This window comes from Streptomyces sp. A012304, assembly GCF_026008495.1.
Classification (GTDB): domain Bacteria; phylum Actinomycetota; class Actinomycetes; order Streptomycetales; family Streptomycetaceae; genus Streptomyces.
The window spans coordinates 154,726-211,582 of the sequence record NZ_BQUN01000111.1 but is presented as its reverse complement, the minus strand read 5'-3'; the positions used below and the strand labels follow the sequence as shown (position 1 = coordinate 211,582).

Annotated in this window: 50 protein-coding genes, 1 tRNA gene and 4 pseudogenes (1 of these 55 cut by a window edge); 31 read left to right on the top strand and 24 right to left on the bottom strand. The window is 70.1% G+C overall.

Annotated features, from left to right (window positions below; all coding sequences use genetic code 11):
* The 3 genes from ALMP_RS28640 to ALMP_RS28630 form a co-directional block, all read left to right on the top strand.
* Positions 1-667 carry the 3' portion of a peptidase gene (locus ALMP_RS28640; RefSeq protein ID WP_264933462.1) on the top strand. The gene continues 434 nt to the left of window position 1, outside the view, so the window shows 667 of its 1,101 coding nt (coding positions 435-1,101); its start codon lies beyond the left edge, outside the window; its stop codon occupies positions 665-667.
* 18 nt (positions 668-685) lie between these two features.
* Complete coding sequence (locus ALMP_RS28635) at positions 686-2,818, top strand: hypothetical protein (protein ID WP_264933460.1); 2,133 nt, start codon at positions 686-688, stop codon at positions 2,816-2,818.
* 124 nt (positions 2,819-2,942) lie between these two features.
* On the top strand, positions 2,943-3,614 hold the full coding sequence (locus ALMP_RS28630; RefSeq protein WP_264933458.1) for a hypothetical protein: 672 nt from the start codon (positions 2,943-2,945) through the stop codon (positions 3,612-3,614).
* Between the two features lie 128 nt (positions 3,615-3,742).
* Here the strand turns inward: ALMP_RS28630 and ALMP_RS28625 are convergent, their stop codons facing one another.
* The 5 genes from ALMP_RS28625 to ALMP_RS28605 form a co-directional block, all read right to left on the bottom strand.
* Positions 3,743-4,195: a heat shock protein transcriptional repressor HspR gene (locus ALMP_RS28625; RefSeq protein ID WP_264933456.1), complete on the bottom strand. Its 453-nt coding sequence runs from the start codon at positions 4,193-4,195 to the stop codon at positions 3,743-3,745.
* Between the two features lie 5 nt (positions 4,196-4,200).
* Entirely contained in the window at positions 4,201-5,379 is a 1,179-nt protein-coding gene (gene dnaJ / locus ALMP_RS28620) for a molecular chaperone DnaJ (RefSeq protein WP_264933455.1), read from the bottom strand.
* A gap of 33 nt (positions 5,380-5,412) precedes the next feature.
* Positions 5,413-6,063 (bottom strand): nucleotide exchange factor GrpE, encoded by a 651-nt coding sequence (grpE, locus tag ALMP_RS28615; RefSeq protein ID WP_264933454.1) that lies wholly within the window; start codon positions 6,061-6,063, stop codon positions 5,413-5,415.
* A complete protein-coding gene (gene dnaK / locus ALMP_RS28610; RefSeq protein ID WP_264933451.1) occupies positions 6,060-7,910 on the bottom strand; it encodes a molecular chaperone DnaK in 1,851 nt (616 codons plus the stop codon). Before dnaK ends, grpE begins: the two co-directional genes overlap by 4 nt.
* Positions 7,911-8,005: 95 nt before the next feature.
* Positions 8,006-9,313, bottom strand: a complete 1,308-nt coding sequence (locus tag ALMP_RS28605; protein WP_264933449.1) for an MraY family glycosyltransferase — start codon at positions 9,311-9,313, stop codon at positions 8,006-8,008.
* A gap of 216 nt (positions 9,314-9,529) precedes the next feature.
* Here ALMP_RS28605 and ALMP_RS28600 point away from each other — a divergent pair, with 216 nt between their 5' ends.
* Positions 9,530-11,821 carry a (Fe-S)-binding protein gene (locus tag ALMP_RS28600; RefSeq protein WP_264933448.1) on the top strand — a complete coding sequence of 764 codons (2,292 nt, stop codon included), beginning with the start codon at positions 9,530-9,532 and terminating at the stop codon, positions 11,819-11,821.
* 276 nt (positions 11,822-12,097) lie between these two features.
* Positions 12,098-13,063, top strand: a complete 966-nt coding sequence (locus ALMP_RS28595; RefSeq protein ID WP_264933447.1) for a Yip1 family protein — start codon at positions 12,098-12,100, stop codon at positions 13,061-13,063.
* Between the two features lie 94 nt (positions 13,064-13,157).
* Here the strand turns inward: ALMP_RS28595 and ALMP_RS28590 are convergent, their stop codons facing one another.
* Complete coding sequence (locus tag ALMP_RS28590; protein ID WP_264933445.1) at positions 13,158-13,655, bottom strand: phosphoribosyltransferase; 498 nt, start codon at positions 13,653-13,655, stop codon at positions 13,158-13,160.
* A gap of 8 nt (positions 13,656-13,663) precedes the next feature.
* Complete coding sequence (dcd, locus tag ALMP_RS28585) at positions 13,664-14,239, bottom strand: dCTP deaminase (protein ID WP_264933443.1); 576 nt, start codon at positions 14,237-14,239, stop codon at positions 13,664-13,666.
* A 519-nt stretch (positions 14,240-14,758) separates the two neighbouring features.
* Between dcd and ALMP_RS28580 the strand changes: the two genes are divergently transcribed.
* Positions 14,759-14,832: transfer RNA gene (locus ALMP_RS28580), tRNA-Gly, on the top strand.
* 349 nt (positions 14,833-15,181) lie between these two features.
* Here the strand turns inward: ALMP_RS28580 and ALMP_RS28575 are convergent.
* The 4 genes and pseudogenes from ALMP_RS28575 to ALMP_RS28560 form a co-directional block, all read right to left on the bottom strand.
* Positions 15,182-15,325, bottom strand: a pseudogene (locus ALMP_RS28575) (DsbA family protein); the annotation flags it as partial.
* A gap of 75 nt (positions 15,326-15,400) precedes the next feature.
* Entirely contained in the window at positions 15,401-15,931 is a 531-nt protein-coding gene (locus tag ALMP_RS28570; RefSeq protein ID WP_375803543.1) for a MarR family winged helix-turn-helix transcriptional regulator, read from the bottom strand.
* A 333-nt stretch (positions 15,932-16,264) separates the two neighbouring features.
* Entirely contained in the window at positions 16,265-16,918 is a 654-nt protein-coding gene (locus tag ALMP_RS28565) for an NAD(P)-dependent oxidoreductase (RefSeq protein ID WP_264933441.1), read from the bottom strand.
* 41 nt (positions 16,919-16,959) lie between these two features.
* Complete coding sequence (locus ALMP_RS28560) at positions 16,960-17,463, bottom strand: hypothetical protein (protein WP_264933439.1); 504 nt, start codon at positions 17,461-17,463, stop codon at positions 16,960-16,962.
* 117 nt (positions 17,464-17,580) lie between these two features.
* Between ALMP_RS28560 and ALMP_RS28555 the strand changes: the two genes are divergently transcribed.
* Together ALMP_RS28555 and ALMP_RS44465 are read left to right on the top strand one after the other, a co-directional pair.
* Positions 17,581-18,018 carry a MarR family winged helix-turn-helix transcriptional regulator gene (locus tag ALMP_RS28555; protein WP_264933437.1) on the top strand — a complete coding sequence of 146 codons (438 nt, stop codon included), beginning with the start codon at positions 17,581-17,583 and terminating at the stop codon, positions 18,016-18,018.
* Positions 18,019-18,071: 53 nt separating this feature from the next.
* Positions 18,072-18,293 (top strand): annotated as a pseudogene (locus ALMP_RS44465) (VapC toxin family PIN domain ribonuclease); the annotation flags it as partial.
* 24 nt (positions 18,294-18,317) lie between these two features.
* Here ALMP_RS44465 and ALMP_RS28550 read toward each other — a convergent pair.
* Together ALMP_RS28550 and ALMP_RS28545 are read right to left on the bottom strand one after the other, a co-directional pair.
* Positions 18,318-19,199, bottom strand: coding sequence for an aldo/keto reductase (locus ALMP_RS28550; RefSeq protein ID WP_264933435.1), 882 nt, complete (start codon positions 19,197-19,199; stop codon positions 18,318-18,320).
* Between the two features lie 305 nt (positions 19,200-19,504).
* Positions 19,505-20,122, bottom strand: coding sequence for a TetR/AcrR family transcriptional regulator (locus ALMP_RS28545; protein WP_264933500.1), 618 nt, complete (start codon positions 20,120-20,122; stop codon positions 19,505-19,507).
* Positions 20,123-20,330: 208 nt separating this feature from the next.
* Here ALMP_RS28545 and ALMP_RS28540 point away from each other — a divergent pair, with 208 nt between their 5' ends.
* From ALMP_RS28540 to moaA, 8 genes and pseudogenes are all read left to right on the top strand, one after another.
* On the top strand, positions 20,331-21,404 hold the full coding sequence (locus ALMP_RS28540; protein WP_264933433.1) for an esterase FrsA: 1,074 nt from the start codon (positions 20,331-20,333) through the stop codon (positions 21,402-21,404).
* Position 21,405: 1 nt separating this feature from the next.
* Positions 21,406-21,700, top strand: a pseudogene (locus ALMP_RS28535) (ATP-binding protein); the annotation flags it as partial.
* Between the two features lie 567 nt (positions 21,701-22,267).
* Positions 22,268-25,426 (top strand): S8 family serine peptidase, encoded by a 3,159-nt coding sequence (locus ALMP_RS44195; protein WP_309299549.1) that lies wholly within the window; start codon positions 22,268-22,270, stop codon positions 25,424-25,426.
* A 410-nt stretch (positions 25,427-25,836) separates the two neighbouring features.
* Entirely contained in the window at positions 25,837-26,487 is a 651-nt protein-coding gene (locus ALMP_RS28515) for a (2Fe-2S)-binding protein (protein ID WP_264933431.1), read from the top strand.
* 12 nt (positions 26,488-26,499) lie between these two features.
* A complete protein-coding gene (locus ALMP_RS28510; RefSeq protein WP_264933429.1) occupies positions 26,500-27,480 on the top strand; it encodes a xanthine dehydrogenase family protein subunit M in 981 nt (326 codons plus the stop codon).
* The gene (locus ALMP_RS28505) at positions 27,477-29,690 is read left to right on the top strand and encodes a xanthine dehydrogenase family protein molybdopterin-binding subunit (protein WP_264933427.1); all 2,214 of its coding nucleotides are present in this window, start codon (positions 27,477-27,479) and stop codon (positions 29,688-29,690) included. Before ALMP_RS28510 ends, ALMP_RS28505 begins: the two co-directional genes overlap by 4 nt.
* 135 nt (positions 29,691-29,825) lie before the next feature.
* The gene (locus ALMP_RS28500; protein WP_264933425.1) at positions 29,826-30,977 is read left to right on the top strand and encodes an XdhC family protein; all 1,152 of its coding nucleotides are present in this window, start codon (positions 29,826-29,828) and stop codon (positions 30,975-30,977) included.
* A 29-nt stretch (positions 30,978-31,006) separates the two neighbouring features.
* Positions 31,007-31,996, top strand: a complete 990-nt coding sequence (moaA, locus tag ALMP_RS28495) for a GTP 3',8-cyclase MoaA (protein ID WP_264933422.1) — start codon at positions 31,007-31,009, stop codon at positions 31,994-31,996.
* Between the two features lie 175 nt (positions 31,997-32,171).
* Here the strand turns inward: moaA and ALMP_RS28490 are convergent, their stop codons facing one another.
* Entirely contained in the window at positions 32,172-33,059 is an 888-nt protein-coding gene (locus ALMP_RS28490; protein WP_264933420.1) for a helix-turn-helix domain-containing protein, read from the bottom strand.
* 137 nt (positions 33,060-33,196) lie between these two features.
* Here ALMP_RS28490 and ALMP_RS28485 point away from each other — a divergent pair, with 137 nt between their 5' ends.
* From ALMP_RS28485 to ALMP_RS28445, 9 genes and pseudogenes are all read left to right on the top strand, one after another.
* Complete coding sequence (locus ALMP_RS28485; protein WP_264933418.1) at positions 33,197-34,021, top strand: SDR family oxidoreductase; 825 nt, start codon at positions 33,197-33,199, stop codon at positions 34,019-34,021.
* 403 nt (positions 34,022-34,424) lie between these two features.
* Entirely contained in the window at positions 34,425-35,048 is a 624-nt protein-coding gene (locus tag ALMP_RS28480) for a TetR/AcrR family transcriptional regulator (protein ID WP_264933416.1), read from the top strand.
* 116 nt (positions 35,049-35,164) lie between these two features.
* Positions 35,165-35,347: a DUF4394 domain-containing protein gene (locus tag ALMP_RS28475; RefSeq protein WP_264933503.1), complete on the top strand. Its 183-nt coding sequence runs from the start codon at positions 35,165-35,167 to the stop codon at positions 35,345-35,347.
* A 1,083-nt stretch (positions 35,348-36,430) separates the two neighbouring features.
* On the top strand, positions 36,431-37,360 hold the full coding sequence (locus tag ALMP_RS28470; protein ID WP_264933415.1) for a nuclear transport factor 2 family protein: 930 nt from the start codon (positions 36,431-36,433) through the stop codon (positions 37,358-37,360).
* Between the two features lie 298 nt (positions 37,361-37,658).
* Positions 37,659-38,033 (top strand): annotated as a pseudogene (locus tag ALMP_RS28465) (transposase); the annotation flags it as partial.
* Between the two features lie 71 nt (positions 38,034-38,104).
* A complete protein-coding gene (locus tag ALMP_RS28460; RefSeq protein WP_264933413.1) occupies positions 38,105-38,260 on the top strand; it encodes a hypothetical protein in 156 nt (51 codons plus the stop codon).
* Positions 38,261-38,598: 338 nt separating this feature from the next.
* Complete coding sequence (locus ALMP_RS28455; protein WP_264933411.1) at positions 38,599-39,225, top strand: TetR/AcrR family transcriptional regulator; 627 nt, start codon at positions 38,599-38,601, stop codon at positions 39,223-39,225.
* A gap of 87 nt (positions 39,226-39,312) precedes the next feature.
* On the top strand, positions 39,313-40,650 hold the full coding sequence (locus tag ALMP_RS28450; protein WP_264933409.1) for an FAD-binding protein: 1,338 nt from the start codon (positions 39,313-39,315) through the stop codon (positions 40,648-40,650).
* Between the two features lie 89 nt (positions 40,651-40,739).
* The gene (locus ALMP_RS28445) at positions 40,740-42,137 is read left to right on the top strand and encodes a carotenoid oxygenase family protein (protein ID WP_264933408.1); all 1,398 of its coding nucleotides are present in this window, start codon (positions 40,740-40,742) and stop codon (positions 42,135-42,137) included.
* A 51-nt stretch (positions 42,138-42,188) separates the two neighbouring features.
* Here ALMP_RS28445 and ALMP_RS28440 read toward each other — a convergent pair whose 3' ends face one another.
* The gene (locus ALMP_RS28440) at positions 42,189-42,440 is read right to left on the bottom strand and encodes a thiamine pyrophosphate-dependent enzyme (RefSeq protein WP_264933407.1); all 252 of its coding nucleotides are present in this window, start codon (positions 42,438-42,440) and stop codon (positions 42,189-42,191) included.
* Here ALMP_RS28440 and ALMP_RS28435 point away from each other — a divergent pair.
* The 3 genes from ALMP_RS28435 to ALMP_RS28425 all read left to right on the top strand — a co-directional run bounded on the left by ALMP_RS28435 (position 42,439) and on the right by ALMP_RS28425 (position 44,100).
* Positions 42,439-42,678, top strand: coding sequence for an integrase core domain-containing protein (locus ALMP_RS28435; RefSeq protein ID WP_264933406.1), 240 nt, complete (start codon positions 42,439-42,441; stop codon positions 42,676-42,678). The genes ALMP_RS28440 and ALMP_RS28435 overlap by 2 nt on opposite strands.
* Positions 42,679-43,186: 508 nt before the next feature.
* A complete protein-coding gene (locus tag ALMP_RS28430; protein WP_264933405.1) occupies positions 43,187-43,384 on the top strand; it encodes a hypothetical protein in 198 nt (65 codons plus the stop codon).
* Between the two features lie 191 nt (positions 43,385-43,575).
* Positions 43,576-44,100, top strand: a complete 525-nt coding sequence (locus tag ALMP_RS28425; protein WP_264933404.1) for a hypothetical protein — start codon at positions 43,576-43,578, stop codon at positions 44,098-44,100.
* A 338-nt stretch (positions 44,101-44,438) separates the two neighbouring features.
* Here ALMP_RS28425 and ALMP_RS28420 read toward each other — a convergent pair whose 3' ends face one another.
* Positions 44,439-45,380, bottom strand: a complete 942-nt coding sequence (locus ALMP_RS28420) for a TIGR03564 family F420-dependent LLM class oxidoreductase (protein ID WP_264933403.1) — start codon at positions 45,378-45,380, stop codon at positions 44,439-44,441.
* A gap of 261 nt (positions 45,381-45,641) precedes the next feature.
* On the opposite strand from ALMP_RS28420, the gene ALMP_RS28415 reads away from it, so the two are divergent.
* Both ALMP_RS28415 and ALMP_RS28410 read left to right on the top strand, forming a co-directional pair.
* Positions 45,642-46,214 (top strand): TetR/AcrR family transcriptional regulator, encoded by a 573-nt coding sequence (locus tag ALMP_RS28415; protein ID WP_264933402.1) that lies wholly within the window; start codon positions 45,642-45,644, stop codon positions 46,212-46,214.
* A 248-nt stretch (positions 46,215-46,462) separates the two neighbouring features.
* Positions 46,463-47,296 (top strand): SDR family oxidoreductase, encoded by an 834-nt coding sequence (locus ALMP_RS28410; RefSeq protein ID WP_264933401.1) that lies wholly within the window; start codon positions 46,463-46,465, stop codon positions 47,294-47,296.
* Positions 47,297-47,832: 536 nt separating this feature from the next.
* Here the strand turns inward: ALMP_RS28410 and ALMP_RS28405 are convergent.
* Positions 47,833-48,669 carry a trypsin-like serine protease gene (locus tag ALMP_RS28405; protein ID WP_264933400.1) on the bottom strand — a complete coding sequence of 279 codons (837 nt, stop codon included), beginning with the start codon at positions 48,667-48,669 and terminating at the stop codon, positions 47,833-47,835.
* Between the two features lie 400 nt (positions 48,670-49,069).
* Here ALMP_RS28405 and ALMP_RS28400 point away from each other — a divergent pair, with 400 nt between their 5' ends.
* On the top strand, positions 49,070-49,336 hold the full coding sequence (locus ALMP_RS28400) for a PLD nuclease N-terminal domain-containing protein (protein WP_264933398.1): 267 nt from the start codon (positions 49,070-49,072) through the stop codon (positions 49,334-49,336).
* A gap of 14 nt (positions 49,337-49,350) precedes the next feature.
* Here ALMP_RS28400 and ALMP_RS28395 read toward each other — a convergent pair whose 3' ends face one another.
* From ALMP_RS28395 to ALMP_RS28365, 7 genes are all read right to left on the bottom strand, one after another.
* Complete coding sequence (locus ALMP_RS28395; RefSeq protein ID WP_264933396.1) at positions 49,351-50,583, bottom strand: sensor histidine kinase; 1,233 nt, start codon at positions 50,581-50,583, stop codon at positions 49,351-49,353.
* A gap of 208 nt (positions 50,584-50,791) precedes the next feature.
* Complete coding sequence (locus ALMP_RS28390; RefSeq protein WP_309299548.1) at positions 50,792-51,796, bottom strand: YdcF family protein; 1,005 nt, start codon at positions 51,794-51,796, stop codon at positions 50,792-50,794.
* A gap of 147 nt (positions 51,797-51,943) precedes the next feature.
* Positions 51,944-52,591, bottom strand: coding sequence for a response regulator transcription factor (locus ALMP_RS28385; RefSeq protein WP_264933395.1), 648 nt, complete (start codon positions 52,589-52,591; stop codon positions 51,944-51,946).
* Positions 52,588-53,775, bottom strand: coding sequence for a sensor histidine kinase (locus ALMP_RS28380; protein ID WP_264933394.1), 1,188 nt, complete (start codon positions 53,773-53,775; stop codon positions 52,588-52,590). Before ALMP_RS28380 ends, ALMP_RS28385 begins: the two co-directional genes overlap by 4 nt.
* Complete coding sequence (locus tag ALMP_RS28375) at positions 53,775-54,464, bottom strand: ABC transporter permease (RefSeq protein WP_264933393.1); 690 nt, start codon at positions 54,462-54,464, stop codon at positions 53,775-53,777. Before ALMP_RS28375 ends, ALMP_RS28380 begins: the two co-directional genes overlap by 1 nt.
* 29 nt (positions 54,465-54,493) lie before the next feature.
* Positions 54,494-55,429 carry an ATP-binding cassette domain-containing protein gene (locus ALMP_RS28370; protein ID WP_309299547.1) on the bottom strand — a complete coding sequence of 312 codons (936 nt, stop codon included), beginning with the start codon at positions 55,427-55,429 and terminating at the stop codon, positions 54,494-54,496.
* A 468-nt stretch (positions 55,430-55,897) separates the two neighbouring features.
* Positions 55,898-56,680, bottom strand: a complete 783-nt coding sequence (locus ALMP_RS28365; RefSeq protein ID WP_264933392.1) for an NPP1 family protein — start codon at positions 56,678-56,680, stop codon at positions 55,898-55,900.
* Positions 56,681-56,857 lie beyond the last annotated feature (177 nt).

The window sequence follows — 56,857 nt, the reverse complement described above, 5'->3', positions numbered from 1 at the left end:
GGCCCTGCTGGCGCAGTCGTTGGGGCGGTCCGCGCACGGCCTGCCGTGGGTCGCGTCGCTCGGCTTCTGGTACGCCCTTCCGGCCCGTGTGCTGACCGGGATCGTGACGCTGGTCGTCTCGCTCGTCGTCGTCTTCACCGCCCGGGTCGCCCTCCTGGCCGTCCTGCTGCTCACCGCGATCTCCGCCGCGCTGGGCGTCGTGGCCGTGACGTACTTCCCGTCGGCGCTCGCCCTGTACGCGGTCCCGTTCCTGGTGATCCGGGCCGGCCGCCGGGGCGAACTGGTGGCGGACCGTTTCGCAGGCCGCCTCGGCTACGGTCCTCTCCTGACCGCCGTGTTCCAGAACTGGCAGGCTCAGGGGCAGGGGCAGGCTCAGGGACAGCCGGCCCAGGCGGCACCGCAGCCCTCGGCCGCACCCGTACAGGGACAGCAGACCTCGGCCCCGCAACCCGCCGAGGGCACTCAGGGCCCCCACGGCCCACAGGAACCACAGCACCAGCAGGGCCGACAGACACCACAGGGCCAACAGGACCGGCAGGACACGCCGGGAGAGCTTCACCCCCCGGCCCGGACTGCCCCCGTCCCGCCCTCCCTCGCCGACCGCCTCTGCGCGGCCCGCCCGCCGCTGTCCCGCCGTGTCCGCGCGCTCGCGACCTTCATCGCCTGACCGTCAGGAAGCCGACCCATGACCGTCGACACCACCGGGGCCGGGCCGCTCGGCCGGTTCATGCGTCTCTTCGACCCGGGCCAGCGCCTCGGCTGGGCCTACCGCGATCCCGAGTCGCTGCGCACGCCGTTCACCGAGCCCGAGCCGTCCCGGACGCCCCCGCCCACCGCCCCGCACAACCGGGTGGAGGCGGCCCGGCTGGACCACCGGGACCGGCGGACCACCGCCCTGTGGGCGGGCGGCGGGATCGTGGCGGCGAGCGGCGCGCTGGCCTACCTCGTCGACGCCCGCCTGGCGGCCGTCGGCGCCGCGGCGGTCGTACTGGCCGCGGCGGGTCTGTCCCGCACCGCCCGCCGGCTGCGCTCCGCCACCACGGCGATGACGGCCGGGCACACCGCCCACGAAGAGGCTTTCCAGGCCGCCTGGCAGGCCTGGCAGCGGCGCCGGCAGTACCACGAGGCGCAGCAGGAGCAGTGGGTGCGGACCGCGTCCGCCTGGAACGGGCTGCCGCTCGGCGCGGACAGCCGGCGTCTCGACGTCTTCGGCGGCAGCCCGCGCGGCCGCGAGGGCCTGCTCACCGTCCTCGGCGCCTCGACGCTGCGGGAGCGGCCGCTGATCGTGCTCGACCTGACGCAGGCGCTGGTCTGCCGGGAGCTGTCGGTGGTCGCGGAGGCCACGGGCGTGCCGGTGGACGTGCAGCTGCTGCCCAGCCGGCTGACGGAGAGCAACATCGTCGACGGGCTGGGCCCGCACGAGATGGTGCACATCCTGGTCGAGGCGATGCACGGCGACCACCCGGAGGCGCGGCGGGTCGAGCGGGCCGTGGACACCCGCATCCTCACCCAGGTGTGCACCGCGCTCGGCCCGGACGTCACCCTGGCGCGGCTCGGCGCGGGCCTGCGGGTGCTGATGGGCGAGGACGACGAGACCGGGCTGCTGGACCGGGCCGAGCGCCGACGTATCGCGGACGACCTGCTCAACGACCGGAACAAGGAGCAGGCCCGGGACAGCGTGTTCCGGCTGATGTCCTTCGTGCATCCGCTGGAGGGGCTGGGGACGGCTCGCGCGGGGCGCGGTCCGGGCTATCTGACCTGCATCGCCCTGGACTTCGGCGCGGGTTCGGCGAGTACGGAGCTGCTCGCGGACCTGGCCGTGCAGAGCGTGACGCGGCGGCTGACGACCTTCCCGGAGGCCCCGCCGGCGGTCGTGGTCGCGCTCGGCGAGCAGGGCCTCCAGCGCCGTCATCTGGAGCAGCTGTCCCTGGTCTGCGAGCGCCGTGGCTCGCAGCTGATCCTGCTCCACCCGCACTTGAGGGACGCGGCCGAGCAGATGATCGGCGGCGGCACGGTGGCGTTCATGCGGCTCGGCAACCACCGCGAGGCCACGGTCGCCGCCGACTTCCTCGGCCGGCACCACTCCTTCGTCCTGCACTCCCTCACCGACACCGAGGGCAGGACGGTCAACACCTCCGTCGCGCAGACGATCGGCACGTCCGTCAGCAACTCGGCCTCGACCAGCGCTTCGGTGAGCACCGGCACCAACTGGGGCGACTCCCGCAGCTACCAGGGCGGCTTCAACCCGCTGTCGACGGGCCGCTCCGCCAGCTCGGGCGGCAGCCACGGCGAGACGACCGGCACCTCCGACAGCGTCACGCACGGCACGAACGAGGCCGCGACCCGCACCACCGGCGACAGCGACAGCACCAGCCGGGCCCTCGGACAGCAGCGTGTCTACGAGTACGCCCTGGAGCCCACCCAGCTCCAGGCCCTCGCCGAGTTCAGCCTGCTGGTGGTGGAGCGGGAGCCGGGCGGCGCGGTGCGGGTGCGCTCCGCCGACTGCAACCCGCACATCGTGCTGCGGGAAGACGTCGAAACACCCCCGACCGCGACGACGCCCACGACGCCCACGACCGCGACGCCCATGACGGCCACGACGGCGACCGTGACGCACCAGCCCGCCCTGCCCGCCCCGGCTCCCGCCGCCACCCCCACCCACGCCCACGCCCCGCAGTCGACCGCGCCTCGGCAGCCGCCCCAGCTGTCGCCGCAGCCGTCGCCCACGCGGCGGAATCCGTGGCTCACGGCCGCCCCGCAGCCCGAGCCGCAGCGGCCTGCCCATGACCCCGGACAGGGGCCCGTAACCCCGCCGTGAGCTGCGGACTACCGCTTACGGCTCTGTTGCGCTCACCGACTCCTGACACCAGGTCAGCGGGCCGAAGCCACCGGAGGGTTCGCCTCCGGTGGCTTCCCCGCCCACGGGTACCGTCGCCTCCGTCATGTTTCACAGCGAGAACGGGGACACCATGCGCATCAGGCGCGCACTCACGCTCGGCGTCACACTGGTCGCGTTGACAGCGGTCACGGCCTGCGACAACGACGACGCGGACGCCGCTGACGCCCCCGGCGAGGCCGTCGTCACCCCGGACTGGGCCCGCCCCACCGCCACCGAAGACGACACGACGGCGGACGGAGGCGGGAACGGAGGCGTCACCGAGCAGGGTTTCGACGGCGCTCTCCCCGAGGCGGCCGACATCGAGAGCCTCGCGCGCTACGTCGACCTGTACACCTCCTGCAAGGAGGTGCAGACCGGCGAGGACTACGACGCCTCCCACGACAGCATGGACGCCGCCTGGGGCGAGGAGGAGGCCGCCGACCCGGCCTGGGGCATCAAGGAGCGCGCGGCGTGCAAGGACCGCACGTACCCCATAGCCCTGCTGACCGTGTCGGACATGAAGAAGTTCCAGACCATGGCCAAGGCGAGCGGCGACAAGTTCGCCATCGGTGAGAACATCGCCGTCGTCCCGGTCGGTGACACCCAGGTGCGGGCCCTGTCCCACTCCGAACTGGTCTTCCTCACCTGCGACCCCGACTTCTCACCGCCGTCCGGCTACCGCACGGAACCGGCCCTCGTCGACGGCTGCGTGCTGAGCGACTACTGGCTCGACTGATCGAGCGGCCACTGGCCCGACCGATCGGTCACGACGACGCGAAGGGGCCCGGAGGTCGAACCTCCGGGCCCCTTCGCACGGGTAGGGATACCCCTTCGACGGTGCTGTTTCGTACGGGTGACGCGCCGTCAGTCCGAGGTCTGCTGCCGTTTGGGGCGCCACACCACCAGCGCGCTGGTCTGCTGGACCTCCTGGTACGGCACCAGGTCACGCCGGTAGGAGGCGTGCACGGCGGCCTCCCGCTGCCGCATGGCGGCAGCCGCGCCGTCCAGGGCCGCCTCCAGCTCCGCGACCCGGGACTGGAGCGCGGCGACCTGGTTCTCCAGCTCGATGATCCGCTTGATCCCCGCCAGGTTGATGCCCTCGTCCTGCGACAACTGCTGGACGGTGCGCAGCAGTTCGATGTCGCGGGCCGAGTAGCGGCGGCCCCGGCCGGCGGTGCGGTCCGGCGAGACCAGGCCCAGACGGTCGTACTGGCGCAGCGTCTGCGGGTGCAGGCCGGAGAGCTGGGCCGCCACCGAGATGACGTAGACCGGGGTCTCCTCGGTCAGTTCATACGGGTTACGTCGACGACCGTCCATCACTCTCAAGCTCCCTTCGCGGCCTCGAACAGCTCCGCCCGCGGATCCTCCCCCGCGGTCGCCTCGCGATACGCCTCCAGTGCGTCACGAGCCTTCCCCGACAGGTCCTTCGGAACACTCACCTCGACGGTGACCAGGAGGTCGCCGCGGGTGCCGTCCTTGCGGACCGCTCCCTTGCCACGGGCGCGCATGGTGCGGCCGTTGGGCGTGCCGGGCGGCAGCTTCAGCGTGAGCGCCGGGCCGCCGAGGGTGGGGACGCGGATCTCGCCGCCGAGCGCCGCCTCCGAGAACGTCACCGGCACCGTCACCGTCAGGTTGTCGTCCTTGCGGCCGAACACCGGGTGGGCGCCGACATGGACGACGACGTACAGGTCGCCGGCCGGGCCGCCGCGCTCGCCGGGCGCTCCCTTGCCGCGCAGCCGGATGCGCTGCCCGTCGGTGACGCCCGCCGGGATGCGGACCTGCATGGTGCGCGACGACTTGGCCCGGCCGCTGCCCTTGCACTCCAGGCAGGGGTGCTCGGCCATCAGGCCGCGGCCCTTGCAGTCCGGGCAGGGGTCGGTCAGCGAGAAGCCGCCGCCCGAGCCGCGCGCCACCTGGCCGGTGCCCACGCAGGTGGGGCACACGCGCGGTGTGCCGTTCTTGTCGCCGGTGCCGGAGCAGGCCTTGCACGGGGACTGCGAGGACATGCGCAGCGGTACCGTCGCGCCCTCGATGGCCTCCGTGAAGCTCAGCGTGACCTCGGACTCGATGTCCTGGCCGCGCCGTGGCTGGGTCCGGGTGGTGCCCGCGCCGCCGCGGTTGAACAGGCCCCCGAAGACGTCACCGAGTCCGCCGCCGAAGCCGCCGGCTCCCCCGCCGCCCTGTGCGCCGCCTCCGAAGAGGTCGCCCAGGTCGAAGTTGAAGGAGCCGCCGCCCGCGCCCGGCCCCGGGCGGAAGCCGCCGTTGCCGAAGAGGGCGCGTGCCTCGTCGTACTCCTTGCGCTTCTTGGGGTCGCCGAGGACGTCGTTCGCCTCGGAGATCTCCTTGAAGCGCTCCTCGGCCTTGACGTTTCCCTTGTTGGCGTCCGGGTGGTACTCGCGGGCGAGCTTCCGGTACGCCTTCTTGATCTCGGCCTCGGTGGCGTCCTTGGGGACGCCGAGGACCTTGTAGTAGTCCTTCTCGATGAAGTCCTTGGTGCTCATCCTCGACGTCCCTCCTCTCTCATCGGTTCAAGCTCAGCCCTCGTCCGGGCCACCGCTCTCCTTGTCGTCGCCCTTCTCGGCGTCCTCCGCCTTGACCGTCTGGGCGCCGGGCTGGGGTTCGGCCACGGCCACCCGCGCGGGGCGGATGGTGCGCTCGCCGATCCGGTACCCGGGCTGCAGAATCGCCACGCACGTCGTCTCGGTGACGTCCGGCGCGTAGCTGTGCATCAGGGCCTCGTGGATCGTCGGGTCGAAGGGCTCGCCCTCCTTGCCGAACTGCTGAAGGCCCATCTTGGCGGCGACGGTCTCCAGCGACTCCGCGACGGACTTGAAACCGCCGACGAGTTCGCCGTGTTCCCGCGCGCGGCCGATGTCGTCGAGGACGGGCAGGAGCTCGGTCAGGAGGTTCGCGATGGCGATCTCCTTGACCGCGATCCGGTCGCGCTCGACGCGGCGGCGGTAGTTCTGGTACTCGGCCTGGAGGCGCTGGAGGTCCGCGGTGCGCTCGCCGAGCGCGGTGCGCACCTGGTCCAGCTGGGCCACCAGCCCGGCTGTCTGGTTCGCGTCCCCGGCCGGGGCCGACTCCTCCGCGGTGGGGGAGTCGGCCTTCGGCTCGGCGTCGTCGGGGGTGGCGCCGGAGGGGACGTCGGGCTTCTCCTCGAAGCCCGGGGTCTCCTCCGTCACGCGGCACCGTCCTTGCGCTCGTCGTCCACGATCTCGGCGTCGACCACGTCGTCGTCGGCGGCCTTGGCACCGCCGGCGGTGGCACCCTCGGGACCGCCCGCGGCCTGCCCGGCCTGCGCGTCGGCGTACATCGCCTGGCCCAGCTTCTGCGAGACGGCCGCGACCTTCTCGGTGGCGGTGCGGATCTCGGCGGTGTCCTCGCCCTTGAGCTTCTCCTTCAGCTCGGCGACGGCGGCCTCGACCTCGGTCTTGATCTCGCCCGGGACCTTGTCCTCGTTGTCCTTGAGGAACTTCTCGGTCTGGTAGACGAGCTGCTCGCCCTGGTTGCGGGCCTCGGCGGCCTCGCGGCGGCGGTGGTCCTCCTCCGCGTACTGCTCGGCCTCCTGGCGCATGCGGTCGACCTCGTCCTTCGGCAGCGAGGAGCCGCCGGTGACGGTCATCTTCTGCTCCTTGCCCGTGCCGAGGTCCTTCGCGGTCACGTGCATGATGCCGTTGGCGTCGATGTCGAAGGACACCTCGATCTGCGGGACGCCGCGCGGCGCCGGCGGCAGACCGGTCAGCTCGAACATGCCGAGCTTCTTGTTGTACGCCGCGATCTCGCGCTCGCCCTGGTAGACCTGGATCTGCACGGACGGCTGGTTGTCCTCGGCCGTGGTGAAGATCTCGGACCGCTTGGTCGGGATCGTGGTGTTGCGCTCGATGAGCTTGGTCATGATGCCGCCCTTGGTCTCGATACCGAGGGACAGCGGGGTCACGTCGAGGAGCAGGACGTCCTTGACCTCACCCTTGAGGACACCGGCCTGGAGCGAGGCGCCGATGGCGACGACCTCGTCCGGGTTGACGCCCTTGTTGGCCTCCTTGCCGCCGGTCAGCTCGCGCACGAGCTCGGCGACGGCCGGCATACGGGTGGAGCCACCGACCAGGACGACGTGGTCGATCTCGTTGATGGAGATGCCGGCGTCCTTGATGACGTTGTGGAACGGCGTCTTGCAGCGCTCCAGCAGGTCCGCGGTCAGCTGCTGGAACTGGGCGCGGGTGAGCTTCTCGTCGAGGTGCAGCGGGCCCTCGGCGGACGCGGTGATGTACGGCAGGTTGATCGAGGTCTCCGTGGAGGAGGACAGCTCGATCTTGGCCTTCTCCGCGGCCTCACGCAGGCGCTGGAGGGCCATCTTGTCCTTGCCGAGGTCCACGCCGTGGCCGCTGGCGAACTGCTTGACCAGGTAGTCGACGACGCGCTGGTCCCAGTCGTCACCACCGAGGTGGTTGTCACCGTTGGTGGCCTTCACCTCGACGACGCCGTCGCCGATCTCCAGGAGGGACACGTCGAAGGTGCCGCCACCGAGGTCGAAGACGAGGATCGTCTGGTCGTCCTTGTCGAGGCCGTAGGCGAGCGCGGCCGCGGTGGGCTCGTTGACGATACGAAGGACGTTCAGACCGGCGATCTCGCCGGCCTCCTTCGTCGCCTGGCGCTCGGAGTCGTTGAAGTACGCCGGGACGGTGATGACCGCGTCGGTCACCTTCTCGCCCAGGTAGGCCTCGGCGTCCCGCTTCAGCTTCTGCAGGATGAACGCGGAGATCTGCTGCGGGTTGAAGGGCTTCCCGTCGAGCTCGATCTTCCAGTCGGTGCCCATGTGGCGCTTCACCGAGCGGATGGTCCGGTCCACGTTGGTGACCGCCTGGCGCTTGGCGACCTCGCCGACCAGCACCTCACCGTTCTTGGCGAAGGCGACGACGGACGGCGTGGTCCGGGCACCCTCGGCGTTGGTGATGACGGTGGGCTCGCCGCCCTCCAGAACGCTGACGACGGAGTTAGTCGTGCCCAGGTCGATGCCGACCGCACGTGCCATGGTGATCTTCCTCCAGCTGACTTGAGTGGAACGGACTCAAGTGTGCACGAGCCTCCCCGCCCGGTCAACAGACCTGAGTCAGCGGGACTCAACTCTTATCCGTTCCTTACACGCAAGCCCGCGCTGACCTGGGATAACGCTAAACGGCGGGGTGCACGTGAGGGTGATTCCACCGACCGCCGAGGGGGCCGCACGGAGGACACACCTTGACGCCGGGACGCATCACCCGACCGCCGGGGCTCATCACCCGACCGCCGGGGCTCATCACCCGACCGCCGGACCTCGGCATCCGACCGCCGGGATCCCCCATCGAGGCGCCGGGCCGCCTCGCCACCCGAACGCCGCGGCCCATCGCCGCGCCGACGCAGCCCATCGCCGTGCCGCCGCGCCCCGTCCCCCTGTCGCCGCAGCTCATCGCCGTGCCGCCGTGGCCCGTACGTCGGCACCCGCAGCAGCCCGAGGAGCAGCACCAGCGCGCCGCCCGCGACCCAGAGCGCGGCCCGCGCGTCCGTCCATCCGGCGTGCACCAGAGTCCCCACGAGTACCCCCGCGAAGGCCCCCACACCGACCAGCACCACCGCCCCCTGCGGGGTGAGGCCGAGCCGCCGCAGCCGGTGGGCGAGGTGGTCCGGGCCGCCGCGCAGCAGCGGACGCCCGGCCAGCCGCCGCCCCACCAGGACCAGGACGACGTCGAGGGCGGCGACCGCCGTCAACGCGAACAGCACACCCGTGCCGGCCGCCGCGTCCTGTCCCGCGCACGCGATGACGGCCGCCGCCGCGAGCAGGAAACCGGCGAACAGCGAACCGCAGCCGCCGAGCGCCACGCGCGCGGGGGGCCAGTTGTGCATGAGGAACCCGGTCAGCGCCGCCGCGAGCACGCTCAGCAGCACCGCGAGCCCGTCCATGACCTCGGCCGCCGCGCAGGCCGCCACCCCGAAGGCGGTGACGACCCCCACCGTGCCGGCCACCCCGTCGGCATGGTCCAGGGCCCGGAAGCCGAGGGCGACGAGCACGATCCAGCCGACGGCCACCGCCCCCACGAGCGGGCCGGTGTCGCCGTACGGCACGACGAAGGCCGCCGCGAGCGCCGTACCGAAGGCCGGCAGGCGGGTCTTCAGCCGCCAGACGTCCGCGAGCAGCCCGAGCCCGGCGACCCCGGCGGCCGTCGCGAGCAGTACGCCCATCCCGTCGCCGAGCGGGGCGATCCCGGTCCAGTCCCCGGTGCCCGCGACCAGGCAGGTGGCGAGGACGACGGCCGCGCCTCCCGACAACGGCACCCGCCGCTGCCGCTGCCGCCGGTCGACCAGCCCGACCCGCAGCGCGGGCACGCGCAGCAGCGCGGCGAGGACGGCGGCGAGGAGCAGGGCGGCGGTGGCGGCGGCGATCCCGTAGAGCACGGACATAAATTAGTCATGAATGTACCAATTTGGTACGAATAACACGGTCAGATTCTGAGGCAACCCTCAGCGACGCAGATCACCGCACGTCTGGCTACAGTGCGACGGAAGATAAGGGTAGTCTCAGACGGACTGCATAAGTTACCGCTTAGTAATGTCGAGGATGCGGGAACCCTCCGGGGAGCCCCCCGACGAAACACCTCGCAGGCCCGAGGAGCCCCCATGCAACTCGCCGCGATCATCGTGTCGCTGGTCCTGACCGTGGTCGGCGTCGCGCTGCTCGCACGCGCGATCGGCCAGTTCGTCCGGTACTTCAAGCTGGGCCAGCCGGTCCCGGCGGGAACCCGGACCGACAACCCCTATCAGCGCAGCGTGACGCTGGTGAAGGAATTCCTCGGCCACACGCGCATGAACCGCTGGGGCATCGTCGGCGTCGCCCACTGGTTCGTCGCGATCGGCTTCCTGACGCTGCCGCCGACGATCATCACCGCGTACGGCCAGCTCTTCCAGGCCGACTGGACGCTGCCGGTCCTCGGCGGCTTCCTGCCGTACGAGCTGTACATCGAGTTCATCGCCGCGATGACCACGCTCGGCATCGTCACCCTGATGGTCATCCGCCTGCTGAACCTGCCCTCCCGCCCCGGCCGCAAGTCCCGCTTCGCCGGCTCCAAGATGGGCCAGGCGTACTTCGTCGAGTACGTCATCTTCACCATCGGCCTGGCCATCTACGTCCTGCGCGGCCTCGAGGGCGCGCTGCACCACGTGGAGCACTACGAGGCCGAGTACTTCGCCTCGTACCCGCTGATCCTCGCCTTCAAGGGCCTGAGCGTCTCGGCGCTGCAGAACCTGGTCTACCTGTTCGCGATGATCAAGCTGGGCACGACCATGATCTGGATGATCACGGTCAGCCTGAACACCAACATGGGTGTGGCCTGGCACCGCTTCCTGGCGTTCCCGAACATCTGGTTCAAGCGCAACGCGACCGGCGAGACCGCCCTCGGCGGCCTCCAGCCGATGACCTCCGGCGGCAAGCCGATCGACTTCACCGACCCCGGTGACGACGACGTCTTCGGCGTCTCCCAGGTCGAGCAGTTCTCCTGGAAGGGCCTGCTGGACTTCTCCACCTGCACCGAGTGCGGCCGCTGCCAGTCGCAGTGCCCCGCCTGGAACACGGGCAAGCCGCTCTCCCCGAAGCTGCTGATCATGTCCCTGCGCGACCACGCGCACGCCAAGGCCCCGTACCTGCTGGCCGGCGGCGGCAAGACGATGGAGGGCGAGGAGAAGGCCTCCGAGGAGGCCCTGAAGGACGTCCCGGCGGCGGCTCTCGCGGAGGCCGAGCGCCCGCTGATCGGCACCGCCGAGGAGAACGGCGTCATCGACCCGGACGTGCTGTGGTCCTGCACCACCTGCGGCGCCTGCGTCGAGCAGTGCCCCGTCGACATCGAGCACGTCGACCACATCGTCGACATGCGCCGCTACCAGGTCATGATCGAGTCGTCGTTCCCGTCCGAGGCGGGCACGATGCTCAAGAACCTGGAGAAGAAGGGCAACCCCTGGGGCCTGGCCAAGAAGCAGCGCCTGGAGTGGACCAAGGAGGTCGACTTCGAGGTCCCGATCGTCGGCAAGGACATCGAGGACCTCTCCGAGGTCGAGTACCTGTACTGGGTCGGCTGCGCCGGCGCCCTGGAGGACCGCGCCAAGAAGACCACGAAGGCCTTCGCGGAGCTTCTCCACATCGCCGGCGTGAAGTTCGCCATCATGGGCGGCGACGAGAAGTGCACCGGTGACTCCGCCCGCCGCCTCGGCAACGAGCCCCTCTTCCAGGAGCTCGGCATGGAGAACGTCATGTCCCTCAACGCCGCCTTCGGCGAGGAGATGGACGACGACGGCAAGGTGACGGAGGAGTCCCGCAAGCCGAAGTCGGCGAAGAAGATCGTCGCGACCTGCCCGCACTGCCTCAACACCCTCGGCAACGAGTACCCGCAGCTCGGCGGCGACTACGAGGTCATCCACCACACTCAGCTGCTCCAGCACCTGGTGGACGAGGGCAAGCTCATCCCGGTCACCCCGGTCGAGGGCATCATCACCTACCACGACCCCTGCTACCTGGGCCGCCACAACAAGATCTACACGCCCCCGCGCGAGATCATCGCCAACGTCCCGGGCCTGCGGAACGAGGAGATGCACCGCCACAAGGAGCGCGGCTTCTGCTGCGGCGCCGGCGGCGCACGGATGTGGATGGAGGAGCGGATCGGCAAGCGCATCAACAACGAGCGCGTCGACGAGGCCCTGTCGGTCAACCCCGACATCGTCTCCACGGCCTGCCCCTTCTGCCTCGTCATGCTGACCGACTCGGTCAACGGCAAGAAGAACGACGGCAAGGCCAAGGAGTCCATCCAGGTCGTGGACGTCGCCCAGCTGCTGCTGGAGTCGGTCAAGACCCCGGCCGACGACGAACCCCCGGCGGGCGAGTCCGAGCCGGAGACCGAGCCGGAGCCGCAGCCGGTGAAGTGACGAACGGCGGTTTCCGACCGCCGGCTCCGCTGGGTCCGCCGGATCGGCCGGATCCGCTGGATACGCGAGGGCGCCCCTGTTCCGTACGGGACGGGGGCGCCCTCGCCGGCGTATCCGGCCGTCCGGTCGTGGGGGTGGTGGCCCTACGGGTCCGTCCCTTAGTCGTCACGAATCTTTCCGGGTCTGTCCCTTAAGGGATGTCACAGCTCGGCAGCAAAGCCCGGGCGAACGGTCGGCCCCGGCACGCCATTTCGCGGGACCAGGTACGTTCGAGGCGTGGCTGGATTCAGGATCGGACGCGGCGGCCGGGACGGCCGCGCCCCGCAAGCGCGACCCCAAGACCCTCCGTACGGGCAGCAGGCGCCCCAGGGGCCGTCGTACGGCTACCCGCCGCCGCCGCAGCAGCCCCGACCGCCGCAGTACCGGGGCGGCGGGCAGCCGCCGTACGGCGGTTCGAGCGGTGGCCCCTGGCCGTCGGCGCAGGGGCACGGCGGCGGCTACGGCGGTCAGGGCGGCGATGAGCCGGAGTACTTCGGCGGCGACGACCCGTACGGCCGCTCCGGCGCCCCGGGTGCCCCGCACGACCCGTACGCGGCGAACAACCCGGGTCACACCCAGGCCTTCTCGATCGACGACCACCAGCAGTACAACCAGGGTGAGACCTATCACGCCGGCTCCGCCGCGCCGTCGGGCCCGATCGGTCCGCGGCTGCACTGGAAGGCCCTGCTGAAGGGCATCGTGACGGCCCCCGGCCAGACGTTCCTGCAGATGCGGGACTACACGATGTGGGGCCCCGCCCTCGTCGTCACCTTCCTCTACGGTCTGCTCGCGGTCTTCGGCTTCGACACCGCCCGCGAGGACGCGATCAACGCGACGCTGTCCAACGCGATCCCGATCGTCCTGACGACGGCCGTCGCGATGGTGCTGAGCTCTTTCGTGCTGGGCGTGGTCACCCACACGCTGGCCCGCCAGCTCGGCGGCGACGGCGCCTGGCAGCCCACGGTCGGCCTGTCGATGCTGATCATGTCCCTCACGGACGCCCCGCGCCTGGTCGTCGCGATGTTCCTCGGCGGCGACGCGTCGTTCGTCCAGGTACTCGGCTGGGTCACCTGGATCGCGGCCGGCGCCCTCCTCACCGTGATGGTCACCCGCTCCCACGACCTCCCCTGGCCCAAGGCCCTGGGCGCGTCAGCCATCCAGCTCATCGCGCTGCTGTCGATCGTGAAGCTCGGCACGTTCTGAGGACCGGACATCCACAACTGTGGAAAGAGGGGCTCCCCGCCCTGAGCGGGAAGCCCCTCTTCCTCTGTCTCTTGTCTCTCTGTCTCTCTTCGCCTCAGGCGTCGAGAACCTGTCCCGCCCGCTTCACGACCGGCGGTTCGACACTCCACGGAAAGTTGATCCAGTCGTCGGTCCGCTTCCACACGTACTCGCATTTCACGAGGGAGTGGGACTTCTCATAGATGACGGCGGAGCGGACCTCGGCGACGGTGTCGAGGCAGAAGTCCCGCACCAGCTTGAGCGTCTTGCCGGTGTCGGCGACGTCGTCGGTGATGAGGATCTTCTTGTCGGAGAAGTCGATGACGTTGGGGACGGGCGCGAGCATGACGGGCATCTCGAGGGTCGTCCCCACGCCGGTGTAGAACTCGACGTTCACCAGGTGGATGTTCTTGCAGTCGAGGGCGTAGGCGAGGCCACCGGCGACGAAGACGCCGCCGCGGGCGATGGAGAGGACGATGTCGGGCTCGTAGCCGTCGTCGGTGATGGTCTGCGCCAGCTCACGCACCGCGGCCCCGAACCGCTCGTACGTGAGGTTCTCCCGTACGTCGCTCATGCCGCCGCTCACACCTGGGTCCGATGGAAGTTCAGGAAGGAACGGGACGCGGTGGGCCCGCGCTGCCCCTGGTACCGGGAGCCGTACCGCTCACTGCCGTACGAGTACTCGGCCGGCGAGCTGAGCCGGAACATGCACAGCTGCCCGATCTTCATGCCCGGCCAGAGCTTGATGGGGAGCGTGGCGAGGTTGGACAGCTCCAGGGTGACGTGCCCCGAGAAGCCGGGGTCGATGAAGCCGGCCGTGGAATGCGTGACGAGCCCGAGCCGCCCGAGGGAACTCTTGCCCTCCAGCCGCGAGGCGAGATCGTCGGGAAGCGTGATGACCTCGTAGGTCGAGGCGAGGACGAACTCCCCGGGGTGGAGGATGAACGGCTCGTCCCCCTCCGGCTCCACCAGCCGCGTCAGGTCCGCCTGCTCGACGGAGGGGTCGATGTGCGGGTACCGGTGGTTCTCGAACACCCGGAAGTAGCGGTCGAGCCGTACGTCGATGCTGGAGGGCTGCACCATGGATGCGTCGTAGGGATCGATCCGTACCCGCCCGGCATCGATCTCGGCCCGGATGTCCTTGTCTGAGAGAAGCACGCCCCGAGGATACGCAAGGCGCGCGGAGCCGCCACAATCAGGACGACTCCACGCGCCGGACTGTCTGCCTCTGTGCCCCTACCGCTTCTGCAGGCTCACAGGCACCACGCTGCGCAACCGCGCACAGCGAGGACACCGGACGAGCCGCCCGGGGCCGAGCCGCTCGGCCTGCTGCATCGGGAACGAAGCGGTGCTGAACACGTGCCCATCGGCACAGCGGACGACGGTGCGCTCCATCAAGTCCTAGAGTCCCTTCCCCAAGAGCCGCGTCACGTCTGGCTGGGATGCCGTGACGACGAAGGCCACATTACGGGACGAACGGGACGGCTCTCCAGGCGGCACTCCGACCCCACCCGGGCCCTCTCCGACCCCTCCACCGTACGCCCCAACTCCGGCCGCCCGCAGCCGGATCCCGCCCCTGAAACGACATCAGACCCCACGGGCTTCAGCGCCGGGGGCCTGGGATGAGGTACAGTGACGAGGCGATCAGACACCGACGCTCACCGGTCGGCGTCTTACGCGGGTGTAGTTTAATGGTAGAACATCAGCTTCCCAAGCTGAGAGCGCGAGTTCGATTCTCGTCACCCGCTCCAGATTGAAACCCCAGGTCAGTGGCCTGGGGTTTATTGGTTGTCTAGGCCAATTCGGGGGTGGCGTGCCCTCCGCGTGCCCTAAGTGCAGATGAAATGGCTGCCAGGCGGCCTCTCGGACGTGGATTTCAAGACGAAGCGCCAGCGTGTCCCAAATGGCGAGACCCACTTTCCGTGACCCGCGTCACAACGCGCGCGAATCCGCACGTACTCGCATACGCAAAGGCGTAATTGGGCGTGGTGCTCGTCGAGGCCATCGCCGTGCCCATCGGCTCCGCAACGGGCCCGGAGTGGTCGCCGCCTGCACTCGTCCCCCGGCGCTCACTGGATCAGGTCGCATGATGCTCCTTACGAACTCGCGGATCGGCACCCGGCGTGGCCCGGTGAACAGACCACCGGAAACCACCTCGACCGGTAGCGCGGGATGACGGGAGACGGCCTCGCGCAGAGTTCCGGAGAACCCGTGCGACCAACCACAGTAGGCGTCCTCGTCGATGTGACGCCGGTCACATCGACAAACCCGCCGTCAGTGCATCAGTGAAGCCGCACGGCCGCAGCCCGGAGGGGCCGTTCAGGGCAGGCGGGGCAGCACGTCCCGTGCGGAATGGCTCAGGATCCGCAGGTCCTCGGCGAACCGCTCCCGATCCTCGGGCGGCAGCGGCGCCAGGAAGTAGCGCCGGATGTTCTGCACGTGCACCCGGGAGGCCCGCACAGTGGTCTCCTCCCCCAACCGGGTCAGCCGTACCAGCCGCCCGCGCCTGTCACCGGGATCCTCGGCGCGCTCCACCAGCCCGGCCGCCTCAATACGGTCCACCAGGCGCGTCGCCCCGCCTGTGGTCAGCACCTGTTCCTGGGCGATGGCCCGCATCGACAACCCGGGATCGCCCGCCCGCCCGAGGATGAGCAGCACCTCGAACATCAGATGGCTGATGCCGCACTCCAGCTCCAGCGACCGCCCGAGGATGTACTCCAGCCGGTTCGCCGCCCCCTGCAACCGCCCGAACGCCAGCACCAGCGCATTGTCCGCGGCCTCCTTGGGCGACGAGATCTCCGACGGCTCTTCCACGTTCCCCCCACCCGACTGGTCCTCCACACCATGCATCCACCGATCATGCCTCGTGCGGCCTTGGGTGCTCACCTTGCCGGAACGCGGGAAGGCCCGGATCTTGTCGTCGGATGCCGACGATGTCACGTCCTGCGTGGCCGGCCTGATCCAGCAGCGCCTGGGCACACACCTTGGCCCACACCTGCCGGGCGATTCCGCCGGATGCTGCCTCGTACCGAGCCGCCGCCGTGAGAACCAGGCCTGAATGGCCTGCCGCGCGGGGGACCCGGCCGAGCGAGAGCGGCGGGCGCTTCACATCGGCCTTGCTCGCGTCGCCTTGGCACCGCCGGCCGGCCTGATGCCGAAACGGACGCCCTCGAGCGACGTCCGTCAGTACGCGACGGTGATGCGGCGGCGGATCGCCGTGCTCTTCTCGGCCTCGTCGACCAGGGCGACCGCGTAGTCCTCGGCGCTGATGAAGCTGGTGCCGTCCTCCGCGATCAGCAGGTCGTCGCCGCCGAGGCGGAAGGTGCCGGTGCGCTCGCCGGGCGCGATCTCGTCGGCCGGGGAGACATACGTCCAGTCCAGGTCGTCGCCCACTTCGGCGCGCAGCAGGCGCAGCACCTCACGCTGGGCGAGGGACTCGGCCTTGTACATCGCGGGGAAGTCCGGGGTGTCGACCCGGTCCTGACCGGAGGCGGTCTTCAGACTGCCCGCCCCTCCGACCACCAGCAGGCGGTGTACGCCCGCGGTGCGCAGCCCCTCGACCAGGGACTTGTACGTCGCCAGCAGCGGGGCGGCCGGGTCGGAGCCGTCGCGGGGCGGGGACACGGCGGAGATGACGGCGTCGTGTCCGGCAGCGGCCTGGGCGACCTTGCCCGGCGCGGCGGCGTCCAGGGCGAGGACGTTCAGCGCCTGGTGCTCCGGCAGCGCGTCCGCACGGCCCGAGCGGGTGGCGGCGGTGACCTCGTGGCCGCGGCCGAGCGCTTCTGCCGTGATGCGGGAGCCGATCATGCCGGTGGCGCCGATCAGGAGGATCTTCACAGGTGACTCCGTTCGTGCTCGTTTCGTATGCGTGGGTGTGGTCAGCGCTGGATCTCGAAGGTGACCTTCGCCCGCTCCACCGTCTCCTGCAGGACGCGCACCTCTCCGGAGGCGTTCTGGTACGTGCCGGTGCCGCCCGTGATGGCGAACCGCTCGTCGAAGACGGGTCCGGAGGCGGAGAGCTTCGCCGTGCCGGCGCTGGTGATCTTGCCGCCGGGCAGCTCGTAGACGAAGGTCAGCAGCTCGGCGGTGCGCGGCTTGGCGTCGGTGGAGACGCCCACGAAGCTGCTGGTGCCCAGCTTGCGGCCGTCGCGGCCGATGAGGTCGCCGGTCCCGATCAACTGGTCGCCGAGGGCGGAGTCGGCGGGGGCGACGTCGACCATGTTGACCGCGGTGCCCTTCTCGACGGCCTCGATGGTGATCGTGCGGTGCCCGTGCGAGGCGGGGGCGGCGTCCGCCGAAGCGGGCGCCAGGGACAGGCCGAGGGTGAGGGCGCCGGCCGTGGCGGCGGCGACACCGAAGGCGGGGAGGGTGCGCTTGCGCATGATCGGGCTCCACTCTGGGGGCGGGAAAAGTATCTGCCGATGCAGGCAATATATCTTCCTCGGCAGAGATTGCAACGGCAGTGTCTGCCGCTCTTGGCTTTCTGGCATCCTCGTGGGGTGAACGAGCAACTGCTGAATGACGACGACGTGACGCTCTACGGACTGTTCGTGGAAGCGTCCGCTCGCCTCAAGCCCCTCGTACACCGCGATCTGGGAGTTCCGGACACCTGGTTCGAGGTGCTGCTGCGGCTGGGCCGCACGCCCGGGCACCGGCTGCGCATGACGGACCTGGCCGAGGCCGTGTCCTTCAGCTCGGGCGGCTTCACGCGGCTCGCCGACCGCATGGCGAAGGAGGGGCTGATCCGCCGCGACCCCGACCCCGCCGACCGCCGAGCCGCACTCGCCGCGCTGACCGACAAGGGCGCCGAGGCGCTCGACCGCGCCCTGACCGCCCACGTCCGCCACCTGCGCAGCCACGTCACCGGACCGCTCTCGTCCGAGGACCGCCGCCACCTGGAGCGCATCCTGCGCACGCTCCGCGACGCCAACGAGTGAGTTCCGCCCGGACGCGCAGCCCCTCAGCGCAGGATGGGCCCGGGTAACCAGTCACCTGCCCAGTCACCGAGCGGGTTCTTCTACAGCGCACGCTCCGGCACCGACCGCGCACAGGGCAGGCCGGCATCGTCCGCCCGGATCGAGGACGTGCGCCCGCCCTTCGGATGGGTACCGGTCGACGACCGCGCACCGCGCCGGGCACGTCCAGGAGATCCTCACCCAGCGGACAGCACCGCAACGCCGGAGCCGTCGACCGGGTGGTGGCCGACACGGCAAGACCGTGACTGCGCCCGACAGGCTCAGACGGCGTTGACGAGGGACTGATAGGCGCTGTCGGAGAGCCGGATCCGAGCGGCGCCGATGTTCTCCTCCACGTGGGCCACCGAGGACGTGCCGGGGATCGGCAGCAGCACCGGCGAGCGGCGCAGCAGCCAGGCCAGCGCGAGCTGGGACGGCGTCGCCTCGTACTCCTTGGCAACGGCGTCGAGGGGGCCGCCCGGCCTGGCCAGCTGTCCGGTGGCGATGGGGAACCACGGGATGAACCCGATGCCGTTCGCCTCCGCGTATGTCAGCACGTCCTCGGACCTGCGCTCGGCGAGGTTGTACATGTTCTGCACCGACACGATCTCGGTGATCGCCCGGGCCTCCTCGAGTTCGGCCACGGAGACCTCCGACAGGCCGATGTGCCGGATCTTGCCGGCGTCCCGCAGCTCGGCCAGCGCGCCGAGCTGGTCGGCGAGTGGCACCTGCGGGTCGATCCGGTGCAGCTGGTAGAGGTCGATCCGCTCCAGGCCGAGGTGACGCAGGCTCAGTTCGACCTGCTGGCGCAGGTACTCCGGGCGGCTCACCGGCAGCCACGCGCCGGGGCCCTGCCGGGTCAGGCCGCCCTTGGTGGCGATGACCAGGTCGTCCGCGTATGGGTGCAGTGCCTCGCGGATGAGCTGCTCGGCGGTGAACGGGCCGTAGGAGTCGGCGGTGTCGATGAAGGTGACGCCCAGCTCGACCGCACGGCGCAGCACGCGCACGGCCTCGGCACGGTCGGCAGGCTCCCCCCAGACTCCGGGGCCGGTCAGGCGCATGGTGCCGAAGCCGAGGCGGTTGACCGGCAGGTCGCCGCCAATCCGGAAGACACCGCTTTCGGCTGCGGGACGGACGGCGGTTCCGTTCGTGTTCGTGATCACGCGCGGGTCCTCTCAAGGCTGAACTGGTTGCGAAGTGAAGTGCTCATGTTTGCCGGAAAACGCCGGGTCCTGCCCTGACTTGACGGAGGCAGAGCGAATGGGCGTTGCAGATGTGGAGGGATGGATCAGCGGGCGCTTGTCGGCCAGTCGTGCCGGTGATCCTGGATCATTTATAGCGCCGCTAGTGCATGCATGCACTAGCAGTGCACGTTTTTTGCCCGGCCTTGGCCGTGCGGGCGAGCGACCCGGTCGGCATCCGGCCGCGAGTGGAAGCGGATGTGGCGTGTCGTCGGCCCGAGAGGCCGTCAGGCCTGGGGTGCCGTCAGGCCTGACGGCACCGCGAGGCCGTCAAGAAGGAGGGCGAGTTTTGCCCGAAGGGCCGGGCCGAGAGGGAACGGCTGGTCGGTGTGCTGATGCGCCTGAAGCCAGCGGTGGAGGGTTTCGGTGTAAACCGCACTGAGGATTTCCGCGACGGTTTCCGGGGTCACGGAGGGACGGAAGTCACCGTTCTCCTGGCCGAGGCGGACGCTGTCGCGGAACGATTCGAAGACCGGGAAGGGACTCTCGAGAGTCCCCAGCTCGCTCAGCCAGCCCAGCGAGAGGACACGGGCCATCCTGGGGTTCTCCTCGTTCACCTTGGCCAGGACCTCCATCTGGAGTTCGAGCTGGCGGCGGGCGGGGGCTCGGCGGACGCCGCCACCACCCAGCCGGGCGGCCACGAGATCCCGGCGCTCGACCCTCCAGGCATCCAGCATGTCGCGCTTGCGGGGGAAGTGATTGAAGACGGTTCGGCGGGCAAGGTCGGCACGCTCCGCGATCTGGTCGATGGTCGTCGCGGCGTAGCCCTGTTCGGCGAACAACTCCAGGGCGGCATCCAGGATCGCGGAGCGGATCCTCTGCCGCTGCCGCTCCCTGCGGCCCATCGGCTGCTCGGTCGGGCCTGCAGGGCTCTTGGCTGCCGCGGGTGAACGGGTCACGTGTGTTCCCTCGCCTGGAAGTCACGGTCGGTGTGCTCGATTGCCACCGAGACCATTCTATAGATGCATCACTAGTGCATGCATGCATCATGATGCACACTTGGGCCTGTGGGGACTCACTGTCCCGCCGTCTCACCTTCTGGAGGGCCGCACCATGCCGTTCACCTTCGCCGTAGACCCCGCCGAACTCATCGAGGAGCGCGCGCCCCAGTGGCGGTTCAGGGGTACCGAGGACGCTGTCCTGGAGGAGATGTCCCGTCGCATCAGCGACCTGTGGGCCGAGGGCCCCGGGGGCTGGGCGCACGAGTGGTCGATCCTTGCCGAGCAGGCCGAGAAGGACGGTGATCTGCTGAAGGCCAGCCACCTGTACGGGATCGCCAAGTTCCCGATCCTGGGCGGCAACGCGGCGCACGCCCGGGCTTACGAGAACCACCTGCGCACCTTCTTGGAGGCCTCGTCGAGCTTCGAGGTGCCCTTCGAGCGCCACGTGATCGATGTGGACTTCCGCGGGGAGACCGTGCAGGTGCCGACTCACCTCTACGTCCCCGAGAACCTTCCTGCGGACGCCCCGATCGTGCTGGTCTTCAGCGGCGTGGACACCTGGAAGGTCGAGGTGCATGCCACCGCGCTCGCGACGGCTCGTCTGGTCGGCGCGCGGGTGGCCACCGTCGACATGGCCGGGACCGGGGAATCGCCGGTCGCGAGCGGACCCGACGGAGAGCTGTACGTGGGCGATGTCCTCGACTGGCTGCGCCGCCGCTTTCCCGAGGCACGCAAGGTGGGCACCGTCGGCTTCAGCTTCGGCGGGCACTGGACGATCAAGCTGGCCCTGCGCCGGATGGTCGACGCCGCAGTGAGCATCGGCGGGCTCATCGACACCGCCTTCTCCCCCGAGGCCGCCGCCCGGCTCCGCTATGGCATGCCCGGCATCTTCGGCAACTCCCTGCGGCTGGACGCCGAGCCGAGCCTCGCCGAACTCCAGGCCGCCATGGCCGCCTTCTCGCTGCGTACGCAGGGGCTCCTGGACGACTGGGGCAGCGACCCCGTGCCGCTGCTGTACGTCAACGGAGACCAGGACCAGCACGTCCCGGCCGACGACTCCAGGCCCCTCGAGTCCCGCCCGAACACCGTCGTCCGGCTCGTGCCGAACGCCACCCACTGCGCCATGCAGAAGGCCCAGGAGATCGTCCCCTGGAGCCTGCAGTGGCTCCGCGACCAACTGGCCTGACCGCGCCCACCAGGAGGCCCTGACCAACGTCCGCCGCCACGCCGCCGACGCCGACGCCGACGAGGTCACCGTGGACCTGGTCCACGACGGCCGCGCCCTGACGGTGACCGTGCGACGACGACGGCTGCGGTGGCACCCGGATCCCGCAGGCCGCGCGGGGCGGCGGCTTCGGTCTCGTCGGCCTCACCGAACGCGTCACCGCCCTCGGCGGCGAACTGCGCACCGGCCCCCGTCCCACCGGCCAGGGCTGGGAGGTCACGGCGGTGCTGCCGACGGCTTGGCCGGCCAGGGCGTGACGTGTCGGCGGCCTGATTGACGTGACGCGGGCTGGGGGTGCGGGAAGAGGGGGCATGGCCGGGGCGGACGCCGTCGCGTGCGCGGTTCATGCCGCGCACCTTGTTTTTTTGAGCTCCGGGCTGGAACAGGCGGTCACGCAGAGGCCTTTCGTTTGTGGCACCCGCGTCGCGCAAGACGACATCAGCGCCGCCGACGGGTGGACCGCTGCGGCTGCCACGGGTCGACCGCTCTGGCTGCTACTGCCGGACGTACCAACGGCAGTTGTACTCACCTGAGTCGTACGAATACTGCCCGCTCGTTGGATCGTCCCGCGTACCTCACAGTGAATGCCGTGCCGCACCGAAGACCTGGTGAGCCGGCTGCCGACCGAATGCAGCCAGGAACGCCACACTCCTGGGCCGACGGCTCGTCTGCCCGGTCCCGCGGATCCAACTGCCCAGCCGCCGTCGCAGTAGCGGCGCTGCGCATCAGCCATGCCATGCAGTCCGCTTTGCCATGCAGTCCCGCGAATGGCGCCGGTGAAAGGCAGCACCTTTCCCCCAGCACCCCCCACAGTAGGAAGAAGCATGAAAGTGCCCAGAAAAGGCAGAAGCCATGGCTCCGGCCGCAGAGCAGTCGCCTCCCTGCTGGTCCCGGCGCTCGTCTCAGGCCTGACCCTCGCCTACGGCGTGTCCGCGCAGGCCGCTCCCGCCGCCCCGCCACCGGAGCAGCCCGCCGGCGCGGCTCGGCAGACCTACTCCGCCGGCACCTACCTCATCCAGCTCTCCGGCGACCCCGTCGCCGCGCAGCCCGAAACCGCGCCGGAGCCCGGAACGAGGCTGAACACGCGGTCCGAGGCCGTACGCGCTCACGTCCGCCGCCTGGAGCGGGCGCGCGACCAGGTGCTGGCCGAGGTGCCGAATGTCCGGCCGCTGTACAGCTACCAGTACGTACTCAACGGATTCGCCGCTGAACTGACGGAGAGTCAGGCCACGAAGCTCGCTCGCACCGCGGGCGTCGCCTCGCTGGTGCGCAACGAGATGATCCGGCCGACCGGCACGGACGAAGCCGTTGGTGCCGGCAGTGGTGGCGCGACCGCTGCCCGTGCCGCCGCCCCCGGCCCCAGGGGGACGTCGGATGCGAACGGCGCGCTTCCCGCCCCCGACACCGCCAAGTTCCTGGGCCTGAAGGAGCGCGGGGGTCTGTACTCCAAGTTCCGCGGTGGGCAGCGGAACGCGGGGGCAGGCGTGATCATCGGTGTCGTCGACTACGGGATCGACAACACCAACCCGTCCCTGCGGGCCCTCCCGGAGCCCCGTCCCGACGCCGAGGCCATCGCCAGGAAATGGAAGGGCGCCTGCGACCCCGGTGAGGACCGTGCGCACCGGTACACCTGCAACAACAAGCTGATCGGCGCCCGGTACTTCAACAAGTCGGTACCCGAGCTCGCGGAAGACGACACGCCGTCCCCGCTCGACGACGAGGGGCACGGCACCCACACCTCGACCACCGCGGCCGGAAACTACGGTGTGCCCGCGTCCGTGCCCGGCACCGGCATTTCCCGCACCCGGATATCCGGGATCGCCCCGGCCGCCCGCGTCGCCGCCTACAAGGCCTGCTGGAAGGGCTCCGGCTGCTGGACGGCGGACGTCGCCGCGGCCATCGACCAGGCTGTGGCGGACGGCGTGGACGTCCTCAACATCTCCCTCGGCACGGGTGGCGATCCCGCCGACCTCACCCGTCCCACCTACACGGCCATGTTCAACGCCGCCAAGGCCGGCGTCTTCGTCTCCGGCTCAGCGGGCAACGACGGGCCGTCCAGGGTCGGCAACAACGCTCCGTGGATCAGCACCGCGGCCGCTTCCACCCACGATCTCGGCTACCGCACGAGGGTCGTCCTGGGCGACGGCACCTCGTTCACCGGAACCGGCCTGAACGCCTCCCCCGTTCCGTCCGCACGGTTCGTCGACGCGGCCGGGGCGGCCCGAAGCGGCGTGGACGCCGCCCAGGCGGCGCTGTGCCGGCCCGGCACCCTGGACCCGGCGAAGGTCAAGGGCGCCATCGTGCTGTGCGAGACGAACGGCGACGGCACGGGCGCCCGCGCCGGCAAGAGCGCGCAGGTCGAGGCGGCCGGCGGTGTCGGCATGGTGCTGTACAACTCCCGGGCGCCGCTGGACACACGGGGCGATGTCCACTCCGTCCCCACCGTCCACGTCGACAGCGTCGCCGGCCAGGCGGTGAAGGCGTACCTCGACCGAGCCGGCGACCGCGCCACGGCCCGGCTCGACGCGGCGCGTGCCGTACGCCAGGAGGCACCGGCGATCGCCGCCTTCTCCTCGGGCGGCCCGGACGTGGCCAGCGGCGGCGACCTGCTCAAGCCCGACATCGCGGCCCCTGGCGTGGATGTCGTCGCCGGTGCCGTACCCGGCGGCAACGGCGGCACCTTCAGGGGCCCGCAGGGCATCGCGTCCGGCACCTCGATGGCCGCCCCGCACATCACCGGACTGGCCGCGCTCCTGCGCTCCCTGCACCCGGACTGGTCACCCATGGAGGTCAAGTCGGCCCTGATGACCACCGCGGCGACCAAGACCGACGAGGGCAACGCGATCCGGCGCATCGGCGCCGACGGACCCGCCACCCCGCTCGACTACGGCGCCGGGCAGGTCGCCCCGAACGCCGCCGACGACCCCGGCCTGGTCTACGACTCCACCTCCGCCGACTGGACCGCGTACCTGTGTGCCCTCGGTCAGCGCCCGGTGACCGGCGACGGCAGTGACGCCTGCGCCACCGCCCGGAAGATCGATCCGAGCGACCTCAACTACCCGACGATTTGCATCGGTGACCTCGCAGGCAAGCAGACCGTGACCCGCACCGTCACCAACGTCAGCGACACCACCGGCGTCTACACCGCCACGCTGCGGGCACCGCGCGGCTACCGGGCGACGGTCTCACCGAACCGGCTGATCGTGCCGCCCGGCCGGTCGGCCACGTACCGGGTGACCTTCACCCGCACGGACGCGGACTACGGCAAATGGGCCTTCGGGTCGGTGAGTTGGGGCGACAGGGACGGGCACCGGGTGCGCAGCACCGTCGCCCTGCGTGCCACGCGGATCGCCGTCCCCTCGCAGGCCGACGGCACGGGCGCCACAGGATCCCTCACCCTCCAGGCGAAGTCGGGCTGGGACGGCAACCTCACCTCGACCCTGAACGGCCTGTACTCGGGCACGGTCAGGACCGGGACCCTGACGGGCACCACGACCGACAGCTTCGAAGCACCGCCGTCGCCGCCCCCGGCTTCCGCGGCCCGGACCGAACTCACCGTTCCCGAGGGCACTGCGCTGGCCCGGGTCGCGATCCGCTCGTCCGACTTCCTCGCCGGCAGCGACATCGACCTGTGGGTGTACGACGAGGACGGCAACCGGATCTCCTCCCCCACCGGCAGCAGCGACGAGTACCTCGACCTCACCGAGCCGGGCACGTACGAGGTGTACGTGAACCAGTTCGCCCTGCCGGAGGACGCCACCAGCCAGAAGTACACCCTCCACACCTGGCTGATCGGCCCGGACTCCCGGCCCGACCGGCCGGCCACCGTCACCCCGGCCGAACAGCGGGTGGCCCTGGGCGGCACCGCGGACGTCACCGTTTCCTGGCGTGACCTCCCGACCGGCCGTACCTATCTCGGCCTGGTCGGCTACGACGACGGCACCGAAACCGTCGGCACCACCCTCCTGACCGTCACTCCGTAGTTTCCCGATCCGCCCCTCGATTCCGGACCACGGCGGCCGTACGCGAACCGTACGGCCGCCGTGTCGGCATGCCCGGCTGTCGGCGATGACGTCGTCAAGACCACCGCCGACGGTCGGACCGCTCTGCCTGCTACTGCCAGACGTACCAACGGCAGTCGTAGCTACCGGGGTCGTCCCAAAACTGCTTGCTCGTTGGATCGCGCCGCATGAAGCACAGTGGATGCCATGCCGCACCGAGGGCCTGGTGATGCGGCTGCCGACCGTGTTCGACCCCCGGTCGCCGCCATCCTCGCGGGCCGAGGGCCCGGCTCGTCCACCGCGGCGTGAACCGTCTCCCGTACTCACGCCGATTCGTGCACATGACGGTGGTCGGTACCGCCATCCGTCTTCCGTCGACCAAGAGAGTGGGCATGTCCATCGAACCCCCCGAGTCAATTGTTCCTCCTCCCGAGGGATCGCCTGAGGGACCTGTGTCCGCCCCGTCCCGGCGCACGTTCATCGCGACCACCGCCGTCGGCGGTGCGGTCGTGGTCGGCGGCCTGACAGGGGGGCCGTCCGTGTTCGGCGCCGAGCCCGCGGACGCCGCCCAGGCGCCGCCCGGCAGCCGCGTCTCCCTGACCGTCAACGGCGAGCGGCGCACCGTCACGGTCGACAACCGGACCTCCCTGCTGGACCTGTTGCGCGAACACCTGGGGCTGACCGGCTCGAAGAAGGGCTGCAACGCCGGGGCCTGCGGCGCCTGCACGGTCCTGGTCGACGGACGCCGGGTCAATTCCTGCCTGACACTGGCGGTCCGGCTGGAGGGCGCCGAGGTCACCACCATCGAGGGCTTGTCGAGGGGCGAACGACTGCACTCGCTGCAGCAGGCGTTCATCGACCAGGACGCCTTCCAGTGCGGTTTCTGCACCTCCGGCCAGATCATGTCCGGCGTCGGTTGCATCGACGAGGGGCACACCGGCTCACCGGAGGAGATCCGGGAGTTCATGAGCGGCAACATCTGCCGCTGCGGCTGCTACGTGAAGATCGTGCGGGCGGTCGAGCAGGCCGCGCACGGGAAATGAGGCACGGTCCCCATGCATCCCTTCTCCTACACCAGGGCCGCCGACACCCGTCAAGCCCTCGACGCGGGCCGTGACGGCGGCCGTTACATCGCCGGCGGCACCACACTGGTGGACCTGATGCGCGAGACCGTCGAACGCCCTCGCACGCTGGTCGACATCAGCGGCCTTCCGCTGCGCGAGATCGTGGTCACCCGGCGCGGGGGCCTGCGCATCGGCGCGCTGGTGCGGATGTCCGAGGCCGCCGCCCACCGCGGGGTGCGCGCTCTGTTTCCGGTGATCTCGCAGGCGCTGGAGCTGAGCGCGTCGGCGCAGCTGCGCAACATGGCGACCATCGGCGGCAACATCATGCAGCGCACCCGGTGCACGTACTTCCGCGATGTGACGGCCGACTGCAACAAGCGCGAGCCGGGCTCGGGTTGCGCGGCCCTGCACGGCGTCAACCGCACCCACGCCATCCTCGGCACCTCCGACGACTGCGTGGCCGCCCACCCCTCCGATGTCGCCGTGGCCTTCGCCGCCCTGGAGGCGACCGTGGTCCTGCTGGGGCCGGACGGTGAGCGGACCGTGCCCTTCGCGAACTTCCTGCTCAAGCCGGGCAGCACACCCAACCGTGAACAGGCCCTCCGCCGGGGTGAGTTGATCACCGCGGTCGAGATTCCGGCCCTTCCGCGTCCGCTGAAGTCGGGTTACCTGAAGGTGCGCGACCGGCAGTCGTACGAGTTCGCGCTCACCTCGGCGGCCGTCGCCCTGCACATCAGCGGCGGGGTGATCCGCCAGGCGAAGGTGGCCGCCGGAGGCGTGGGCACCGTGCCCTGGAAGCTCGCCGCCGTCGAGCGGCAGCTGATCGGGCGGCGGCCGTCCGACGCTCTGTGGAGCAAGGCCGCCGAGCGGGCGGCGGACGGGGCCCGGCCCCTCCAGCACAACCGCTTCAAGGTCGAGTTGCTCAAACGGACCGTCGAGCGCCAACTGCGCGTCGTAGGAGGTGGCAAGTGAGCCAGCAGCCCCAGGCAGCCGTCGGAGCGCCGCTGTCCCGGGTGGACGGCCGGCTGAAGGTGACCGGCCAGGCCAAGTACACCGCCGACCACGACATCGACGGAGCCGTCCACGCGGTCATCGTCGACAGCAGCGTCGGCCGCGGACGGATCACCGGCATCGACACCCGCGCCGCCGACGCCCAGCCCGGCGTCCTGGGCGTCATCAGCCACCTCGACAAACCCGCACTGGCCTACCGCGACAACCCGGGCGCCTGGCTGGACCCCTTCGTCGGTGAACGGCTGCACGTCTTCCAGGACGACAGGGTCCGCTTCCTGGGGCAGCCCGTCGCCGTGGTCGTCGCCCGCACGCTGGAGGCCGCACAGCACGCCGCGGACCTGGTGAAGGTCTCCTACGACGCCGAGAAGCCGTCGACCGACATGGCGGCATCCGGGGTCCGGGAGAACGACCCCCTGCCGCCGCAGAACTACGTGCGCGGCAACCCCGAAGACGCACTGGCGTCGGCGGAGGTCAAACTAGAGGGCACCTACCGGCTCACCCGTAACCACCACAACGCGCTGGAGCCGCACGCCACCATCGCCCGCTGGGACGGCGACAAGCTCACCGTGTGGGACAAGACCCAGTGGACGGTGGGCGCGCGGGACGAACTCGCCGCCGTGTTCGGCATCCCATCGGAGAACGTGCGCGTCATCTCGCCGTTCGTCGGCGGCGCGTTCGGCAACGCGCTGCGTACCTGGCCGCACACCACCATCGCGGCCCTCGCCGCCCGCCAGATCCGCCGCCCGGTCAAACTGGTCCTGACCCGCGAGCAGCTGTACTACGGGGTGGGCTACCGGCCCGCCTACGAGTACGGGCTGCGTCTGGGCAGCACCCGAGGCGGACGCCTGACCGCGGCGGTCCACCGGATACGGGCCGAGACGTCCTCGTACGAGCATTACGTCGAGGGCGTGATGAACCCGGGGCAGATGCTCTACACCACGCCCCACGTCCGCCAGGCGTATCGGACCGTGCCGCTGGACGTGAACACACCGACGTTCATGCGGGGTCCCGGCTGGTCCAGCGCCGCCTTCGCCATCGAGTCGGCCATGGACGAACTCGCCCACGAGACCGGCATCGACCCGATCGAGCTGCGGCTGCGCAACGAACCGCAGGAGGACCCTGCCAACGGGCTGCCCTGGTCCACCCGGCGCCTGAGCGAGTGCCTGCGGACCGGAGCCCGCGAGTTCGGCTGGCACCGGCGCAACCCCAAGCCCCGCTCCCGGCGGGACGGCGACTGGCTGATCGGCATGGGCATGGCCAGCGGTATCTACGACACCCTGCGCATGCGGTCCGAGGCACGGGTCAGGCTGGACGCCGACGGCACGGCCCTGGTCCAGGCGTCGACCAGCGACATGGGCCCCGGCACCTACACCTCCATGACGCAGCTCGCCGCCGACGCTCTCGGCCTGACCATGCGCACGGTCCGCTTCGAACTCGGCGATTCCACCTTCCCGGCGGCCCCGCCGCACGGCGGATCGCAGACCATGGCCGGCGTCGGCTCCGCCGTCCAGGACGGCTGCGACAAGCTGCGACAGGAGGCGATCAAACTTGCCGTCGAGGACGAGCGGTCACCGCTGCACGGCGTCGACGCCGCCGACATCGTGGTCCGCGGCGGCCGGCTGCACGTCAAGGGCGCCCCCGCGCGCGGGGAGACCTACCGGCAACTGCTGGCCCGTAACAGCCGTACGCGCCTGGAGACGCGCGGGATCTTCACCCCGAGCGGCGACGACCGGTACTCCATGAACGCCTACGGCGTGACGTTCGCCGAGGTGGCCGTCGACCGGCGGCTGGGCCTGGTGCGGATGCGGCGGATGCTGGGCGTCTACGACGTCGGGCGGATCATCAGCCCCAAGCTCGCCGACAGCCAGGCCCTCGGCGCCATGGTGGGTGGCATCGGGCAGGCCCTGCTGGAGCACACGGCCACCGACCACCGCGACGGCCGGATCGTCAACGCCAACCTCGCCGACTACCTCGTCCCCGTCAACGCCGACGTCCCCGACCTCAAGGCGATCTATCTGGACGGGGAGGACCTCCACGCCGACCCCATCGGTGTCAAGGGCCTCGGCGAGATCGTGAAGGTCGGGGTCGCGCCCGCCATCGCGAACGCGGTCTTCAACGCCACCGGCCGTCGCGTCCGCGACCTGCCCATCACCGCCGAAGCCCTGCTCTGAACCCCGGGCGGCAGGGGCCCCTCCCGCCACCCGGGCGGGCCCCGAGAGCGTCCCACTGATCGGCCCGCCGCCGTGCCTCCGATCCCCCATCCGGCGCGGCGGCGGGCTTCCCAACCTCCCCCAGGAGAGCCACTCATGCTGAACATCGCGGACACGCTGTACCGCTGGTGCCGCGAGGCCCGCCCCTTCGCCCTGGCCACCGTCATCCAGGTCAGCGGCAGCGCACCCCTGCCACCCGGCACCGCACTGGCCGTGGGCACGGACGGCGAGGCGGTCGGCAGCATCTCCGGAGGATGCGTGGAAGGCGCCGTCTACGAGCTGTGCCAACAGGTCCTGGAGACGGGCGAACCCCCGATACGGGCCTCGTTCGGCTACTCCGACGACGACGCCTTCGCCGTGGGCCTGACCTGCGGCGGGGAGCTGGAGATCCTGGTACAGCGGGTCGACCCCGCCGACCAGCCCCACCTCACCACCACCCTGGAACAGGTGTCGGCCGGTGTGCCCGTCGCCGTGGCACAGGTGATCGGCGGGCCGCAGCGCCTTCTCGGCCGCACCCTGGCCGTTTTCGGGGGCGGCAGCGCGTACGACGGGACACTGGGCAGCCGGCAGGCGGACCGGGCGGCGGCCAACCAGGTCCGCGCGCTGCTTCGGGCGGGCCGGACCGCCCGCGTCGAGGTCGGCGGGGACGCCGACACCTGCCCGGAGAAGCTGACGCTCCTGGTCCACACCCAGGCGGCGCCGCCCCGCATGCTGATCTTCGGCGCCGTCGACTTCGCCGCCGCCCTCAGCCAGGCCGGACGCTTCCTCGGCTACCACGTCACCGTCTGCGACGCCCGCCCCGTCTTCGCCACCACTCAGCGCTTCCCACACGCCGACGAGGTCGTCGTCGACTGGCCCCACCGCTACCTGGAGGCCACGGAAGTCGACGCCCGCACCGCGATCTGCGTCCTCACCCACGACGCCAAGTTCGACATCCCCCTGCTGCGCCTGGCCCTCACCCTCCCCGTCGGCTACATCGGCGCGATGGGCTCCCGGCGCACCCACGAACACCGCCTGGAACGTCTGCGTGAGACCGGCGTGCCTGAAGAGCACCTCGCGCTCCTGCACTCGCCGATCGGACTCGACCTCGGCGCCCACACCCTCGAAGAGACAGCGATCTCCATCACCGCCGAGCTCATCGCCCGCGTCAACAACGGCACCGGCCTGCCCTTGTCCCGCGTCCCCGGCCCCATCCACGGGTCCGTCCCGGTGGCCCCGATGTCACCGGCCTCGCTCCTGGCCGCATGACGGCGCGACATGCAGGGAGGAGAGGCCCCGTGCTCATCGACACCCACGGCCGGGTGGCCACCGACCTGAGGGTCTCGCTGACCGACCGCTGCAATCTGCGGTGTACGTACTGCATGCCCGAGGAGGGCCTGCAGTGGCTGGCCAAGCCCGACCTGCTCACCGATGACGAGATCGTCCGCCTCGTCGGCATCGCGGTCCGTGTCCTCGGCGTCACAGAGGTCCGTTTCACTGGCGGCGAGCCGCTGCTGCGCCCCGGCCTGGTCGGCATCGTGGAGCGGGTCGCCGCCCTCGACCCGCGCCCCCAGATGTCCCTGACCACCAAGGGCATCGGCCTGGGGCGCACCGCGGCCGCCCTGAAGGCGGCGGGCCTGGCCCGGGTCAACGTCTCCCTGGACACCCTCCGCCCCGACGCCTTCAAGGCCCTCACGAGCCGCGACCGCCACAAGGACGTCCTCGAGGGCCTGCACGCCGCCCGCGAGGCGGGCCTGACCCCGGTGAAGGTCAACTCGGTCCTGATGCCGGGCCTCAACGATGACGAGGCCCCGGACCTCCTCGCCTGGGCGGTCGAGCACGGCTACGAACTCCGCTTCATCGAGCAAATGCCCTTGGACGCCCAGCACGGCTGGAAGCGCGGCGGCATGATCACCGCGGGCGACATCCTGACCTCCCTCCGCACCCGCTTCGACCTGACCCCCGAGGGCGAGGAGAAGCGCGGCTCCGCCCCGGCCGAGCGCTGGCTCGTGAACGGCGGCCCGCACCGCGTCGGCGTGATCGCCTCGGTCACCCGCCCCTTCTGCGCGGCCTGCGACCGCACCCGTCTCACGGCCGACGGCCAGGTCCGCACCTGCCTGTTCGCCCGCGAGGAGACCGACCTGCGTGCCGTGCTCCGCTCAGGCGCTCCCGACGAGGAGATCGCCCGGATCTGGCGTGCTGCGATGTGGGGCAAGAAGGCCGGTTCGGGCCTGGACGATCCCTCGTTCGTACGGCCGGAGAGGCCGATGTCGGCCATCGGGGGCTGACCCGGTGGCAGCCCACGAGCACCCCCGTGAGCAGGCGCACCCGCAACCGGGCAGGCTGATCGCGACACGACGGACACCGCTCTGCCTGGACGAGGTGTTCCAGGCCGTCGGCGCCGCAGCAGATGCCGGCGGGTCGGCGCATAGCGCCGTCATCGGCTCCGGCCGGCTCCGCGTCTCAGCGCAGCCGATCCATCTCCCAACTGGCCAGCATCCGCAGAGCATCCTCCGAGCGGGAGCCCGGCTCGGCGTGGTAGGTCATCAGCCGCATCGGGGCGCCACCGGGCAGTGCCATGGGTTCGTGGACAAGGTCGAACTCTCCCACCAGCGGGTGCCGCATCCGCACGGTCTCGCCGACGGTCCCGCAGCTCACCTCATGCCGTGCCCACAACTGCCGGAACTCCTCGCTTTTCTGCGACAACTCCTCGATCAGGGAAGAGAAGTAGGAATCCCCGGGGCTTTTGCCGGCGTTCATGCGCACAACGCCGGCGATTCTCAGCGCCGTGCGGCCCGGGTCGGCGAACCGGTCGCGCATCTCGGGCGACAGGAAGAACAGCCGGGCCACGTTGCGCTCCTCGGGCGGCAGCAGGGCCCAGTCCCCGAAGACGGCGGTGGCGAGCCGGTTCCATCCCAGGATGTCGAGGCCCCGGCCGACGACGTAGGCGGGCACGCTGATCGTGTCGAGGAGGTGCTGGATGGTGGGCCGCAGCCGCTGCGGCGGGGGCGCGGCCTGCGTCGTCCTCTGCCGCTCGGGCTGGGCCAGCCGGATCAGATGGTCACGTTCCTCCTCGTTCAGGCGCAGGACGCCGGCGACGGCGTCCAGCACCTCGGCCGACATGGTTTCGCCGTGTCCCTGCTCCAGGCGTGCGTAGTAGGCGTACGACACCCCCGCCAACTGCGCCAGTTCCTCGCGCCGCAACCCGGGAACCCGCCGCCGCCCGTGCGAGAGCATGCCCACGTCCTCGGGCCCGAGCCGGGCCCTGCGAGAACGCAGGAACTCTCTCAGCTCGCTACGCCGGTCGAGTCCTGACGTCACTTGGTCACCGGCCGCCACATGTGAAGACATCTCTGTCCTCCAGTTGTCCAACGTGCCTCGCTGATGCGGGGCAGCGTACAGCATCGACTCTGCAACTCATCTTGATACTCAGTATCAGCTAGATGTAGAGTCGCTTTATAAGACTTCACTTCGTCAGGAGCATTCTCGTGAGCAAGATCTGGTTCATCACCGGCTCATCCCGCGGCTTCGGCCGCCAGTTCGCCCAGGCGGCCCTTGAACGCGGCGACAAGGTCGCGGCCACCGCCCGCGACACCGACTCCCTCGCGGACCTGGTGGCCGCCCACGGCGAGGCGATCCTTCCCCTGCCCCTGGACGTCACCGACAAGGCCGCCGCCACCGAAGCCGTCAAGCGGGCGCACGAGCACTTCGGCCGCCTCGACGTCGTCGTCAACAACGCCGGCTACGGCCTGTTCGGCGCGGTCGAGGAGCTGACGGAGCAGCAGGTCCGCGACCAGATGGAGACCAACTTCTACGGCGCCCTGTGGGTCACCCAGGCCGCCCTGCCTCTCCTGCGGGCCCAGGGCAGTGGCCACCTCGTGCAGATCTCCAGCGTCGGCGGTGTCACCGCTTTCCCCAACCTCGGTATTTACAACGCCTCCAAGTGGGCCCTGGAGGCCTTCAGCGAAGCTCTCGCCCAGGAGGTCGCCGGATTCGGCATCAAGGTCACCCTCGTCGAGCCCGGCGGCTTCGCCACCGACTGGGCCGGCTCCTCCGCCACCCTCGCCGAGCAACTGCCCGCCTACGACGACCTGCGCGCGGCCGCCGCCGCCAACTGGCGCACCATCGAGCGCGGTGATCCCACCGCCACCGGTGCGGCCCTGCTGAAGATCGTGGACGCCGACAACCCGCCCCTGCGGGTCTTCTTCGGCACCTCCCCACTCCACCTCGTCCCGCACGTCTACGCCGAGCGGCTGAAGACCTGGGAGGAGTGGGCCGACGTCGCCACGCAGGCCCAGGGCGACGCCGCGTAACCGCACGCCGGCAGGGCTGGATCAGGGCCGGCGGGCGTGCGGCAGTTCCCAGCGGGCGACCGCGTGCTCGCCGACCGCGGTGTTGAAGTGGACAGACCTGCTCGCGGTTTCACGGCAAGGCCCGGGTTGCCGGGCGGGTGTCCGCCCGTTTCGCGGCCCGGTGGCCGATTGCTCAGAGGAGCGGCTTCACGTGGCCGTCCATGCTCTGCCGCCACGGGAGGAGGTGCGGAGTCGGCGATGACCAGGACCAGGACCAGCCGGGCGAGAGGACAGCCGGGCCACAGCGGCTGGGCTTTCGCCCGCCCCGACAGGGACGATGCTTCCGTCGGTGGCGGGGGCCGGATGGGATGCCGCTCCAGTCTGACACTCGGTATCAAATTGAGTCCTACTGTACCCTTCTTGTATGTCTGAAATCGCCCGTACCGCCGACCAGCCCGCCCGCAAGCCGCCCGGCTTGCGTGAACGCATGCGTGCGACGGTTCGGGCGGAAGTGGTCGAGGTGGCGCACCGGCTCTTCACCGAGCAGGGTTTCGACCGGACGACGGTCGACCAGATCGCCGCCGAGGTGGGCCTGTCACGCGCCAGTCTCTTCCGGTACTTCGGCACCAAGGAAGAAATCGTCCTGGGACGCCTTGAAGAATCCGGCCGCCAGATCGCGGAGGCGCTCGCCGCCCGCCCCGACGGCGAACAGCCGTGGGAGGCACTGCGCCGGGCGTTCGACGTCCTGATGCGGATGAACGAGGCAGCGCCCGAGCAGGCACTCAGCTATCTGCGCATGCTCCAGGAGACCCCGTCGCTGCGCGCCCGGCACTACGAGAAGCAACTGAGCTGGCAGGAGTTGCTGGTGCCTGAGGTCGCTCGACGGCTGGGGGTCAGCCCTGACCGGCCCGAGGACACCAGGCCGAGTGCGCTGGCCGCTGCCGCGCTCGCCTGCCTGGACGTGGCCGCCACGGGGTGGGTGGCCTGTGAGGGTACTGTCCCGCTGGCCGTGCTGCTCGACAGGGCGATGAGCGCGTTGAGGGAGTAGCCACGATCCTGCCGCCCGCATTTCTGTATGCAGGCCAGCGGGTCCATCCGCCCAAGGTTCACCACCAGGGAGAAGCACGCCCGAGGCCTGCTCAATCCATCAGGCCGAACACACCGATGACTGTCGACTTCAACCCGGCCGCCGACCGGCTGCGCGTGATCAGCGACAACGGCGCCACCAGGCCCTCCCTCTACAGCATCAACCTCTTCACCGGCGAGGCCACGCTCGTGTCCGACGCCCTCGGCTCCAGGTTCCCCCTGAACATCACGGACCTGGCCATCTCCCTCACCGGCAGCTGAGCCCCTGCAGGTCACTCACTCGCCGCGGCCCGGCCGCTCCCGGGCCGCGGCGAGCCCGAAACGTGGCCCTTCGGGCACACCCCCGGTCGGCACCCTGTCGCGGCCATTCCTGATCGGGCTGCCCTGGACAGCACACCTGGCACATCGATGCCGTGGAGCTGCCGGTCTCCGGCTACCCCCGCGGGCCAGGTGTCGGATGCATCGCGGGAGCCGTTCCGCGCTCCGCCCCGGATTGTTCGGCCGCCGCCGATCCCTCCAAGTGCTCCCGCAACGGCGGCCTCCCGGCAAACGCTCGCTCCCAAGGCTCGGCCGCTCGTCAGCCGCCAGAAGGGGGCCTCCACACCTCCGAGCCGACGGCGTGCCCATAGCGTGCCCATAAGACCGGTGAACCACGGTCAACAACGGTGCGTCCCTGCGCTCCCCGGAGCTACACCAGCGCACGTATGCCCAGGTCAGAAGCTATCCGGCTGCCCAAGCGCCGTCGCTTCCCAAGCTGAGAGCGCGAGTTGCGCATTTAGTGTGACCTGCACCACTTGACGGTGGGGCGTGCGCGAAGTCGCTTTAGCAAAAAGCGACTTCGCAACGGCTTTACCCGATGGCCGCCGAGTGAGCCTCGTTGAGGTTCACTCGTCGAAAGCTCCGCCTTGGCCGGGGCCCCCACGTTGCCTTCCTCAACGCAGCGAGTCTCCTGGCACTGCCATCAGGGCGGCGTCGTTCAGGCGGTATGGCCGGGTTGATCATGCAATGCCAAGGGAGATGAGCGGGCGGTTGGTGTCGCGGGCGCCTCCCTGGCCCAGGGCCCTCTCCGGAGGCAGTCGCCTGGTGATCAACCCGGCCACCGTGCCCAAGGCCGCCGCTCCTGCGCAGGGGCGGCGGCCGCCGCGCGCCAAGGATGAGCCGGGCCGGCCTTGAGTGCCGTGCGTCCGAGCCGCTGGTACTCACGGCGTGCACGCCAGTCGCGCGGAGCGCGCTCCAGACAAGTAACTCACCCCTTGGGCCTCGACCTTGAAGCTAACTACTAGTTAGTGCTTTCCTTTGGTGAGTATCCACTTGAACTTTCAAGATTCCTGGAAAGAGAGCACTGTGCCCCCCACCACGCCCGCCCGCAGGACCCTCGTCGCCGCGTTCGCCGCGGCGGCCCTCGCCGTCCCCGTCGCCGCCACCCCCGCCATCGCGGCCACGCCGGGCGCCGCCGCGCACCACGCCGGGTACGACGACCAGGCGCGCCTCGCCTATCAGAAGTACGTCGCCGCCCGCGTCCTCAAGGGCGTGTTCGAGCAGGGCGACACGGAGGTCGTCGACCGTTACGTCCGCCCGGACTACATCCAGCACAACCCGCTCGCGCCCGATGGCGCCGAGACGCTGAAGAACCTCGGCAAGGCCGTCCATCAGCAGTTCCCGGACGCCGAGTACGGCATCAAGCGGGTCATCTCCGAGGGCGACCTGGTGCTGGTGCACTCGAACGTGGTGCTGACACCGGGCACGCGCGGTCAGGCCGTCTTCGACATCTTCCGCTTCCAGGGCGGGAAGATCGCCGAGCACTGGGACGTGGGGCAGGACGTACCGGAGTCCGCCAACGGGAATGACATGTTCTCCACGGTGAGTTGGCCGCAGACGGAGGAGCCGGGGGCGCCGTGGCTGACCGCGCGCAACGAGCGGCTCGTCACGCAGGCCTTCGACCAGCTGATCGTGCGCAAGGACCTGTCCGCCATCGACCGGTACTGGGGCTCCGAGTACCACCAGCACAACCCGAACATCGCGGATGGTGTGGAGGGCGCGAAGTCGGGGCTGGGCGCGTACTTCAAGGCGTTCCCACAGCTGAAGGTCACCCCGAAGCGGGTGATCGCCGAGGGTGACCTGGTCGCGGTGCACAGCCACTACGTGAACGCGCCGGGGGAGCGAGGGCAGGCGGTTGTGGATCTCTTCCGGGTGCGGGGCGGGAAGATCGTGGAGCACTGGGATGTGCTTCAGGGTGTGCCGGCCACGTCCGCGAATGACAACGGGATGTTCTAGCCTCGCGCTTTCACGAGGGGCCCTGTCCCAGGGCGGCGTCGTTCAGGTGGTGTGGCCGGGTTGATGGAGCCTCAGGAGTAGGCTGCGGGATGGGCGCCTGGGGCTGATACGGATGCAGGCACAGCTCTGGGTGATCATGAGGTGTCGAGTCCCTGATCACCACGAGGGAAGACCGTGCCTGCCCGTTCATCCTCGCCCATCCCGGGCCCTCTGGGCCAACTCATCGACGCCTCACCGGCCGCACCCAGTGACCTTCCCAGCCTGCTGACCTGCCTGGCTCAGGTGCCCGACCCTCGCCGACGTCACCCGGTTCACCGCCGTGATGGAGGCGATACGGGTCCCCCGGATCGGGCCCGGCCGGCCCCGGACCAGGCCCGACCACGTCATCGGCGACAAGGGCTACAGCTCGAAAGCCATACGCACCTGGCTGCGGCGCCGCGGCATCGCCCACACCATTCCCGAGCGGGCCGACCAGGTCCGCAACCGGGCCCGGCGCGGCAGCCGAGGTGGCCGTCCGCCGGCCTTCGACCGTGAGGTCTACAAGCGCCGCAACGTCGTGGAACGGTGCTTCAACCGCCTCAAGCAGTGGCGCGGCATCGCCACCCGGTACGACAAGACCGTCCAGTCTTACCAAGCAGCCGTCACCCTCGCATCGCTCCTGATGTGGGCGTGACACTTTGACGACAACTCCTAGTGGCCGGGCCCGGCGGCGGTAGCGTTTTGGCGTTCGCGCGCAGCCAGCGGATGGTGCGTCCCGAGCGGGACGTGCCCGACCACTTCCTCACGCCGCTCGTCGTAGGTCAGGAGGTCACCGTGTGCTTCTTCGCCTCCTACGAGCTGCGCGGCGACCGCATCGCGGCCTTCCGGCTCGCCTGGTGGCCGCCGGTCTCCTCCGACTGACCGGTGAGGCATCGCAGCCGGCCACCGTCGGTGCCGCCGACGACCACATCCGCCCGTTATCGGCGCGCAGGACCGCTCGGCCGGTAAGTGGCCCGCGCGCCCGCAGCAGGCGCTGTGCCGGTTCCCTGAGGTGCCGTTCGCGTCAGGCCCTCTCGCCTGCACGTGCCCGGCACCACAGGGCACCTGGTCGACCGGCCGTGGCTCACCCGGCTCAGGCGAGCCCTCGCAGTCCACCGAGCGGCCGGGCCGCCGGCGTCCGGTTCGTCACCGGCTCCCTTGACGGCGGCGGTAACACCGTCGCACACTGATAACAGTGTTACCAGCGACGGAGGACCAGCATGGCCGTAGAGGTGACGGCGTATCAGCGCGCCCTGCGCAGCGGGCAGGGCGCGCTGCGCAGGGCGTTCCTCGAGGCGGCCAGGCGTCTCCTGGTCGAGGAGGGACCGGGGGCGCTGACGCTGCGGCGTATCGCCGGCGACGTGGGCTGTACCACCAAGGTCGTGTACACGATGTTCGGCGGCAAGGACGGCCTGGCGGAGGCGTTGTTCACGGACGGCTTCGAACGGTTCCGGCAGCGACTGCTGCGCATTCCGGCTCAGGACGACCCGGTCGCCCACCTCCGCGCGCTGGGAGTGGCCTACCGGCAGAACGCGCTCGCCGTACCCGACTACTACCGGGTGATGTTCGAACAGACCATCCCCGGGTTCGTGCCGAGCGAGGAAGCCAGGGGACACAGTCGTGCCGTCTTCGAGATCCTGGTCCGGGCCGTGACCGCCTGCGTGACGTCCGGGCGGTTCTCCGCGGACAGCGACCCGGAACAGGTGGCCCACATGCTGTGGGCCACCCAGCACGGGGTGGTCAGCCTCGAACTCACGGGCTACCTGACCCACGAGGCCGCGGAGAGGCAGCATGCCGCCCTGCTCGACACGGTGATCGAGGCGCACTTGACCGACCACGTTTTCTGACGGCGGCCTTGCCGCCCGGCTCCCGCCCCTGCCCACGGGCAGGCGGTAACGCTGTTACCGCCTGCTGCTGCAGAAAGGAACCCGGCCATGCCGGAAGAACCCCGCCTGACCTTGCTGACGGACAAGGAGTCCACCGCCGCGGCGGCCGACGACTTCGGAAGGGTCGCCCCGACGCAGCCGCCGTATGCCGTGGTACGCCCTAGCGGCGCGGCGGACGTGGCCGAGGCGCTCCGGCTCGCCGCCTCCCTCTCCCTGCCCGTCGCCGTGCGCGGCCGCGGCCGGTCGGTGCACGGCCGGACCCTCGTCGCCGACGGCATCGTGATCGACATGTCCGCCCTGTCGACCGTCCACGAAGTGGGCGAGGACCGGGTCACCGTGGACGCGGGCGCCACCTGGTCCGCCGTGGTGGACGCGACCCTGGAACACGGCCTGACTCCCGCTGTGCTCACCGACTTCCTGAGTGTCTCCGTGGGCGGCACCCTTTCGTTCGCCGGCCTCGGCAGTGCCTCGCACCGCCACGGCGCGCAGACCGACCAGGTGCTGGAGCTCGAAGTGGTCACCGGGGACGGCCGGACACTCATCTGTTCCCGCGACCGTGAGCCCGAGCTGTTCCACGCGGTGCTGGGCGGCCTCGGCCAGGTCGGGGTCGTCACCAAGGTCACCCTGCGGCTGATTCCCGCCCCGCAGCGGGTCCGCCTGTACCAGACGGCGTTCGACTCGGCGGACGACCTCGTCACCGAGCAGGGGCGGCTCCTGCGCACCGGGGCCTTCGACCATCTGGAGGGATGGATCCCGCCGGGGCCCGACGGCTGGCTGTACGCCGTCGACGCGGCGGTCCAGTACGACCCCGCACGCCGACGCCCCGACGACGAGGCCCTGCTGGCCCTCCTGAACCGTCCTCGCGAGACCGTGCGGATCACCGACACGACCTACCGGAAGTTCCTCTACCGCTTGGGCGCGGAAGACACCTTCCCGTGCGTCACCACCGACGCACCGCACGCGCACCCCTGGTTCACCACCTTCCTGCCCCCGGGAGCCGTCACCGAGTACCTCGAACGGCTCACGGCGGAAGTCCCGCCGAGCGACATGGGCGCCATGGGCACGATCGAGGTGTACCCCATCTCCACCGAGCGGTTGACCACTCCCCTGTTCCGGGTGCCCGAGGGGGAACCGGTGGTGTTCATGGCCGCGTTCTTCCCCTGCGGCCCCGAAGACGATCCGGACTGGGCCCGGCGGACGGCCACCGCCAATCGCACCCGATCCGAGCGGGCCCGCGCCCTGGGCGGAACCGCCGACCCGGTCGGCGCCGTCGCCCGCACCGCCGAGGACTGGTCCGCCCATTTCGGCCCGCAGTGGCCGCGGCTGACCGCCGCCATGCGCCGGTACGACCCGGACGGAGTTCTCAGGCGTCTGCCCGTGTCCTGACCCGGCGCCCAGAACCGACCGATCACACCCGAGGGGTAACAGCGTTACCACCCTCGGGGTCCACCGGAACACGCCAAGGAGGCACCTTCATGAGCGATCCCGCAGCCGGCCCCAACCGTTATCTGCGCGGTGATTTCACCGCCGTGCGCGAAGAGGTCACGGCATTCGACCTCCCGGTCACCGGCACCATCCCGGCCGAACTGAACGGCCGCTATCTGCGCAACGGCCCGAACCCGATCGCCGTCGACGACGCCCGCTACCACCTGTTCCTCGGTGACGGCATGGTGCACGGCGTGCGCCTGCGCGACGGCCGGGCGGAGTGGTACCGCAACCGCTGGGTGCGCCAGAGCGCGGTCAACCGCATGCTCGGCGAACCACCGCGCAAGGCCACGGTCTACGGAGGCGTGGAGGTGGCCGCCAACACCCACGTCATCGGCCACGCGGGCAGGACGCTGGCCCTGGTCGAGGGCGGCACCCTGCCCTACGAACTCGGCCATGACCTCTCCACTCTGTCGACCTGTGACTTCGAGGGCACCCTGCCCGGGGGATTCACCGCCCACCCCAAGCTCGAACGCGCCACCGGTGAACTCCACGCCGTGGCCTACATGGCGGGCCTGCCCTACGTCACCTACCACGTGGTCGGCCCCGAGGGCCGGGTCACCCGCTCCGAGAACATCTCCGTGCCGTCAGGCGCGATGATGCACGACTTCGCCCTGACCCAGAACCACGTCCTCGTCTACGACCTGCCGGTCACCTTCAGCCGCGAGGCCGCCCTGCGCGGCGCGCCGGTTCCCTACGAGTGGAACGACGCGCACCAGGCCCGCATAGGGGTGATGCCGCGGGCGGGAACCGCGGCCGACGTGCGGTGGGTCGAGGTGGATCCCGTATGGATCTTCCACACGCTGAACGCTTACGACGACGGGGAGCGCGTGGTTCTGGACGTGGTCACCCACCCGAGGATGATGTCCAACGCCACCAGCTCCATCGAAGGCCACGGCACGCCCGCCCTGGACCGCTACACCCTCGACCCGGCCGCGGGGAAGGCCGCCGTGCAGCGCCTCGACGACCGGCCGCAGGAGTTCCCCCGGATCAACGACCGGCTGATCTCGCTGCCGTACCGCTACGGCTACACGGCGGCCACCACCGATCTGATGGAGTCCTTCGCCGGCATCCGTGAACTCGACCAACTCGGTGACGACGCGTTCTCCAACCGGATCATCAAACACGACCTGCACCGCGGCACCCAGGAGATCCGCACATTCGGCCGGGGGCAGGCCCTCGGCGAGCCGGTCTTCGTGCAGGCGGCAGGCGGCGTGGCCGAGGACGACGGTCACGTGCTGGCGTTCGCGCACAACCCCGAGCGCTCCGCCACGGACCTGGTCATCCTGTCCGCCCAGGACATCACAGGGGATCCCGTGGCCACCGTTCACCTGCCGGCCCGGGTCCCCCTCGGCTTCCACGGCAGCTGGATCCCCGACGCCGGCTGACAAGGAGCCCTGGGTCGGCGCCCGCTTCGGAGGGCCCGAGGCGGGCGCCGATCAGTCGTCCTGCGGGTAGGTCGTGAAGTAGTGCTCCCTGGTCTGCGCGAGCCGGGTGCGCGCGACGGCGAAGTCCAGGACGGCGGGGCGGCCGGCCGCGTTCTCCGCGAGGGCGCGCTTCAGGGCGTCAGGCACGGCGGCCGGGTCGTCGACGCGTTCGCCGTACGCGCCGCAGGCCTCGGCCAGGCGGGCGAAGTCGGGCTGGACGGCTCTCGGAGAGGCCTGTCGCCAGCTGAGCGTCTTCCAGTCCATGGGACGGGTCGGCTCGTGCTTCGACAATGCCGTCAGCGAGGCATTCAACAGCGTGCTGAAGGTCGAGTACGTCCACCGGCACGCCTTCGCCACACGCACCGAGGCCCGAATCCGGATCGCGACCTGGATCACCGACTTCTACAACAGCCGTCGGCTACACAGCGTGTGCGGCTTCAAGAGCCCGATCGACTACGAAAACGACTACTGGGTCAACCTCGGTGAGGGGCTGGCTGCATAGGAAGGTCTCCGCGATTCGAGGGGATTGACATCTGATGCCTACCCTCCACTCATGGTCGACATCGAGCTTCCGGAGCCCTTGGTCCGTCTGCAACTCGATGTCTACCTTGCTCGATTGAGGGTGATCGAGCATGTTCGTGCGCACGGGCCGGTAGCTGGGTGGAGTCCTGGCGTCCATGCCGAGGGAGCGAGACTGCAGCAGGCCTGCGAAGCGAGTGAGGCCGCACTTCAAAACGCAATCGTGGAGAGCGGCTTGGAACGGGAGCATGGCCGGCGCGCGGTTTGCCGGGCACTCATGGCAGCAGCCGCACTGCAGATGCCAGCCCAGCCCGGGACACGGGCAGACGTCACGTGAGTGTCTAACTGCGTGACAACAACGGCGGACGAGCGCGGACGTCTGGGGACTATCTGCACAGGTGAGAAGCACGCCAGCCCAAGGCAGCGCCCCCACCCAAGTTGCTTCGGGACGAAGAGGTCACCAGCACCTGGGTCAGCCATAGGGTGAGTGCGTGCGAAACGACCGACATGACGAGCCGCTCTCCGACGAGGAACTGGAACTGTTCCTCCAGTACCTTCACCGCTTCGCCCGGCACGACGTCGATCTGTTCACGCTCATGGAAGTGGGCAACCCTGAGTACCCGTGGTACCTGTCCCTGGCCCGGACGCCAGTACCCGGAACCGACCCTGCCGCCTACCGCCGTCCGTAGCCGCCCCAGGCGGTGTCGTCTGACATCCATGGCTGACATCAACGGCGCCGGACGCCAGCCACTTCGGGCAATCATCGACGTCAGTTCAGGCGTCTCAGTCGCCCACCGGTGAGGCCGCCTGATCGAACTCCTAAAGCGGTGCTCCAAGAGCGCCGGCGCCTCCACCAGCTGCGGTCGCTACGCTCGGACTTGTGAGCGAAGACGCCCGACTCATAGTGAACCACCGAGTCCACGTCGTACCCGCTGTGCTGGCTCTGGCCAATCCACCGTGGCAGCGGGATGTGTGGCTTGACCCGTCGGTGTTCGAAGACCTGGACTACGTCTTCCACACGCTCTTCGACGACTTCTGCGACGCCGACGAGCCAGAGCGATACCTCGGCGTCAGCCTTCGAACTGACGAAGAGGTCGTCCTGATGAGAGAGCTCGGTGTCGCGCTCAACGCCACGGCGGCCGAGGCACCCAACGACACCCACGCCGAGTATCTCCGGGCATCCGCCTGGCCAGAAGTCGTAGCCGTCGCCGGACGCCTCGCTCAGGTCATGGCCGCGAACGACCTGAGGGAACTTGCCATGTTGCTCGACGATGAGGCCGTGCCAGAACCGTGCCAGGTCGTGCGGGGAACCACGGGGAACACCGGGCACCAGGGCGACAGGCATACGAGCCGGGACACCGCTTCGCCGCAGGTCAAGTCGGCAACCTCCCCGAAACGCCCCTAGCTTCCCAAGCTGAGAGCGCGAGTTCGATTCTCGTCACCCGCTCCATGAGGAAACCCCAGGTCGGCGGCCTGGGGTTTGTTTGTTGTCTAGAACTTGCCGGTGGGAGTCGGGCGGCCGCCCCAGCGCTCGGAGACCGCGCAGATGAACGTCGAGTCGAGGATGAGCCGTAGCTCGATGGCCGTGGCCCACCACGTCGCCGAGGCGCGGACCGGAGGCGTACAGGCGCTCGGCCTCCCGCAGCTGCGCCAGGCCGTTGGCCGGCCGCCGCTTGGACACCTGCCGTCCGTATTCGACCCGGGCAACCGAGAGCGGAACGGGTCGCCATGCCGCTGCCGTGGTCAGGCTGAGCGCGTCAGCTCGCCGGCGAGCTGCCAGGTGCGCCGGCGGTCTTCTTCGCGGGCGATGTCGGTGTAGGCGACGGTGATCTCGGTGGCGCCGGCCTCCATGTAGCGGCGCAGTCCGGCTGCGACCGTCGCCTCGTCGCCGATCAGTGCCAGGTCGACGGCGCGGTGTGCACCCTCCATGTCGCGGACGCGGCGGTAGGACGGGATCGAGTCGTAGAAGGCCAGATGGGCGGTGGCCGCGGCCCTGGCCTGGTCGATGTCGTCGGTCACGATGGCGGGCACCGAGGCGATCACCCGTGGAGCGCGGCGGCCGGCACGCGTGGCTGCTTCGGTCATCCGGGGAACGATGTGTTCCTCCAGGGTCCGGGGTCCGGCCAGGAAGGGCATCGTTCCGTCTGCCAACTCGCCTGCAACGCGCAGGGCCTGGGAGCCCATGGCGCCCACGATGAGCGGGATCTCCGGTTCGGCGCCGAGGACCTTGGTGGGGCCGACCGGGCGCGATGTCAGGGTGCTGCCCTCGTAGGGGGTGACCTCACCGGCGAGCAGGGGCCGGAGGGCGCTGAGGTACTCGCGCAGGTGAGCGATCGGCGGCGGGTAGGGCAGGCCGTAGGCGTGTGTGAGCAGGTCCGGCGCTCCGAGACCGATGCCGAGTTGGAAGCGGCCGTGGGTGGCCGCCTGGGCTGTCTTGGCCGCGGATGCGAGGATCTGCGGGTGTCGTGGATGCATGGGTACGACGGCGGTGCCCACGGAGATGCGGGGGACCTCGCGGCCCACGACTGCTGCGAGCACGATGGCATCGTGCGTCGCCGGCTGGTTGAACCAGACTGAGTCGATCCCCAGTTGTTCGGCTTCCCGGCCGAGCTCGGCGGCGCGGTCAGCGACGTTCTTGAGGTTCTCTGTCGGCGCGAACTGGGGCATGGCTATTCCGACGCGCATGTGTTCTCCCTTGTCCTGGTGAGCGACGCGCTCGTCATTACTGAGCCTCAATCGGTGGGAATGTGCTGGTGAAGTGATGAAGCGGCGGGCCCGCAACCGGGCATGGCGGTCCGGCTGACGACCGTGCGCGTTGCCGGGCTCCAGCCGGACACACCGGTCACGAAGATGCGCATGGGAGAGGACCCCTGACTATTGATGTCAGTCACTGTCATCGGACCCTAACACCTGATGTCAGCCACTGTCATCGCGTAGGATCCAGGCATGGGCAGATGGGAGCCGAACGCATGCGGTCGCCTGGCACAAGCGGCGTTGGAGCTGTTCGGTGAGCGCGGCTACGAACAGACCACGGTGGCGGAGATCGCCAAGCGGGCGGGCCTCACCGAGCGGACGTACTTCCGGCACTACGCCGACAAGTGCGAGGTGATGTTCGGTCAATCCGGCGCGCTGCAGGAGCAGTTCGTGACCGCGGTAGCCGAGGCCCCGGAATCCATGGCGCCGATCGACGCCGTGGCGGCGGGACTCGAGGCGGTCGCCCAGGCGTTCGCCGACCCCCGCGAGTACCGCCAGCGCCAGGCCGTCATCGCGGCGAACGCGGAACTCCAGGAGCGCGAACTGACCAAGTACGCCTCGATGTCAGCCGCCCTCGCCGACACCCTGCGCCGACGCGGCGTCGCGGAACCGTCCGCGACCCTGACCGCCGAGGCGGGGATCGCCGTCTTCAAGGTCGGCTTCCAGCTCTGGCTCTCGACCTCCGAGGAACGCGAGATGTCCCAGGTGATGCGGGAATCGCTCGACGAACTCAAGGCCGTGACCGCGCGCGGCGTGCCTAGATGAGAGAGCCGTAGTGCTCGCAGGCGATCAGCGATCGTCTGATCGTGGCGTCGATGGTCCCGCCTCTTCCGCCGGGGCGCACGCCTTCCGCGACGCCCTGCGCCGGGCGGGAGCACTGGGACGGCTCACCCACGTCCGCGGCGATCACCTATGTCCGCTGCGGTATCCCCAGGGCTTCGTGGACTGGCAGGACGAGCACACCAGGACTTGACGGACCAACAGTTACGGCGCGCGGCGGAGAGGTGCATCCCGTGAAGACGACCACAGCAAGCAGCGGTTCTCTGGACCTCGGCTCGGCTCATGCGATCGTGACCGGCGGATCGAGCGGCATCGGGCTGGCCACGGCCCGGCTGCTCGCGGCCCGCGGGGCGAAGGTGTCGCTGATGGCGCGCGGACAGGAGCGGCTGGAGGCGGCGGCCAAGGAGGTGGGAGCCGCGGCCAGGGTGGCTGACGTCGCCGACCGGGCGGCCGTCACCCGCGCCGTGGCCGAACTGGAGCAGGAGCAGGGACGGCCCTGTGACGTGCTGGTCGCCTCGGCCGGACTGGCCCGCCCCGGGCACTTCCTGGAACTGCCGGACGAGGTGTTCCAGCAGATGATCGACGTCGACTACTTCGGCACGCTCCACGCGCTGCGGGCCGTCGTCCCCGGCATGGTGGAGCGCGGACAGGGCAGCGTGGTCGCGGTGTCGTCCGCCGCCGGCCTCATCGGGATCTACGGCTACAGCGCCTACGGACCGGCGAAGTTCGCCGTACGCGGGCTGATGGAGTCGCTGCGGGCCGAACTCACACCGCGCGGCGTGCACGTGGGGGTGGTGTTCCCGCCGGACGTGGACACCCCGCAGCTGGCTGAGGAGAACCGGTGGAAGCCGGCCGAGACCCGGGCGATCGGCGGCACGATCACACCCATCCCTGCCGAGCGGGTCGCCGAGGCGATCATGGCCGGCATCGACCGACGGCGCTTCCTGATCTGCCCGGACACCGGCACGTGGGCGCTGGCACGCTTCGGCAGTGTGCTGACGCCTCTGCTGAACCGGGAGTTCGACCGCAGGGCGAGGAAAGCACGGGAGGCGGACGACCACACCTGACCCTTCCGGGAACGACTGCCGACGATCCTCGACAGTCTCGAGGCCGGCCGCAGACCGGCCGGTCGAGCCGGCCAAGTCGGGCTGACCGGGCCGGGCAGGCGGCCGGCCGGGCCACACCGGACTCCGTGCGGCCGGCCGGCCACACCGGACTCCGTCAAGCGGGACTTCACCGCCGAGGAACCCGGCCTCGTCCGGGCGAGCGACATGACGGAGATCGTCACCGAGGAGGGCAGGCTCTACCTCGCCACGGTCATCGACCCGTTCTCCCGGCGGCTGCTCTCGTCCCCGCCGCCCCGCGGCAGGCAGGCAGGCAGACGGGCTGCATCCGGATGCACGAGGCGGACGGTTCCGCGCTGTGAGTGCTCGGGACGACGGGCATTGGTCGGCAGTGGTCAGACAGAGAAACGGGGCGGCTTGGCGGCGCCGGGAGCCCTCTGGACGATTGTCCGGCGCTACCGCCGAGTGCCGTCGTACCGTTTGTGCGGCGATACGACACTCGACGGTAGCTGTTTCACCGACAGAGACGTCGTGAGCTGCTACTTGGTCGCACTCGCCAGGTCATCCGCGAACTTCGACACCTTGGTCATGACGTCGGGCATGCCCGCCTCGGCGCACCCCTCTCCCCAGGAAGCCAGGCCCGCCAGGAGCCACTCCTTCCCGTCCCGCACGAGCAGCGGAGCGCCGCGGTCGTTCATGCAGGCGCCGACGCCGCCCTTGGGCTTTCCGCCGCAGATCATGTTCTCGGGGCTGTAGTCGCCCTGGTAGGCGCGCTTGCAGGCGGAGTCGGGGAACAGCGGGAGCGTCGCCTCCCGCAGGTCGCCCGGTGACTTCTCCTGGTTTTCGGAGGTGGTGCCCCAGCCGAGGAGTCGGCCCTTGGTGCCGGGCGTGTACGTGAACCCTGACGGGACCCACTTGATCGGCTTGTACTGGGAGGGCATGGGCTTGGCCAGCCTGAGCACGGCGATGTCGTTGTTGGGGACGTGCACCTTGTCGTTGGATGCACCGGCGTTGGTGAAGCTGTCCGGTATCCAGACGGTGCTGATCTTTATGGGCGTGCCGGTCTTCTTCGTGTAGGCGTTCGCACGTCCGGCGATGACTCTCGTCTCGTCCGTGTTGTCCACAGTCGAGTAGAGGCACTGAGCCGAGGTGATGACATGGATCTGGTCGAACGCCAATACACCGGCGCAGAAGTCCGTCTTGCCGTACTTGATCAGCATCATGAACGAGTTCTTGTCGATCCGGGCGGGCTTGCCGCCGACGACAGCCTGCGCGGTCGCGGTGGCGACCACCGCCGCAGCCGCGACCCCGGCTACTGCGGCAACGGTTTTGACGGTGCGCTTTCGCTTGGACGCCACGCGCTTGTGCTTGAACATGAAACAGGAGCTCCTCGAAGGGGAAGTGGGGGGGGGACGGAGTCCACAAAGAAGTGAGGCAACCCAAGCTCTGCAGCCGGCTTCCTCCCGCGCTTGCCCGGGAAGTCATCCCAGCCGCTCGGCGGCGCCGACCTTCCAGCGCGTCGCCGGCTCAGGCCTGGGCGCACCGCCGACGGTGATGCCACCGTACGGTTGCACATCCGGGCGAGCATCACTCGTATGGCTATGCGGCGCTACATCTAAAGAACTATGGCCCTGGGAATTCCTGCAGGCCACCTGCGTACCACTTCTGGGTTATCCGGGTGAGATCGAAAGTAGGACGCCGCCGGCATCCCTCGGCAGCGACTATCGCTGCACGTGATCGGTGAAACCCGATCGTCCCCGTTGAGAGGAACGCTTGATGCAGACGCAGCTTGTACACCACATGACCCTCGCCGCCACCAGCGAAGAAGTGGCCGGCGCGGCGGTAACTCTTGCGCTCGTTCTCTGTGGCTTTGCCGCCATTGTGTTGTTCCTCAGCGCACTGGTCAGCATTCTCAAGTCCCGCCTTACCGGGGGAATGAAGCTGGTCTGGATCGCTTTCGCCTTCGCGGCCCCCTTCCTCGGCTCCCTGGGCTGGTTCGTCATCGGCCGCAAGGACGCCCGGCGTCGGCCAGGCGTCGTCTGACGCACGAGCTTCGATCAGCTGTAAGCAATGCGGACACCGGCCGGGCCGGCGCCGACGTCAGCGCCGGCCTCAAGCGCTGCATCGCCCGCTGAGGCCGGGAGTACCGCGGTGACCTGCCAGCCCCGGTCGGGGCGTGGGCCGGTGCGCAGTTCGCCGCCGAGCGCGGTGACGCGTTCGGTGAGGCCGACCAGGCCGAAGCCGCCGCCGCGGGCTGCGGCAGGCAGCGCCGTACCGCCCTTCCCGTCGTCGAGTACGGTCACCTCAAGGGCCTGGCCGTCGTGGGTGAGGTGGACGGCGACTTCCGTGGCGTCGGCGGCGTGGCGGCGGATGTTGGTGAGGGCCTCCTGCACGACGCGGTAGGCGGCGACCTGGACGTCGTAGGGGAGGTCGTCGGGAACCGACTCGTCGCGGTGGAACACCGCCTGCGGGCCTATCGGGCCGCCGAAGCCCTCGACGAGTTCCGGCAGGGACGCCACAGTGCCGACGCGGCGATCGTTGGCCGCCTTTCCCTCGGCCGTCTCCTCCAGGCTGTCCCGCAGGAAGCCGACGGTGCGGCGCATGGAGGCGAGCGCTTCCGTGGCGCCGTGCACGACACCTTCCAGGAGTCTCTCCAGCTGTTCCGGATCGGCGGTCCGGAGCATCTGTGCCATGCGGGCCTGCATCAGGATGCCGGTGACGTGGTGGGCCACGAAGTCGTGCAGGTCCGCCGCCATCGCCAGACGCTCGGCGCGCTGGGTCGCGGCGACGGCGGCACGGCGGCGTTTGGCCAGGGCGCGCAGATAGCCACCGAGTGCCGCCATGCCGACGCCTGCGAAGACGGTGGGACCGCCCCCGAGGAAGAGCGCGACACCGACGAGGAGGGAGCACCCGACCACCCACCGGGGACGGCAGTCGCGGACCGCGATCAGCTGCAGACCCGACAGGGCACCGGACACCGCGAAGGACAGATCGTCTCCATGCACGACATCGATCATCCGCAGGACCGAGATGATCAAGGCGAGGCCGGCGGGCACGGCGGTGCGCAGTTCGGCGGTGAACCAGGCCGGCCGCTTGGCGACCGGCCACGCGAGGGCGACCAGGCAGAACGGCAGCACGAGCAGGTCCCACCACAGGCTGACGTGGTAGTAGGGGTTCGCCGTCTGTTCCCAGTAGGCCGCGAACACCAGCATGGCGACCACGGTGGCTCTCAGGACGCCGCGCCCTCGGATGGGGCGGGCGGCGAGGTCATCGGCAGGGGGCTGCGTCATCACACGTCACCTCGGTGCACGGTGGGCAGGTCCGCCGGAGCGGTGGCGGCCGGCCCCGGACCCGGCCGTCGGCCGGACGGCGCGCATTATGCCCGACCGTGTCCGATGGGTGACGGCCTGGATCACCATGTGGCGACGGTACGGGTGTCCATGCAGATCAAGCCCGTCCGGGGTTGTCGCCCGCGGCTTTGTCGCACGTGGGACGGGTTCACAGGGCGAGCGCCACGCCGAGGGCGATCAGCACTGCGGAGATACCGAGGTTCAGTACCCGGTGGGAGAGGAAGACGGCCGCGAATTCGCGGATCGTCGCGCTGGGCCAGAAGTAGCGGGCCGTCGGTGAGCCGATGACCTGTGCCCTGACCTTCTCCCTGCGCGCGATCTGTGCGGCGCGCATGACGTGGAAGTTGTTGGTCACTACCACGGCGCGATAGTCGGCTTTGCGGTCCTGCATCAGCGCCTTGCTGAACCGCAGGTTCTCCTGGGTGGTGCGGGACTGGTCCTCGATGAGGATCCGGTCCGCCGGTACGCCGGCCGCGATGAGGTGGTCGGCCATCGCCCGCGCTTCGGGGAGGGCCTCGTCCGGCCCCTGACCGCCGGACGTCAGCAGCATCGGTTCCCGGCCCTTGGCCCGTTCGGCGTCGAAGGCGGCGCGTCCTCGCTCCAGCCGGCTGGCCAGCAGCGGCGGAACGCGCGAACCTCCGACCAGCCCGGAACCGAGGACGACGACGAAGTCGACGGCACCCCGGTGCCCGATCCTGCCGTAGACGAAGGAGTAGAGCAGGAAGCACACGAAGAGGAACGAGACATAGCTGAGGACGCCCGTCACCGGGGCCACCACCAACTCCAGCGGCTTCCACCGGGTGTTGAGGGCCAGCAAACCCAACGCGAAGAACAGGATGATGCCGACACCTGCCGCCAGCGACAGCAGGTTCGCCAGGCTCCTGCCCTCACGGCGCAGCATCGTCACCCCGTTGACGATCAGGAAGACAGCGAGCACAAGCATCATCGGAGGCAGCAGGAGGAAGGGACCGGCGAGCAGGTACGCGGCCGCCAGTGGCGACGCCTGCATCACTTCCCCCGCCACCCCCACGAGCAGGAACAGGAGCGCGAAGAACAGGTAGACGCCGTTGCGTATGAGTCTTCGGTCGTACGCGACACCGCAAGCGAAGATCAGGAAGAAGAAACCTGCGGGAGTGAACAGAAGCAGGTGCACCACTGTGCCGGCCCCTTGTACGTCATTGATCGTGCCGGGAGGTCTCCGGCCGAAGGAGGGAGGAAAGGGAGAGGGGGAAGGAAGAGGTGAGGAGGAGAGATGCGCCGTGGCAGCCGGGAGACACCGGCCGCGCCTGGCCGTCGCCGGTCAGGCTTCGCCCGCCTGGTGGACGAGGATGGCGATCTGAGTGCGGTTGTCCAGGTCGAGCTTGGTGATGATGCGGCTGATGTGGACCTTCACGGTGGCCTCGCTCATGTGGAGCGTGCGGGCGATCTCCGCGTTGGCGGCTCCGGTGGCCACGGCGGCGGCCACCTCCCGTTCCCGGCCCGTGAGCCGGGACAACTTCCCCTTGGCCTCGGAGGCTTTGCTGCCCGCACCCGTGGAGAACCGGGTCAGCAGCCGCCTGGTGACGGCCGGGGCGAGGATCGCCTCCCCCTTGGCCACGACCTCGACGGCACGGGCGATCTCGTTCGGCGGGGCGTCCTTGAGCAGGAACCCGGCGGCACCGGCCTGCAGCGCCAGGTACACGTACTCCTCCAGGTCGAAGGTGGTCAGCACGACCACCTCGGGCGGAGACGCCAGCGCGCGCACCCGGCGGGTGACTTCCAGGCCGTCCACGACCGGCATGCGGATGTCGGTCAGCAGCACGTCGGGCCGGTGCGCCTGAACCAGTTCGACCGCGCGGGTGCCGTCGCCGTCCTCCGCCACGACTTCGGCGGTCCCGGTGCTCTGCAGGATCATCCGCAGCCCGGCACGCACCAGCGGCTCGTCGTCCAGCAGTACGACTCGGATCATGACGGGTACCTCGGCAGGCTCGCGGTGACCAGGAAGCCTCCCCCGGGACGGGGGCCGGCGGTCATCCTGCCACCCGCCAGCTCCACGCGCTCACGCAGCCCCAGCAGTCGGAAACCGGTTCCGGCCGCGGCCGGAGACGGGCACGCCGCGGGTGAGCTGCGTACCGAGACGGTGACCTCCTCCTCCGACACTCCGAGGGTTACGTCCACCTCGGCGCCGGGCGCGTGCTTCTCCGCGTTGGCCAGGGACTCCTCCACCAGCCGGTACAGGGCGCGCTCGGTCGTGCCGGACAGCTCGGGCAGTTCGCCGGGCATGCCGATGCGTATACGGCGGCCCGAGCGGGACGCGTTTTCGACCAGCCGGCGCACCTGCTGAACGGTCGGCAGCGGGTGCAGCGGCACGTCCTCGTCCCCCTTGCCGAGCACGCCGACGAGCTTGCGCAGTTCCTTCAGCGCCGTCGCTCCGGCGGTCCGTATCGCGGTCGCGGCCTCTACCGCGGCGGCGTCGCGGGCGGTCATCTCCAGCGCGCCGGCCAGCAGGGTCATCTGGCTGATCCGGTGGGCCACCACGTCGTTGAGTTCCCGTGCGATGCGGGTGCGTTCCTCGCAGACGGCCCGCGCGGCCAGCAGGCTCCGCTCGCGCTCGGCCCGCTCCGCCTGCTCGCGCAGCGAGGCGAGGAGTTGCGCGCGTTGCCGCAGCCACAGTCCGAGCACCACCGGGGCACCGACCGCGGTGACCGCGACGCCCGCCATGACCGGCAGGCCGAGTCCCAGGGGCCAGGTGCTCCACGGCGCGACGACCACCACGCCGCTGACGACGGCGGTCACCCAGGTCACGGCGGAGGACCCGTACCGCCTCGCCACCGTCCAGCAGGCCACGGGCACCGCGCACAGGGTGCCCACGAGCACCCAGCCCAGCAGCGCGGCCGACGCGGCGGTGAGGGGGAGGCGGCGGCGCAGGACGATCACACACGCCACGGCGAGAGGCACCATGGTCCGTCCGCCGGCCAGCAGCCCGAACTCGGAGCCGCGGGCCATGGCCACGCCGAGGGCCCCGACGACCGCCCCCACTGCCCCGTCCCCGAGCCACACCGGCAGGCAGTCCCCGCCCCACCAGGGGTGGAGGGTCCCGTCGCCGCGGCTCGCCGCGGTCGCGGCGCCCCCGGGCCGTCCGGCGGAAGGCATCACACGTCCCGTCGTACCAGTGCCGTACCCGCACCGACGACGACCAGCGCGGCCAGCGCCGTCAGGGGCAGCGGCGACTGCCACTTGAAGGAATCCACCAGCGACGCGGCGGAGAAGAACGGCGCCATCCACCACTCTTTCAGCACCTTCGACAGGAGGCCCTCCACCACGATCGGCACGGCGAGCATCACGATCATGGCCACGGTCGCGTTGCGGGTCAGCGCCGCGAGGCCGAGCCCGACGAGGAAACTCAGCACCCCGTAGACGACCACCGCGGCCAGCACCTGCCCGATGCGCGCCCAGTCGTCCGGCGCGCCACCCCGCAACACCTGGGCCAGCAGCGTCACCAGCACCAGCAGGATGCCGGTGACGGCGGCGAGGAGAGCGGAGATCACGGCCTTCGACGCCATCACCACCGGGCGGGACCTCAGCGTCAGGATCGTGGTCGTGATGGTCCGGTAGCGGTACTCGTGACCGAACGCACCCACCACGATCGCCATCGGGAACAGCAGGACCAGGGGCAGCGTCGTGTTGAACGAGGCGACGAAACGCCAGAGCTGAGTCTGGTCGCTGTGGCCGGCCGCCATGTAGGCCACGATGAACTGCAGGACCGCACCGGCGGCCAGGAGTATCCAGGTGGAGCGGATCGTCCACATCCGGATCAGTTCGTAACGAAGCGCGTTGAGCATGAGGATTCTCTCTTCCCAGTCCGTGGCGGTCAGTTGCTGCCCTGCGGCGCGTGCGCCTTGTACGCGGCCACGTCGGAGGTGGCCTTGAAGAACGCCTCCTCCAAGTCGGCCCGCACGGCGGAGAGCTCGAGCAGGGTCACGCCGGCACTCCTGGCCGCGGCGGCCACGTCGTCGGTGGCGGCGTTCACCACGGTGATCCGCCCGTCCTGCCCCTGTGACGTCTCGAACCCGGCTGCCCACAGCGTCCGCAGCAACTCCTCGGGCTGGTCGGCGCGGGTGACCACCTCCTTGCGGGAGTGACGGGCGATGAAGTCGTCGGTCGACTCGGCGGCGATCAGCCTGCCCCCGCCCAGCACGATCAGGGAGTCGGCGAGCACCGCCATCTCGTTGAGCAGGTGCGAGGAGACGAACACCGCCCGGCCCTCCCCGGCGAACACCTTCAGCAGGTCACGCAGCCACCGGATGCCCTCGGGGTCCAGCCCGTTCGCCGGCTCGTCCAGCATGATCGCCGCCGGGTCGCCGAGCAGGGCGGCGGCAAGCCCGAGCCGCTGCCGCATACCCAGCGAGAACCCTCCGGCCCGCCGGTTCGCGGCCGATCCCAGGCCGACCATCTCCAGCACCTCGTCCACCCGCCGCCGCGGCAGACCCGCTCCCGCGGCGATCATCCGCAGATGCGCCCGCGCCGTCCGGCCGGGGTGCACGGCCCCCGCGTCCAGCAGCACACCGACCGTCTGTGTCGGGTGCTCCAACTCCGCGTAGGTGCGGCCGCCGAACGTGGTGCGGCCCTCTCCATGGTCGAGGCCCAACATGAGCCGCATCGTGGTCGACTTGCCCGCACCGTTCGGCCCCAGGAACCCGGTCACCACACCCGGTTCCACCGTGAACGACACGTCGTCGACGGCTGTCACCTGCCCGTACCGCCTGGTCAACCCCTGCGCGACGATCATCCTGATCTGTCCCCTCACGAATCCCGGCACCACCTCGGCACCGGCAGGGCACCAGACTCGTCACAGCGGGCCGGTCAACCGTCCGCCATCCGGCCAAAGCCGCATACACCAAAGGATGTACGTCCTCAGCAGCCGGCCGCCGCACGGCAGCCATGAAGTTGATCTGTGGCTCACGGACGTGGCTTCAGAGGGGCACTCGGCGATACTGAGAACTACCGTCAGCCACATCACGGCATGCGGGTCTCGATCGGCGGCTACCACGACCCGAACCCCTTGGCTCTGGTGTCGCTCGTCCGCGAACTGGGCTCCCTCCTCACGGAGCTGCGCAGCCGGGTACCAGGGCGTGGGCGGGGCAACCCTGGAGAACGTCCACCAGCGGCTGCGACAGCTTCAGGTCAGCGGACAGACGGTCGACGGGCGCACGGAGAGCCCCCGGCGGGACAGGGGGGTGTCCTCGCCGGGGGCGGTTCTGGGTGGGGCGGTGCGTCAGGAGAACGCGGGGACGGCGGCGGGCCGGGCCTTGTTGATGTTGCTGACGAGGTTGTTGGTCAGCGGGAAGTTGGCCAGGCCCCACTTGGAGTTCCAGAGGGCGTCGCGCGGCGTCTTGGCCATGTTCTCCATGGTGACCAGGGCGGGCGTGTCCCACTTGCCGGTGCCCCAGGCCACCGCCCTCTCGCCCCACTTGGCGAAGCGGAAGGCGTGCGTGCTGGGTCCGTCCTTGTGGTAGACGATCTTGACGTGGTTGCCGTCCATCGGCACCTCGTTGATCGGGTGGGTGCTGTAGCCGCCGTGCCGTGAGGCGGCGAGGTAGCGGGGCCGCTCCTCGCCCTGCTTCTGGAAGACCACGACGGACTCCCAGTCGTGGCGGTGCCCGCACTCGGTGATGCTCGTGGGGTCGCACTGGTCCTTCTCGAAGTACAGCGCGTAGACGTACGCGCACCAACCGTGCTGGCACTTGGACTGCGCGTAGGTGTTGGCCTTGCCGAGGTGGTTGCTGCGGCACATGCCGGTGAGCGAGCCGGACGGGTTGAGGCCGCCGTTGAGCCTTCCGCTCGCGTCGACGGCCGCCGCCGGGAAGCAGCTGTCGGAGTCGTAGTCGAAGTGCGGCATGTACTTGTTCTGGAAGGTGCTGGCGTTCCACCCCAGCGGGTTCAGGACGGCGGCGTCGGCACTGCCCGCCAGTCCGGCGGTCAGCGCGGTGACGCCGCCGAGGACGACGGCCGCCTGGGCGAGACGGGACCTTCTGCGGGGCTTGGACGGCTGGGCCATGCGGGGCTCTCCAGTTGCTCGGTTGCCGGCACCCCCTCGGCACCGGCGGGGCACCAGACTCGTCAAGGCGGGATGGTCAACCGTCCGCCATCCGGCCAAAGCCGTGTACACCAAAGGATGTACGTCCTCAGCAGCCAGCCGCCGAACGGCAGTCACGAAGTTGATCCGTGGCTCACC

Bases quoted from the DNA above. Each gene is read 5' to 3' on its own strand.
- ALMP_RS28590 (WP_264933445.1), bottom strand. From the start codon at position 13,655: ATGAGCGACGTACGGGAGAACCTCACGTACGAGCGGTTCGGGGCCGCG.
- ALMP_RS28405 (WP_264933400.1), bottom strand. From the start codon at position 48,669: ATGTTCAAGCACAAGCGCGTGGCGTCCAAGCGAAAGCGCACCGTCAAA.
- ALMP_RS28445 (WP_264933408.1), top strand. From the start codon at position 40,740: ATGAGCGATCCCGCAGCCGGCCCCAACCGTTATCTGCGCGGTGATTTC.
- ALMP_RS28605 (WP_264933449.1), bottom strand. From the start codon at position 9,313: ATGTCCGTGCTCTACGGGATCGCCGCCGCCACCGCCGCCCTGCTCCTC.
- ALMP_RS28600 (WP_264933448.1), top strand. From the start codon at position 9,530: ATGCAACTCGCCGCGATCATCGTGTCGCTGGTCCTGACCGTGGTCGGC.
- ALMP_RS28460 (WP_264933413.1), top strand. From the start codon at position 38,105: ATGGTGCGTCCCGAGCGGGACGTGCCCGACCACTTCCTCACGCCGCTC.
- ALMP_RS28635 (WP_264933460.1), top strand. From the start codon at position 686: ATGACCGTCGACACCACCGGGGCCGGGCCGCTCGGCCGGTTCATGCGT.
- ALMP_RS28510 (WP_264933429.1), top strand. From the start codon at position 26,500: ATGCATCCCTTCTCCTACACCAGGGCCGCCGACACCCGTCAAGCCCTC.
- ALMP_RS28440 (WP_264933407.1), bottom strand. From the start codon at position 42,440: ATGGACTGGAAGACGCTCAGCTGGCGACAGGCCTCTCCGAGAGCCGTC.
- ALMP_RS28415 (WP_264933402.1), top strand. From the start codon at position 45,642: ATGGGCAGATGGGAGCCGAACGCATGCGGTCGCCTGGCACAAGCGGCG.
- ALMP_RS28560 (WP_264933439.1), bottom strand. From the start codon at position 17,463: ATGCGCAAGCGCACCCTCCCCGCCTTCGGTGTCGCCGCCGCCACGGCC.
- dnaJ (WP_264933455.1), bottom strand. From the start codon at position 5,379: ATGAGCACCAAGGACTTCATCGAGAAGGACTACTACAAGGTCCTCGGC.
- ALMP_RS28570 (WP_375803543.1), bottom strand. From the start codon at position 15,931: ATGCATGGTGTGGAGGACCAGTCGGGTGGGGGGAACGTGGAAGAGCCG.
- ALMP_RS44195 (WP_309299549.1), top strand. From the start codon at position 22,268: ATGAAAGTGCCCAGAAAAGGCAGAAGCCATGGCTCCGGCCGCAGAGCA.
- ALMP_RS28375 (WP_264933393.1), bottom strand. From the start codon at position 54,464: ATGCTCAACGCGCTTCGTTACGAACTGATCCGGATGTGGACGATCCGC.
- ALMP_RS28625 (WP_264933456.1), bottom strand. From the start codon at position 4,195: ATGGACGGTCGTCGACGTAACCCGTATGAACTGACCGAGGAGACCCCG.
- ALMP_RS28380 (WP_264933394.1), bottom strand. From the start codon at position 53,775: ATGCCTTCCGCCGGACGGCCCGGGGGCGCCGCGACCGCGGCGAGCCGC.
- ALMP_RS28450 (WP_264933409.1), top strand. From the start codon at position 39,313: ATGCCGGAAGAACCCCGCCTGACCTTGCTGACGGACAAGGAGTCCACC.
- ALMP_RS28490 (WP_264933420.1), bottom strand. From the start codon at position 33,059: ATGTCTTCACATGTGGCGGCCGGTGACCAAGTGACGTCAGGACTCGAC.
- ALMP_RS28480 (WP_264933416.1), top strand. From the start codon at position 34,425: ATGTCTGAAATCGCCCGTACCGCCGACCAGCCCGCCCGCAAGCCGCCC.
- ALMP_RS28500 (WP_264933425.1), top strand. From the start codon at position 29,826: ATGCTGAACATCGCGGACACGCTGTACCGCTGGTGCCGCGAGGCCCGC.
- ALMP_RS28385 (WP_264933395.1), bottom strand. From the start codon at position 52,591: ATGATCCGAGTCGTACTGCTGGACGACGAGCCGCTGGTGCGTGCCGGG.
- ALMP_RS28455 (WP_264933411.1), top strand. From the start codon at position 38,599: ATGGCCGTAGAGGTGACGGCGTATCAGCGCGCCCTGCGCAGCGGGCAG.
- ALMP_RS28630 (WP_264933458.1), top strand. From the start codon at position 2,943: ATGTTTCACAGCGAGAACGGGGACACCATGCGCATCAGGCGCGCACTC.
- ALMP_RS28420 (WP_264933403.1), bottom strand. From the start codon at position 45,380: ATGCGCGTCGGAATAGCCATGCCCCAGTTCGCGCCGACAGAGAACCTC.
- ALMP_RS28540 (WP_264933433.1), top strand. From the start codon at position 20,331: ATGCCGTTCACCTTCGCCGTAGACCCCGCCGAACTCATCGAGGAGCGC.
- ALMP_RS28515 (WP_264933431.1), top strand. From the start codon at position 25,837: ATGTCCATCGAACCCCCCGAGTCAATTGTTCCTCCTCCCGAGGGATCG.
- ALMP_RS28475 (WP_264933503.1), top strand. From the start codon at position 35,165: ATGACTGTCGACTTCAACCCGGCCGCCGACCGGCTGCGCGTGATCAGC.
- ALMP_RS28435 (WP_264933406.1), top strand. From the start codon at position 42,439: ATGGGACGGGTCGGCTCGTGCTTCGACAATGCCGTCAGCGAGGCATTC.
- ALMP_RS28365 (WP_264933392.1), bottom strand. From the start codon at position 56,680: ATGGCCCAGCCGTCCAAGCCCCGCAGAAGGTCCCGTCTCGCCCAGGCG.
- dnaK (WP_264933451.1), bottom strand. From the start codon at position 7,910: ATGGCACGTGCGGTCGGCATCGACCTGGGCACGACTAACTCCGTCGTC.
- ALMP_RS28400 (WP_264933398.1), top strand. From the start codon at position 49,070: ATGCAGACGCAGCTTGTACACCACATGACCCTCGCCGCCACCAGCGAA.
- ALMP_RS28545 (WP_264933500.1), bottom strand. From the start codon at position 20,122: ATGGGCCGCAGGGAGCGGCAGCGGCAGAGGATCCGCTCCGCGATCCTG.
- ALMP_RS28395 (WP_264933396.1), bottom strand. From the start codon at position 50,583: ATGACGCAGCCCCCTGCCGATGACCTCGCCGCCCGCCCCATCCGAGGG.